The sequence below is a fragment of the Cryobacterium sp. N19 genome, assembly GCF_002929595.1.
In the GTDB taxonomy this organism is placed as follows: Bacteria; Actinomycetota; Actinomycetes; order Actinomycetales; family Microbacteriaceae; genus Cryobacterium; species Cryobacterium flavum.
The window spans coordinates 56,473-114,143 of sequence record NZ_PJJR01000050.1; the positions used below are offsets into that span (position 1 = coordinate 56,473).

At 66.4% G+C, this 57,671-nt stretch carries 49 protein-coding genes and 1 tRNA gene (2 of these 50 only partly in view); 22 read left to right on the top strand and 28 right to left on the bottom strand.

Annotation, left to right across the window (positions count from 1 at the left end; translation table 11 throughout):
- On the top strand, positions 1 to 191 hold the 3' portion of the coding sequence (locus tag CXY78_RS09965) for an ABC transporter permease (RefSeq protein WP_233197408.1). Its footprint begins 610 nt before the window's first position; the window shows 191 of its 801 coding nt (coding positions 611-801); its start codon lies beyond the left edge, outside the window; its stop codon occupies positions 189 to 191.
- Between the two features lie 29 nt (positions 192 to 220).
- The gene (locus tag CXY78_RS09970) at positions 221 to 964 is read left to right on the top strand and encodes an ABC transporter ATP-binding protein (RefSeq protein ID WP_174774971.1); all 744 of its coding nucleotides are present in this window, start codon (positions 221 to 223) and stop codon (positions 962 to 964) included.
- Positions 965 to 966: 2 nt separating this feature from the next.
- Here the strand turns inward: CXY78_RS09970 and CXY78_RS09975 are convergent, their stop codons facing one another.
- Positions 967 to 1,281: a helix-turn-helix domain-containing protein gene (locus tag CXY78_RS09975; protein WP_092341497.1), complete on the bottom strand. Its 315-nt coding sequence runs from the start codon at positions 1,279 to 1,281 to the stop codon at positions 967 to 969.
- A gap of 150 nt (positions 1,282 to 1,431) precedes the next feature.
- Between CXY78_RS09975 and CXY78_RS09980 the strand changes: the two genes are divergently transcribed.
- Positions 1,432 to 2,277, top strand: coding sequence for a hypothetical protein (locus CXY78_RS09980; protein ID WP_369827292.1), 846 nt, complete (start codon positions 1,432 to 1,434; stop codon positions 2,275 to 2,277).
- 130 nt (positions 2,278 to 2,407) lie between these two features.
- Here the strand turns inward: CXY78_RS09980 and CXY78_RS09985 are convergent, their stop codons facing one another.
- From CXY78_RS09985 to CXY78_RS10005, 5 genes are all read right to left on the bottom strand, one after another.
- Positions 2,408 to 3,682 (bottom strand): CDP-glycerol glycerophosphotransferase family protein, encoded by a 1,275-nt coding sequence (locus tag CXY78_RS09985; RefSeq protein WP_092341498.1) that lies wholly within the window; start codon positions 3,680 to 3,682, stop codon positions 2,408 to 2,410.
- Positions 3,683 to 3,701: 19 nt separating this feature from the next.
- Complete coding sequence (locus tag CXY78_RS09990; protein WP_104089249.1) at positions 3,702 to 4,589, bottom strand: glycosyltransferase family 2 protein; 888 nt, start codon at positions 4,587 to 4,589, stop codon at positions 3,702 to 3,704.
- Positions 4,576 to 5,400 (bottom strand): CDP-alcohol phosphatidyltransferase family protein, encoded by an 825-nt coding sequence (locus CXY78_RS09995; RefSeq protein ID WP_092341500.1) that lies wholly within the window; start codon positions 5,398 to 5,400, stop codon positions 4,576 to 4,578. The genes CXY78_RS09990 and CXY78_RS09995 overlap by 14 nt, the downstream gene beginning before the upstream one ends.
- A 4-nt stretch (positions 5,401 to 5,404) precedes the next feature.
- Positions 5,405 to 6,460: a glycosyltransferase family 2 protein gene (locus tag CXY78_RS10000; RefSeq protein ID WP_369827299.1), complete on the bottom strand. Its 1,056-nt coding sequence runs from the start codon at positions 6,458 to 6,460 to the stop codon at positions 5,405 to 5,407.
- Between the two features lie 139 nt (positions 6,461 to 6,599).
- A complete protein-coding gene (locus tag CXY78_RS10005) occupies positions 6,600 to 8,291 on the bottom strand; it encodes a S1C family serine protease (RefSeq protein ID WP_092341501.1) in 1,692 nt (563 codons plus the stop codon).
- A 147-nt stretch (positions 8,292 to 8,438) separates the two neighbouring features.
- Between CXY78_RS10005 and CXY78_RS10010 the strand changes: the two genes are divergently transcribed.
- Positions 8,439 to 9,638, top strand: a complete 1,200-nt coding sequence (locus tag CXY78_RS10010; protein WP_104089441.1) for an aminotransferase class I/II-fold pyridoxal phosphate-dependent enzyme — start codon at positions 8,439 to 8,441, stop codon at positions 9,636 to 9,638.
- 117 nt (positions 9,639 to 9,755) lie between these two features.
- Here the strand turns inward: CXY78_RS10010 and CXY78_RS10015 are convergent, their stop codons facing one another.
- Positions 9,756 to 10,829 carry an alkene reductase gene (locus CXY78_RS10015; protein WP_092341502.1) on the bottom strand — a complete coding sequence of 358 codons (1,074 nt, stop codon included), beginning with the start codon at positions 10,827 to 10,829 and terminating at the stop codon, positions 9,756 to 9,758.
- Positions 10,830 to 11,023: 194 nt separating this feature from the next.
- On the opposite strand from CXY78_RS10015, the gene CXY78_RS10020 reads away from it, so the two are divergent.
- Entirely contained in the window at positions 11,024 to 12,121 is a 1,098-nt protein-coding gene (locus tag CXY78_RS10020; RefSeq protein WP_104089251.1) for an alpha/beta fold hydrolase, read from the top strand.
- A 142-nt stretch (positions 12,122 to 12,263) separates the two neighbouring features.
- Positions 12,264 to 12,656: an ATP-dependent DNA ligase gene (locus CXY78_RS10025; RefSeq protein WP_233206151.1), complete on the top strand. Its 393-nt coding sequence runs from the start codon at positions 12,264 to 12,266 to the stop codon at positions 12,654 to 12,656.
- Here the strand turns inward: CXY78_RS10025 and CXY78_RS10030 are convergent.
- Positions 12,643 to 13,518: a carbon-nitrogen hydrolase family protein gene (locus tag CXY78_RS10030; protein ID WP_104089252.1), complete on the bottom strand. Its 876-nt coding sequence runs from the start codon at positions 13,516 to 13,518 to the stop codon at positions 12,643 to 12,645. The genes CXY78_RS10025 and CXY78_RS10030 overlap by 14 nt on opposite strands.
- A 129-nt stretch (positions 13,519 to 13,647) precedes the next feature.
- Here CXY78_RS10030 and CXY78_RS10035 point away from each other — a divergent pair, with 129 nt between their 5' ends.
- From CXY78_RS10035 to CXY78_RS10070, 8 genes are all read left to right on the top strand, one after another.
- Complete coding sequence (locus CXY78_RS10035; RefSeq protein ID WP_140425693.1) at positions 13,648 to 15,195, top strand: glycosyltransferase family 39 protein; 1,548 nt, start codon at positions 13,648 to 13,650, stop codon at positions 15,193 to 15,195.
- Between the two features lie 4 nt (positions 15,196 to 15,199).
- Complete coding sequence (locus CXY78_RS10040) at positions 15,200 to 15,964, top strand: polyprenol monophosphomannose synthase (RefSeq protein WP_198412786.1); 765 nt, start codon at positions 15,200 to 15,202, stop codon at positions 15,962 to 15,964.
- Between the two features lie 91 nt (positions 15,965 to 16,055).
- Positions 16,056 to 16,772: an NUDIX domain-containing protein gene (locus CXY78_RS10045; RefSeq protein ID WP_369827300.1), complete on the top strand. Its 717-nt coding sequence runs from the start codon at positions 16,056 to 16,058 to the stop codon at positions 16,770 to 16,772.
- Between the two features lie 37 nt (positions 16,773 to 16,809).
- Positions 16,810 to 18,120 (top strand): quinolinate synthase NadA, encoded by a 1,311-nt coding sequence (gene nadA, locus CXY78_RS10050; RefSeq protein ID WP_092341506.1) that lies wholly within the window; start codon positions 16,810 to 16,812, stop codon positions 18,118 to 18,120.
- Positions 18,120 to 19,781, top strand: coding sequence for an L-aspartate oxidase (nadB, locus tag CXY78_RS10055; protein ID WP_104089256.1), 1,662 nt, complete (start codon positions 18,120 to 18,122; stop codon positions 19,779 to 19,781). The genes nadA and nadB overlap by 1 nt, the downstream gene beginning before the upstream one ends.
- Entirely contained in the window at positions 19,775 to 20,653 is an 879-nt protein-coding gene (nadC, locus tag CXY78_RS10060) for a carboxylating nicotinate-nucleotide diphosphorylase (protein ID WP_092341508.1), read from the top strand. The genes nadB and nadC overlap by 7 nt, the downstream gene beginning before the upstream one ends.
- 3 nt (positions 20,654 to 20,656) lie before the next feature.
- A complete protein-coding gene (locus CXY78_RS10065; protein WP_092341509.1) occupies positions 20,657 to 21,793 on the top strand; it encodes a cysteine desulfurase family protein in 1,137 nt (378 codons plus the stop codon).
- Positions 21,794 to 21,916: 123 nt separating this feature from the next.
- The gene (locus CXY78_RS10070) at positions 21,917 to 22,639 is read left to right on the top strand and encodes a GntR family transcriptional regulator (RefSeq protein WP_369827293.1); all 723 of its coding nucleotides are present in this window, start codon (positions 21,917 to 21,919) and stop codon (positions 22,637 to 22,639) included.
- 87 nt (positions 22,640 to 22,726) lie between these two features.
- Here the strand turns inward: CXY78_RS10070 and CXY78_RS10075 are convergent, their stop codons facing one another.
- The 14 genes from CXY78_RS10075 to CXY78_RS10135 form a co-directional block, all read right to left on the bottom strand.
- Entirely contained in the window at positions 22,727 to 23,524 is a 798-nt protein-coding gene (locus tag CXY78_RS10075) for an ATP-binding cassette domain-containing protein (protein WP_104089257.1), read from the bottom strand.
- Complete coding sequence (locus tag CXY78_RS10080) at positions 23,521 to 24,561, bottom strand: ABC transporter permease (protein WP_092341512.1); 1,041 nt, start codon at positions 24,559 to 24,561, stop codon at positions 23,521 to 23,523. The genes CXY78_RS10075 and CXY78_RS10080 overlap by 4 nt, the downstream gene beginning before the upstream one ends.
- Positions 24,558 to 25,529, bottom strand: a complete 972-nt coding sequence (locus CXY78_RS10085; protein ID WP_233197405.1) for a sugar ABC transporter substrate-binding protein — start codon at positions 25,527 to 25,529, stop codon at positions 24,558 to 24,560. The genes CXY78_RS10080 and CXY78_RS10085 overlap by 4 nt, the downstream gene beginning before the upstream one ends.
- Before the next feature lie 80 nt (positions 25,530 to 25,609).
- The gene (locus tag CXY78_RS10090; RefSeq protein WP_092341514.1) at positions 25,610 to 26,509 is read right to left on the bottom strand and encodes a TIM barrel protein; all 900 of its coding nucleotides are present in this window, start codon (positions 26,507 to 26,509) and stop codon (positions 25,610 to 25,612) included.
- On the bottom strand, positions 26,506 to 27,504 hold the full coding sequence (locus CXY78_RS10095; protein ID WP_104089259.1) for a Gfo/Idh/MocA family oxidoreductase: 999 nt from the start codon (positions 27,502 to 27,504) through the stop codon (positions 26,506 to 26,508). The genes CXY78_RS10090 and CXY78_RS10095 overlap by 4 nt, the downstream gene beginning before the upstream one ends.
- 124 nt (positions 27,505 to 27,628) lie before the next feature.
- On the bottom strand, positions 27,629 to 29,515 hold the full coding sequence (gene iolD / locus CXY78_RS10100) for a 3D-(3,5/4)-trihydroxycyclohexane-1,2-dione acylhydrolase (decyclizing) (protein WP_104089260.1): 1,887 nt from the start codon (positions 29,513 to 29,515) through the stop codon (positions 27,629 to 27,631).
- Between the two features lie 48 nt (positions 29,516 to 29,563).
- Positions 29,564 to 30,484: a 5-deoxy-glucuronate isomerase gene (iolB, locus tag CXY78_RS10105; protein ID WP_104089262.1), complete on the bottom strand. Its 921-nt coding sequence runs from the start codon at positions 30,482 to 30,484 to the stop codon at positions 29,564 to 29,566.
- Positions 30,485 to 30,492: 8 nt separating this feature from the next.
- Entirely contained in the window at positions 30,493 to 32,004 is a 1,512-nt protein-coding gene (locus CXY78_RS10110) for a CoA-acylating methylmalonate-semialdehyde dehydrogenase (protein ID WP_104089263.1), read from the bottom strand.
- A gap of 36 nt (positions 32,005 to 32,040) precedes the next feature.
- Complete coding sequence (locus CXY78_RS10115) at positions 32,041 to 32,922, bottom strand: class I fructose-bisphosphate aldolase (protein ID WP_092341519.1); 882 nt, start codon at positions 32,920 to 32,922, stop codon at positions 32,041 to 32,043.
- On the bottom strand, positions 32,919 to 33,881 hold the full coding sequence (gene iolC / locus CXY78_RS10120) for a 5-dehydro-2-deoxygluconokinase (RefSeq protein WP_104089265.1): 963 nt from the start codon (positions 33,879 to 33,881) through the stop codon (positions 32,919 to 32,921). Before iolC ends, CXY78_RS10115 begins: the two co-directional genes overlap by 4 nt.
- 228 nt (positions 33,882 to 34,109) lie before the next feature.
- Positions 34,110 to 34,235, bottom strand: a complete 126-nt coding sequence (locus CXY78_RS21855) for a hypothetical protein (protein ID WP_255410030.1) — start codon at positions 34,233 to 34,235, stop codon at positions 34,110 to 34,112.
- An 81-nt stretch (positions 34,236 to 34,316) separates the two neighbouring features.
- Positions 34,317 to 34,390 (bottom strand) — tRNA-Met (locus CXY78_RS10125).
- 221 nt (positions 34,391 to 34,611) lie between these two features.
- Positions 34,612 to 37,527, bottom strand: a complete 2,916-nt coding sequence (locus tag CXY78_RS10130) for a UPF0182 family protein (RefSeq protein WP_233197404.1) — start codon at positions 37,525 to 37,527, stop codon at positions 34,612 to 34,614.
- A 133-nt stretch (positions 37,528 to 37,660) separates the two neighbouring features.
- Positions 37,661 to 38,764: a PDZ domain-containing protein gene (locus CXY78_RS10135; RefSeq protein ID WP_104089266.1), complete on the bottom strand. Its 1,104-nt coding sequence runs from the start codon at positions 38,762 to 38,764 to the stop codon at positions 37,661 to 37,663.
- Positions 38,765 to 38,974: 210 nt separating this feature from the next.
- Here CXY78_RS10135 and CXY78_RS10140 point away from each other — a divergent pair, with 210 nt between their 5' ends.
- From CXY78_RS10140 to CXY78_RS10150, 3 genes are all read left to right on the top strand, one after another.
- Entirely contained in the window at positions 38,975 to 40,276 is a 1,302-nt protein-coding gene (locus CXY78_RS10140; RefSeq protein WP_104089444.1) for a zinc-dependent metalloprotease, read from the top strand.
- A 153-nt stretch (positions 40,277 to 40,429) separates the two neighbouring features.
- Entirely contained in the window at positions 40,430 to 41,440 is a 1,011-nt protein-coding gene (gene adhP, locus CXY78_RS10145) for an alcohol dehydrogenase AdhP (RefSeq protein ID WP_104089446.1), read from the top strand.
- A 206-nt stretch (positions 41,441 to 41,646) separates the two neighbouring features.
- Positions 41,647 to 42,426, top strand: coding sequence for a TOMM precursor leader peptide-binding protein (locus CXY78_RS10150; RefSeq protein ID WP_092341522.1), 780 nt, complete (start codon positions 41,647 to 41,649; stop codon positions 42,424 to 42,426).
- Here CXY78_RS10150 and CXY78_RS10155 read toward each other — a convergent pair.
- On the bottom strand, positions 42,317 to 44,026 hold the full coding sequence (locus CXY78_RS10155; RefSeq protein WP_092341523.1) for an ATP-dependent helicase: 1,710 nt from the start codon (positions 44,024 to 44,026) through the stop codon (positions 42,317 to 42,319). The genes CXY78_RS10150 and CXY78_RS10155 overlap by 110 nt on opposite strands.
- Before the next feature lie 2 nt (positions 44,027 to 44,028).
- Complete coding sequence (gene nudC / locus CXY78_RS10160; RefSeq protein ID WP_092341524.1) at positions 44,029 to 45,012, bottom strand: NAD(+) diphosphatase; 984 nt, start codon at positions 45,010 to 45,012, stop codon at positions 44,029 to 44,031.
- Positions 45,013 to 45,098: 86 nt separating this feature from the next.
- Here nudC and CXY78_RS10165 point away from each other — a divergent pair, with 86 nt between their 5' ends.
- Positions 45,099 to 46,247, top strand: a complete 1,149-nt coding sequence (locus tag CXY78_RS10165) for a phosphotransferase (RefSeq protein WP_140425694.1) — start codon at positions 45,099 to 45,101, stop codon at positions 46,245 to 46,247.
- Here the strand turns inward: CXY78_RS10165 and CXY78_RS10170 are convergent.
- Positions 46,130 to 49,501, bottom strand: coding sequence for an ATP-dependent DNA helicase (locus tag CXY78_RS10170; protein WP_092341525.1), 3,372 nt, complete (start codon positions 49,499 to 49,501; stop codon positions 46,130 to 46,132). The genes CXY78_RS10165 and CXY78_RS10170 overlap by 118 nt on opposite strands.
- Positions 49,498 to 52,719 (bottom strand): ATP-dependent DNA helicase, encoded by a 3,222-nt coding sequence (locus CXY78_RS10175; RefSeq protein ID WP_233206152.1) that lies wholly within the window; start codon positions 52,717 to 52,719, stop codon positions 49,498 to 49,500. Before CXY78_RS10175 ends, CXY78_RS10170 begins: the two co-directional genes overlap by 4 nt.
- A gap of 95 nt (positions 52,720 to 52,814) precedes the next feature.
- Between CXY78_RS10175 and CXY78_RS10180 the strand changes: the two genes are divergently transcribed.
- Together CXY78_RS10180 and CXY78_RS10185 are read left to right on the top strand one after the other, a co-directional pair.
- A complete protein-coding gene (locus CXY78_RS10180; RefSeq protein WP_092108379.1) occupies positions 52,815 to 53,039 on the top strand; it encodes a DUF3107 domain-containing protein in 225 nt (74 codons plus the stop codon).
- Between the two features lie 5 nt (positions 53,040 to 53,044).
- On the top strand, positions 53,045 to 53,353 hold the full coding sequence (locus CXY78_RS10185) for a hypothetical protein (protein ID WP_092341526.1): 309 nt from the start codon (positions 53,045 to 53,047) through the stop codon (positions 53,351 to 53,353).
- Between the two features lie 15 nt (positions 53,354 to 53,368).
- Here the strand turns inward: CXY78_RS10185 and CXY78_RS10190 are convergent, their stop codons facing one another.
- Positions 53,369 to 54,097 (bottom strand): ferritin-like fold-containing protein, encoded by a 729-nt coding sequence (locus tag CXY78_RS10190; RefSeq protein ID WP_104089268.1) that lies wholly within the window; start codon positions 54,095 to 54,097, stop codon positions 53,369 to 53,371.
- A 145-nt stretch (positions 54,098 to 54,242) separates the two neighbouring features.
- Between CXY78_RS10190 and CXY78_RS10195 the strand changes: the two genes are divergently transcribed.
- Complete coding sequence (locus CXY78_RS10195) at positions 54,243 to 55,817, top strand: DEAD/DEAH box helicase (protein ID WP_104089269.1); 1,575 nt, start codon at positions 54,243 to 54,245, stop codon at positions 55,815 to 55,817.
- 121 nt (positions 55,818 to 55,938) lie between these two features.
- Here CXY78_RS10195 and CXY78_RS10200 read toward each other — a convergent pair whose 3' ends face one another.
- Positions 55,939 to 56,808 carry a PHP domain-containing protein gene (locus CXY78_RS10200; protein WP_104089271.1) on the bottom strand — a complete coding sequence of 290 codons (870 nt, stop codon included), beginning with the start codon at positions 56,806 to 56,808 and terminating at the stop codon, positions 55,939 to 55,941.
- 88 nt (positions 56,809 to 56,896) lie between these two features.
- Here CXY78_RS10200 and CXY78_RS10205 point away from each other — a divergent pair, with 88 nt between their 5' ends.
- A protein-coding gene (locus CXY78_RS10205) for an endonuclease/exonuclease/phosphatase family protein (protein ID WP_104089272.1) crosses the window boundary here: on the top strand, positions 56,897 to 57,671 show its 5' portion. The gene runs 266 nt beyond the window's last position; the window shows 775 of its 1,041 coding nt (coding positions 1-775); it begins with the start codon at positions 56,897 to 56,899; the stop codon falls past the right edge of the window.

Genomic DNA, 57,671 nt, shown 5'->3' on the forward strand with positions numbered 1-57,671 from the left:
CGCCCGAACTGCACTTCTGGGCCGCCTTCAACCCGTTGAACGGCATCTTCAGCCTCTACCGGGCAGCGTTCTTTCCCGAGCAACTCGACTGGTTCGCGGTCGCGATCAGCGCAGGTCTGTCCCTCCTCTTTCTCGGGCTCGGACTCCTGGTCTTTCGCCGCACCGAACGCGCCGTTTTGAAGGAGATCTAGTGGCCCAGGGGAAAGCGCCCATTCCAGGAATGCCGGTGATCTCGCTACAGGATGTCGGCATCCGCTTTCGCAGGAATCGGCGCGGACGTCGCAATTTCAAGGATCTCTTCGGCGCCAGCAAACGCCGCAGCCGGCCGGGCGAATTCTGGGCCCTGCAGCACGTCACCTTCAGCGTGCAACCGGGCGAAGCCATCGGTGTCGTCGGGCGTAACGGGCAGGGCAAGTCCACCCTGCTCAAACTCGTCACCGGCGTTGTGCTGCCCGACACGGGTACGGTGCACGTGATCGAGGGCGTCGCGCCGCTGATCGAAATCACCGGCGGGTTTGTCGACGACCTCAGCGTGCGCGACAACGTGTATCTGACCGCGGGCCTGCACGGCATGACCCGCAAGCAGATCGCCGCACGCTTTGACGAGATCATCGAATTCGCCGAGATCGCCGATTTCATCGACACCCCGTACAAGCATTTGTCGAGCGGGATGAAGGTGCGCATCGCCTTCGCGGTGATCTCCCGGCTCGAAGAACCCATTCTGCTGGTCGACGAGGTGTTGGCCGTGGGCGACAAGGCTTTTCGGGAGAAATGCTATCGCCGCATCGAAGAACTTCTCGCGGGTGGTCGCACCCTGTTCATCGTCTCGCACAATGAACGCGATCTGCGGCGATTTTGCACCCGCGGTCTCTACCTCGACAAGGGGGACTTGGTGCTCGACGGGCCGATCACCGACGTGCTCGCACGCTATAACACCGACTACGGCGTCAAGCCGGCAGCCTGACCCTACCCAAGTCGCCGAGTCGCGAGAGCTTCCTGGGAACGACGAAAGTCGATCGCGATGTAGGCGTCGCGAGTCGGCGGTAGCTGCTCAACTGCTAGACCGGTCACGAGCTCACTCAATTCGAGTTGCAGCACGGCCGCCAGCCGAATAAGAGTGTACATCGTCGGGTTGCCGTGACCCCGGTCGATGCGGGCGTAATTCGAAACGTTGAGTCCGGCGAGCAGAGCGACGGACTCCTGATTGAGCCCGAGCGCCAGGCGGCGCTCCCGCAGGCGGAGGCCGAGCAGTCGGGAGGCTTCTGATTTGGGCTCAAGCATTCCTCAGTTGTAGTGGCACAGAGGACTCTTGACTAGCGGGTGGACATTTGGCGAAACATAGTATTTGTAGTTCGGCGCCCGCCCGCGCGTCCAACGCGCGCCCCTCTGCACCACGTACACTCAACGAGACGCAACCGAGGAGAGCGAGCAATGGCCAGGAAGAGCACACCGATGCTGTCGTCGACCGGCGGTACTCCACAGGGCGGCGCGCTGCCGAACGGGTTCGTCAGGGGCTTCGATCGGGTTCTGGCCGTTCACCGACCGGTTGTGCTCGCCCATATTCGCAGCATCCGACGGCGCAATCCCTACGCCTCCCCCGAGCAGATCGTGCGCATTCTGGAAAAACGCTATCTGGCAGCCGTCACGGCCGGCGGCGCGGCTGTGGGCGCCACCGCGGTCATCCCCGGCGTCGGCACCGGCATCACGCTCGCCCTGTCTGGAGTGGAGACCGCCGGCTTTCTCGAGGCGACCGCGCTGTTCACCCAGTCGGTGAGCGAGGTACACGGCATCGCGGTCGAAGACCCGGAGCGAGCCCGCGCCCTCGTCATGACCATGATGCTCGGCCGTGAGGGCAGCGATCTGGTGCGGCAGCTCGCCGGGCAGGTGACCGGCGCGGGAACCGCACGAAACACCTACTGGGGTGAGCTCATCACCAACAGCCTGCCCCGCGCAATACTCGGCCCGCTGACCGACCGGCTCAAGAGTGCTTTTCTGCGCCAGTTCGCCACCCGCGGCAGCGCCAGCCTGCTCGGCAAGGCCCTGCCGTTTGGCATCGGAGCCGTGATCGGCGGTGCCGGAAACCACATTCTGGGCAACAAGGTCATGCACGCCTCACGCCTCGCCTTCGGCCCGGCACCGGCCGGTTTTCAGCCGGATCTGGAGCCCCGGGTGCGCGAGATCACGGTACGCGAAACGCGACGGGGCAGGTCGGTGGCCGCCGTGCCGACCGCGCCGCCGGCATCCGCTTCGTGGCCGACGGATCCCTCAGCCACGTAGCGTCGCGCGCCCGACTGCTGCACGCGCTGTGAGCGGATGCTCGCGCTGCCGGCCTGCCACGCGCGCGTGCAGCAGAGGACCGCGCGTGCAGCAGAGGACCGCGCGTGCAGCACCTGGCCGCGTCGCTTCACTACTCGGCGTCGGGAATCGACGCCGGATCGGGCACAATCGCGATATCAGCGTCGTGCACGGCCGCGAACCGATCCCACTCCTCCATCAGGTGCGCAACGGCCGCGTGCAGTCGCTCCGTCGCGACGCCCGGCGTGGTGTCGCCGAAGTAGCGCTGCACCCACCCCTGCAGGCGTTCCACCACAGCCTCATCGTGCGTGAGCCGTTCGACGGCAGCCGCGATGCCGGCGGCGTTCTCGGCGTGCAACCACTCGCAGTCCGAGAGATACCCGCTGGTGTCGATCACGGCCGTCGGGTTCACCGGACGGGTGATGATGAGCGGCTTACCGGTGGCGAGTCGGTCGTAGACCATGGCGGAGATGTCGACGATGGCGACATCCGCTGCGGCCAGTTGCCAGCCGAGGTCAGGGCCCGCGTCGTAGACGTGCTGCGCGTGCGGGTTGCGGGCGTTGGCCGAAGCGATGGCGGCGATGATGCTCTTGTTGGCGGCACCGTAGGTGTGGTCGACGACACCGCTGCGCGGGTGCGGCCGGTAGATGACCCGGTGGGTGCCGGTAGCCAACAGGGCGGTGACCAGGGCGACCCCGTGGGTCGCGACTGACCCGTAGGCGGCAGCGCCCCGGTCGCCCTCCCAGGTGGGGGCGTACAGCACGACCTGGCGTTCATCTGGCGTGTACGGCAGTTCACCACTGAAGTAGTCGGCCTGGGGTCGCCCGATCTTGATGGCGCGCTTGTCGAAGTCGTAGTCCCAGAGCACGCGGTCCAGGCGGGCGAGAGCCGCGTCCCCGGCGACGAAGGAATAGTCGTAAGCCTTGAACTGATTGGTGATCATGTACATCTTGTCGCTCTCACCGTGGTTGATGAAAACGTGCCAGCAGCGCCCGTAGCGCATCATCTGGAAGTTGCGCGGGTTCTGGTTGACGTAGAACACGATGCGAATGTCCTGCTCGGCCACAATCTGCTCGAGCTGTGGAACCGTGCGCACATAGGCAACGGGAACCGGTGACTCATCCATGAGCTTGAGGGTGCCGCCACCGGTACGGCTGAGCAGGAGCACCGGCCAGGTCTTGGCGAGTGTGGCGAGCGGCTGGTACCACTGCCGCATCTGGTACATGTTGACCGGCCCGTCGGCAAAGTAAACGGCGATCTTGAAGTGATTATCTTCGCGCAGCTCGCGCGCCTTCAGCGGACCCTGGAGTCTGTGTTGGGCCTTGCGGGAGGCCACAACATCCTTGAACAGTTTGACTGCACGCCTGACGTCTTTCCGAATTACCACCGAACAAGACTACCTTCCGTTAAATGATCGGCGGGCGTCCGGCGCGGGTCATCCGCCAGACCGTGCGGGCTCGGAGCGGATGCCGCGGCCCCGGATCGCTCTGCCACCCTTCGCACCAGCCGCCGAACCAGGCGCGCAGCGCCGGCCGGTTGCGGGGCGCCCAGCGCAGCACCTGAATGGCCGTCCACGAGCCCACGTACAGAGGTACCAACAGGGCGGGCAGATTGCGGCGGGCCAGCCAGACCCGGTTGCGGGCGTTCAGCCGGTAGTAGTCGGCGTGCCTGGTGGGCAGTATCACCGGGTGGTTGGCGACCAGGTCGCCGGCATACCAGGCGACCCGGCCCTGGTCCCAGACCCGCCAGGCCAGTTCAATTCCTTCATGGGCGTAGAAAAACGGTTCGGCCCAGCCGCCGGTCGCGTCGAAAACCGCGCGCGGCAGCAGCACAGCCCCCTCCCAGACCGAGAACACCGGTCCGGGCGTGGTCGCTTCACCCTTACGGATGCGGGGAATCCACCGCCGCGGCGATTCGATTCCGGCCGGGTCTTCGACGCGGGGCTGCAGCAGCCCGATCGTCGGGTCGGAGCGCAGCTTGCCGATCGCCTCGATCAGAAAATTCGGGTCGGGAATGCTGGCATCGTCGTCGAGAAAAAACAGGTACTCGCCGGTGACGCGCGACACCCCCCGGTTGCGGCCGGCCGGAATGCCGAGGTTGCTGGGGAGCCCGAGCGTCTGCACGCCGGCCGGCAGCTCGGTCGGCTGCCAGCCGTTGCCGACACAGACCACGTCGAGCGTCACGCCCTGCTGTGCCAGCACCGAGCGGATGCCCCGGTCGAGGTCGACCGGACGGGTGCCCTGCGTGAGCACGACAACACCGACCGTCGGGACGGCCTCGTTAGGAACGGACACGTTTGGACGCCATGATGGCTACGAAATGCCCGATGAGTGACAAGAAAGCGAGGGGAACCAGAACGGCCAGCACGGCCCGGTCGACGAGCGGCTGCCCGACGAACAACCCGATCACGGCCGCGGCGAAGATCACCATGGTCAGTTCGACCGAGTGGTACAGCCGGTGGAATGGTACGAAGCGGGCCAGCCGGCGCACCCGGGCGATCAGGCTCGAGGTGGGCGTCTTCTCACCGTGGGTATCGGCGAGCTTGGTCAGGCCGGCATTGGAGCGGGCGACGTGCACCATGTCGTTGAGCGCCTTGTTCAGCACGATGATCAGGGCGAGCAGCAGCGCCAGGCTGGTCCAGAGAAAGTCGTCGGGCGATTCGAACGGGTAGGCGGCCGCCCGAATGCCAAGCGCGATGGGAATGAGCGACTCGGTGGAGTAGTGCCCAACCTTGTCCAGGAACACCCCGGCCGGCGAGGAAGTACCGCGCCACCTCGCCACCTCGCCGTCGCAGCAGTCGATGAGCATCTGCACCTGGCTGAGTGCGAGAGCGAGTAGCGCCCCCCAGATTCCGGGGATCAGCAGGGCCGCAGCGGTCGACCAGCCGGCCAGGATCATCAGCGCGGTCACACCGTTAGCGGAGATACGCGTCTTCAGCAGCATCCAGGTGAGGTACGGCGACAGGTCGCGCAGGTATAGGCTCGCCGTCCAGTGCTCAGCGTTGGCGCGCAGGCGCACCTCCGGCGGCTGGGCGACAGCGCGCAGATGCGCGATCGACTCCGGCCTGACAGCGGGGTCGCGGGCGATATTCGGCGAACTGGTCATCTGCTCACCTTCCCGTGTGTGCCGTGATATTGCTGGTGAGTTTCAGGTAACCGAGCACGAACCCGATCCCCCAGCAGAAGTGAATGCAGGGTAAGACTACGAGAAAATTGAGGGACGCACGAAATCCGTCCGGCCGGGCAACTGCGAGCGTCGCAGCGACCACGATGAGCAGATACCCGGCGGGAACGATCAGGCCCAGCAGCAGCCACGGCGCCGCACCGAGGGCGGCCTGCACCACGCCGACGATGCCCAGGAGCAGTCCGAGTGCCACTCCCAGCACCATCGCCGGCGGCACGAAATAGCGGATGCCGTTGGCCGCCGGATACCGCCTGGCCAGCTCACCGCGCCAGAGCCCGGTCGAGAGCATCTGCCGGGCCAGCTGGGCCAGGGTCGGCCGCGGGCGATAGAGCACACGCAGTTTCGGGGTGAACCAAACCGTGCCGCCTGCTTCGCGGAGGCGACGGTTCAGGTCCCAGTCCTGGCCCCGTTTGACGCCCTCGTCGAACAGGCCGACGTTCAGGATGCTCTCGGTGCGAAAGCAGCCGAGGTACACCGTTTCGGCGACGCCTTCCGCCCCGCCAACGTGATGCGGTGTGCCACCGAGCCCGATCCGGGTGCCGTAAGCGCGGGCCACTGCGCGCTCGAATGCGCTGATGCCGCGGGCATCCATGATGCCGCCGACATTGTCTGCTCCGGTACGTACGAGGGTCTCGACGGCGATGCGGGCGTACTCAGGAGGCAGCACGGAGTGCGCGTCGACGCGGATGACCACCGCGTACTGGGAGGCACGGATGGCGATGTTCAGGCCGGCCGGAGTTGATCCGACCTCGTTGGCTACGACCCGAATGCGCGCGTCAACGGCGGCCATTTCCTCGACCAGTTCGGTCGTGCCGTCAATGCTCGGTCCGAGCGCCAGAGTGACTTCGAACGTTCCCTGGTAGTCCTGGGCGAGCAGACTTTCGACGGCGGCTCGCACGTGCGTCGCCTCGTTGAGAACGGGCATCACATACGACACCCCGGGAAGAAGACCCGTACCACGTTGGTGCACCTGGCTGGCCAGCTTTCCGGTTATTGGGTAGGACGATCGAGCCTACCAGCCCACGAAATGGCCGTGCGCCCGGTGGTACGCACCCACTGACAAACACATCGCGCCGCCGGCGAGCCGGCGACGCGATGTGGGAAGGAACAGAAGCGAGCGGTTAGCTTGAGAGCTCGCCGACCGTGACCGAGACGGTGATCGACTTGCCGTCCCGCACGTAGGTGAGATCGGCGCTGCCGCCGGCCGGGAGCACCCGCACCTGCGCGGTGAGGTCGATCGAGTCCGTGATCGGCACACCGTTGAAGTTGGTGATGACATCGTCGGCGGCCAGACCGGCCTTGGCAGCGGCGCCACCGGAGGTGACCTCGCTGATGAGCGCACCAACCGTGCTGCTGGTCGAACTGGACGCGTCCTTCACGCTCGCACCGAGCAGGCCGTGGGTGGCCTTTCCGTTGGCGATGATCTCGTCGGAGATGCGCTTGGCGAAGTTCGACGGGATGGAGAACCCGACGCCGATGCTGCCGGCGGCCGACGAGGAGGTGGTGCTGCCGGCGCTCGCTATGGCCACGTTGATGCCGACCAGTTCACCGCTGCCGTTGAGCAACGCGCCGCCGGAGTTGCCGGGGTTGATGGCGGCATCCGTTTGAATCACCGGGAGCGCAATGCTGGCGGTGGCGGCCTGCGAGCCCTGCGACGGGGTGCCGTCCTGGTTCGGAAAGTCGAAGAAGAACGGGTTCTGGCTTTGGCCTTCGTCGGGCGTTGTGGTGTCTGGCGAGGTGGGGGCGGCCGAGCTCGCGACGGTGATGCTGCGATTCAAAGCGCTGACGATGCCGTCGGTGACCGTGCCGGAGAGGCCGAGCGGGGCGCCGATGGCGATGGCGCTGTCACCGACGTTGAGCTCGGAGGAATCGCCCCAGGTCATGGGAGTGAGACCGCTCGCGTCGGTCAGTTTGATCACGGCGAGGTCGGAAATGGGGTCGGTGCCGACCAGGGTCGCGGCGTAGAGCTTGCCGTCGTTGCTCTTGACCTCGATTTTCACATCGGAAGCTGCGCCGTCGAGGGTGACCACGTGGGTGTTGGTGAGCACGTAGCCGTCGTCGGTGAGAATGACGCCGGAGCCGGTTCCGCCCGCTGAACTGCTGGACACGTCGATGGTCACGACGCTCGGCGAGGCCTTGGCCGCGACGGCGGTGATCTGGTTGACGCTCTTGGTGTTGTTCACCACGACGTTGCTCGGGCCGGAGGCCTGGCTGACGGGTACACCGTTGTTCTGGCCGTTCATCATGAGGGCGGTAATGCCGGCGCCGGACGAACCGCCGACGAGCGCACCAATGGCGAGGGCCGCGATCAGCGCGACACTACCCTTGCGGCGACCGGATTCCTTGGTCTTAGCGGCGAAGGGCTGGCTGGGATAGGCATCCGTCGGGTAGGAGTCTGCTGTCGCATAGGCCTGGGGTACGGCGTTCGGGGCGTAGGCGGAGGACGACGCTGTCGGGGTCTCGATCGGGCGACCGAAGGCATCCGTCGGGTCGGAATCCGTGGGGTAGGCAACCGTTTGGTTGGCGGCGGGAGAGCTGTCAGCGGGGACGTTGTCTGCGGGCCGGTTCTCGGCGGATGCGTTCACGACGGGCTCCGGTGAAACGGATGCTGCCGGCTGGCTCGGTGCTGCAACGACCGGTACGGCGTTCGATGGCGGCGCAGTAGGGGCCGAGGGCGCGGCCGGTACGTCGGTCGGTGGCACCGTCGGTGGTGTGCTGGGCGGGGTAGCCTCGCCGGAATCATTCACTTCAAAAGCGGCGGCATCATCGGACCTGTCGGGGGTGGTGCCGGAATCATTGGTGTTGTCAGTCATCGGGTGCTCCTTCCAAGCGTTGCCAGCTTTGCGCCCAAACCTGAACGTTCGATATGTACACACTGAGAGCATTCAATGATCAAGCCGAGACGTTGCCGAGGCGATAGTTTGGAAACCATGCAGCACTCTTCACGGGTCGAACCAGCCCTGACCATTTCCGGCGCCTGGCAACGCACAGCCAGAGGTGCCGGACTTCTCGCCGCGGACGGCAGCGTTGCGGCGAGCATCTTCGCCGAGATGAGCGCTCTCGCCGCGCGCACCGGTGCGATCAACCTCGGACAGGGCTTTCCTGATGAAGACGGGCCGGCCGTGGTGCTCGAGGCGGCCCGCCAAGCGATCAGCGACGGAGTGAACCAGTACCCGCCGGGCCGAGGCCAGCCGATTCTGCTCGAGGCGATCGCCCGGCACCAGCAGCGGTTCTACGGACTGACTCTCGACGCGGGAAGCGAAATCCTGGCGACTGCGGGAGCGACCGAGGCTCTCGCCGCGACGATTCTGGCACTGATCGAGCCCGGAGACGAGGTCGTCACCTTTGAGCCCTTTTACGACGCGTATGGCGGTCTGATCGGCTTGGGCGGAGGCATCCATCGCACCGTGCCGCTGCGTGCCCCCGATTTTCAGCCGGACCTGGACGCGCTGCGGGACGCGGTCACCGACCGCACCCGGCTGATCATCGTGAACGATCCGCACAATCCCACCGGAGCGGTCTTTCCCCGCGAAACGCTCGAGCTGATCGTGGAGCTCGCCCACCAGCACAACGCACTCGTCGTCACCGATGAGGTCTACGAACACCTGACCTTTGGCGCGCCGCACATCCCGATCGCGACCCTGCCGGGAGCGTGGGAACGCACGGTCACCATCTCCTCGGGCGGCAAGACGTTCAGCCTCACCGGCTGGAAGGTGGGCTGGCTGAGTGCGCCGGCCGCCATCGTCACGGCGATTCTCGCGGTCAAGCAGTTTCTCACCTACGTGAACGCGGCGCCGTTCCAGCCGGCGATCGCCGTGGGGCTCGGCCTGCCCGATGCGTACTTCGATGGAATCGCCGCCGATATGAAGGCCAAACGTGATGTGCTGGCGCCCGGTTTGCGGGCGGCCGGTTTTGAAATCAGTGTGCCGCAGGGCTCGTATTTCATCGTGGCGGATGCGACACCGCTCGGCTTCACCGATGGCACCGAGCTGTGCCGAAAGCTGCCCGGGCTGGCCGGGGTGGTCGCGGTGCCGATAGCCGCGTTCTGCTCCCCCGGCAACCGGGCCGAGTACGCGCCCCTGGTGCGTTTCGCTTACTGCAAGAAGGAGCCCCTGCTCGAGCAGGCCTCGGCCCAGCTGGCGGCCCTCTCCCGTTCATAACTCCTGCAATTTCTGCGACACCGGGTTCTGAACGCCGCAATGACACGGAACTTTCGCTGACGGCATAGGAATTGCAGGAGTTATGCACCCCAGCGCATGAGTGGGGGTGACGCGGGGTTACGACGCTAGAGCGGGGTAGTCGGTGTAGCCCTCGGCACCGTCGGCGTAGTAGGTGAGCGGGTTGGGGTCGTTCACGGGAAGGTCGTTCTGCCAGCGATGCACCAGGTCGGGGTTCGCGATGGCGGCGCGCCCCACGACCACAGCGTCGGCCACGTCGTCCCGCACCAGGGCCAGGGCTTCGTCGCGCGCGGTGATGGCGCCGAATCCGCTGTTGACCAGGAACACGCCGCCGAAGCGGATGCGCAGGTTCTGCACGAATTCTCCGCGCGGGTCGGCGTGCAGCACGCTGAGGTAGGCCAGGCCGAGCGGAGCCAGACCGTCGACGAGGGCACCATAGGTGGCCGCGAGGTCGGTGGCATCCGTTTCGAGCGCGTCCTGAATGTTGTGTTCCGGTGAGATGCGGAGGCCCACCTTGTCGGCGCCGATCGCCGCGGCGACGGCGGTCACGACATCGATGACGAACCTGGCGCGTCGTTCGGGTGAACCGCCCCAGGAGTCGTCGCGCACGTTGGAGGCCGGTGACAAGAACTCGTGCAGCAGGTAGCCGTTGGCGCCGTGCAGTTCAACGCCGTCGAATCCGGCCGCGATGGCGTTCTGCGAGGCGAGCACGAACTCGGCGATGATGCCGGGCAGTTCCTCGGCCGTCAGCGCGTGCGGCACCGGGTAAGCCTGCTTGCCGTCGTAGGTGCGGGTGGTGCCATTGATGGCGATGGCGCTCGGCGCGACGACGGGGAAGCCGCCGTTCGTGGCCTCGTGAGTGACCCGGCCGGCGTGCATGACCTGGGCGACGATGCGACCGCCGGCGGCGTGCACCGAGTCGGTGACGGCTTTCCAGCCGGCCAACTGTTCCGGCTCGACCAGCCCGGGCTGGCCGGGGAAGCCCTGGCCGGCGTGGCTCGGGTAGGTGCCCTCACTCACGATCAGGCCGAGCGAGGCGCGCTGCGTGTAGTGCAGGGCGACCAGGTCTCCGGGCACACCGGACTGGCCGGAGCGGATGCGGGTCAGCGGCGCCATGACGAGACGGTTGGGGAGTTCGAGGTCGCCCAGGTTCAGCGGAGAAAAGAGATTCACGGGCACTTCTTTCACAATCAGCCGGCAATCAGACCGGACACGTTCGTTGGGGGCACTAGGTGGATCCTGGGTGCCCGTAGGCAGCAACGGGCCACAGGCGCGCGATATTCCTGCCTGTCAATTGGCTGGACGGCCGCGTGCAGTTGGATGGCCAGGCGGGCAATCCGGTTGGTCTGCGGCACCGAACTACCACCATGAGCATCTTGATGTCCCGACCAGCGATCCGAAACCACGCCGTGTCACCGCTCTGCGCTCTGGACTCACCGAAGCCCGGTCCGCGCCCCGGCCCCCACGTTCCCGCCCGGCCAAAACCGGCACCACCGGCCACCGTGCTGGGCTACAGCCCGTTCCCGCTCGACTCGGATGCCCGCCACTTCGGCCTCACCACGAGTTCCATGCGGCTTAGGGGCGGAACGGTCACGGTACGGCACGGACGCCGCAGCGCGAGTACGACCGCGACCATCCTGCTGCACGGCGCCGCCGGATCATGGACCACCTGGACACCCCTGCTTCAGGCCGCCGATGCGACCGCCCGCGACCTGACCGATCTCATCATCCCCGACTTGCCGGGGTGGGGTGACTCGCCACTTCCGGCCGACCGTTCGACGCTCGGCCTCGAGTCGATGGCCGAACTGGTCGCCGACCTGGCGCGCTCCCTCGGCTACGAACGCTGGAACGTTGTGGGTCACTCCATGGGCGGGTTCATCGCACTGGCGCTGGCGGCGAGCGAAACGCGCGCCACGGCATCCGTCGGCCTGGTCTCGGCCACCTCGTTTTCGATCCAGGACAGCGTTCGGCACCCAGTTCGCCGGTTCTTTGCGCTGCCTGCTTTCTCGGCGCTGTTCCAGACCATGCGGATGCTGCAGCTCGCTGGCCCGCTCGGCCGCGACCTGGTACGGGCGGTCACGCGCTTCGGCCTGCTGCGCTTCCTGGTGGCTCCACTGTTTCGGTACGGCCAAGCCGTCGATGCCAGCGTGGTCGCCGCCCTCGGCGCCGAGATGCGGCCGGCCGGTTTCGTGCTGGCGGCGACCCGTGCCGGCGCCTACGACGCCTCCGCAAGCTGGGCGCAGATCAGCTGCCCGGTGCGCTCCGTGCACGGCGACCGAGACGTGTTCGTCACGGCCCAGGACGACCGAAAGCTCCGTTCGGTCGTGCCGCAGTGCGTGATCAGCACGATCGCCAGCGCCGGGCATTTCGGTCAGATCGAGCGCCCGCTCGAGGTGCTGCTGCGGCTCGAATTCGCGGCCCCACTACCGATCGTATCGACTTCGAGTCAGCTGGGCACTTCCTGAAAACCTTGTATTTACCCCCCAAACGGAGGACAGTCATCAGCAGTGCCCGGTTCAATTCCAAAGTGCATTCTTCGCTTTCATTCGTTCCGGCTCCCGGCTCTCAGTGAGCGCAACCGATCGCAGCGAAATGGAAGTGGCAATCATGGGTTCTCTCACGTACGACCGTGTCGTCGTGGAATTCGAAGATCGCATGCTGGCACACCTGCAACTCGTAATCATTCAAAAGCTTCGCCGCGGCGAAAGTTTTCTGTTGTCCTGGCGTGATGCCGCCGTCGTCGGCGACGGCCGCAGCTCTGCCTGGCTGCACCCGGCGATTCCGCTCTATTTCAAGTTTGCCGGCGGCCACGCACCGAGCATCAACCCGAACTGGGTCGCCCAGCTGACCCGCTCGGCCAACAGCTCGCAGGGGCTCGTGGTAACCGCGGAAGAAAGCGCCGCCGTTGACGCCAATGCGACCCCGAAGCTAGAACCGGTCATCGGCATTCGAGCGGCCGCGCAGACCCGCGCGACCAAGGCCAGCGTCACCGAACGCTGATTCTCATAGGTGCCGCTTCGCGCGGCACGACGGTGAAGCGTCGGAGTGCGAGGGCCGGATTGATAGCGCGCACGGCGGTGACTCTGGCCGGTGTGAGGTACGCGACGGCGACATCCGCTGCCTCGCCGAGGCTGACCAGCGCAACGCCCATCGGGTCAATGATGAGGCTGGTACCAACGCCGATCGGCGGGGTCTGATCGGCGGCCGCCACAAAAACGGTGTTCTCCAGCGCCCGGGCCGTCAGCAGGGTACGCCAGTGGTGTTCTTTGAGCGGGCCACGCACCCACTCCGACGGCACGAGCACGAGGGTGACTCCCGCGTCGACGAGTCGACGCGTGACCTCGGGAAAGCGGATGTCGTAGCAGGTCTGCAGCCCCACCCGCAGGCCGCCGACATCGAAGGTCTCGGGGTCGGTCACGGTGCCGGGCAGCACCCACTCCGATTCACGGTCGCCGAACGCGTCGTACAGGTGCAGCTTGCGGTAGGTCGCCACGAGGTGCCCGGTGTCATCGAGAGTGACGAGCGTGTTCGAGAACCTGGCCGGGTCCACGGTCGTTTCGAGCATGCCGGCCACGACGTGGATGCCGAGTTCGGCGGCAAGCGCGGCCAGCGCGGTCACGAATTCTCCGTCGAGCGGTTCGGCGGCCGCCACAAACGACGGTCCGAGTTTCGGTTCGAAGAATGCCGAGTACTCGGGAAAAACGACGAGCTGGGCGCCACGACCGGCGGCCGTTTCGGCCAGCTGCCGCATGGTGCCGAGGTTAAGCGCCCGATCTGGCCCAGGGGCGAACTGGGCAACGGCCACGCCGACCGCATCGGAATCGATCGTTGCGGATTCATGCGTTGCGGCGCCTGGAGTCATGGCGAAAGCCTAGCTGGCCGCTCGATCAGCATGCCGATACCGATGCCAACCGGCGAAAGGTTTGATCTTCGCAGTCAACTGAGGGGTTATCGAAGGCTCCCGTTAACATTTGCTGGGTAGGTTCATAGGGTGACTTCCGTTATCGCTCCGCATCTCGTGGCCCCTCCGGTGCCCGGACGACGCCTGTGGCGACGGCTTTCACCCGCCTGGTCGGCGGGTCTCGTGGGCCTCGTGGCCTTTTTGGTATCGTTCGCCTGGTCCTGGCAGCCGTCGTATTGGGGCGATGAGGCGGCCAGCGTCATGTCGGCCGAACGATCGCTCCCCTCGCTGTTCGGCATGCTCGAGAACGTCGATGCCGTGCACGGCCTCTACTACCTGTTTCTGCACGGCTGGATCGACCTGTTCGGTGCGTCCGAGCTCGCCACCCGGCTGCCGAGCGCGATCGCGATCGGCGTCGCGGCTGCGGGAACGGTGGTTCTGGCGCGATTCTTCATGGGGTCTCGGGTTGCCATCGCCGGCGGACTGGTCTTCGCGATCATTCCGCGGGTGACCTATATGGGCTCCGAGGCGCGATCCACCGCCATCGCCACGGCCATCGGGGTCTGGCTGACCGTGCTTCTCGTGCACGCTGTCCGAAGCAGCGCCGGGAGTCGGCGCCGGCAGATCCTGCTCTGGGGTTCCTATTCCGTGCTGCTCGCGCTCGGCATCTACGTCTTCCTGTTCCTGGCGCTGCTGCTGCCGGTACACGCGGTGGCGGTCCTCGTTCTTGGCGGCCGGCATCCGCTGTGGCGCAGCGTTTTCTTCTGGGTCGGCGCAAGCGCGATCGGGCTGCTGCTGGCCGCCCCGATAGTGCTGGCGGGCTCAGCGCAGCGGGAACAAATCGCGTTCATCGGCCGACGACCCCAGGTCAGCGTGAGCGAAGCGGCCGTCACGCAGTGGTTCGACACCATTCCGGTGGCGATCATGGCCTGGTCGCTCATTCTCGTGGCTGTGATCGCGGTATTCCTGCGCCGCCCCGGCAGGCCTCTTTCGGCCGGCCTGCCGCGCCGCACGGGACTGACAATTTTTCTGGCCTGGATGCTGGTGCCGAGCGCGATTCTGCTCATCGGCACCCACCTGATCGCGCCGATGTATTCGTTGCGCTACCTCTCGCTCTGCGCCCCGGCGGTGGGCATTGTGATCGCCGTGGGCGTGGCGGCACTGGCCAGCAATTGGTTGCGCGTCGCGAGTGTCCTGGCCCTCGTGGCCGTGATCGTGCCCGCCTATGCGGTGCAACGCGGTAACTACGGCAAGAATGAGGGCAGTGACTGGCGCCAGGCAGCCGACATCATCGCCGCCCGGGCAACGCCGGACGACGGCGTGGTCTTCGACCAGAGCGTGCGCCCGTCACGCCTGCCCCGGCTAGCTATGCATCTCTACCCCAACGCTTTCGCCGGACTGCGCGACGTGACCCTGACCCGCCCGTACGCTGACACGACCTGGCTGTGGGACGAGGTCGCACCTCTGACCGACGTGCTGCCGAGCGTAGTGAACCTCAACACGGTGTGGCTGCTGCAATACTCGGGGAGTGCAGATTCGCGGAAAGAAACGGATGTCCACACGCTTCAACTCCAGGGTTTCCGCGTCGCCGACACGACACTGGTCAACCGCACCCGCATCATCGAAATGACGAGGTAACGTCGTGCCCACCACCACCAACACGCTGGTACTCGTACCGACCTATAACGAGGCCGAAAACATCGCCTCGATCGTGGATCGACTGCGCTCCAGCGTGCCCGAGGTGCACATTTTGGTCGTCGACGACGCTTCGCCCGACGGCACCGGCACCCTCGCCGACGCGATCGCGGCTCGGGATTCCAGCGTTCACGTGCTGCACCGCACCGAGAAGACCGGCCTCGGCGCGGCGTACCTCGACGGCTTCGGCTGGGGCCTCGGCCGCGGCTATACCCGGTTGGTGCAGCTCGACGCGGACGGCTCCCACCTGCCGGAGCAACTCGCCACGCTGCTCGATGCCGCCGTCACGGCTGACGTCGTGATGGGCTCACGCTGGGTTCCCGGCGGGGCCATCGAGAATTGGCCCTGGCACCGGCGCGCACTCTCCCGCGGCGGCTCCTGGTATTCCCGTCTGCTGCTGCGGCTGCCGCAGCGCGACGCCACCGGCGGTTACCGGGTTTACTCGGCCAGGGCACTCGAGCGTATGGACCTCTCGAGCGTCGACAGCCTCGGCTACTGCTTTCAGATTGAGATGCTGCTGCACGCGGTGCGCGCCAACCTGCGCGTCGTCGAGGTGCCGATCACCTTCGTCGAGCGGGTACGCGGATCGTCGAAGATGAGTCCACGCATCGCCATCGAGGCGATGGCTCGGGTCACTCTGTGGGGCGTGACCGGAATGGGCATCAGCCGGTCCGGCGCGCGGGAGGCCGCCGCGGCCGCACGCGGAGCCTGAATCGGAAACATTTCGGGTGTTTGAGTCAATTTGACTATATGATGGATCCAGCAGTTAAAGTCACACTGACCTTTACGACTGGATCCCCGTGCTGGAGCACCACCTGACCGAGAAGAGTCTGCTGGAACGCGGCAGCGCGCAGGCGACCCTGGCGGTTTCGACCGTGATCTTCGCCCTGCGCCCCGACGACGAGTCGGGCCTGAAGACACTCTGGCTCCCGCTCGTGCGCCGCACCCGCGACCCGCACCGAGATCTCTGGGCGCTGCCCGGCGGATGGCTGCCGGCCGACGAAGAGCTCGCAGCCGCTGCCGGTCGCACCCTGCGCGAAACCACGGACCTGTCGCCGCGCTACCTGGAGCAGTTGTACACGTTCGGCGATATCGACCGCTCCCCCGGCCTTCGCGTGGTCTCCGTCGTGTACTGGGCGCTGGTGCGTTCGGAGGTCGCGGAGCGAGCATCCGTTGGTGAAAACGTTCGTTGGTTTGCCGCGGACCAGCTGCCGCCGCTGGCGTTCGACCACAACCGCATCGTGGAATACGCCCTCTGGCGGCTGCGCACGAAGGTCGAATACGCCCGCATCGCGCACGCCTTTCTCGGCGACACTTTCACCCTCGCCCAGCTGCGCGACGTGCACGAGGCCGTGCTTCAGAAGGCGCTCGACCCGGCCAACTTTCGTCGCTCGATGGAGTCGAGCGGCACCCTGATCAGCACCGATCAGCACGTGGCGGGTGCCCGCCACCGGCCCGCACGGCTTTACCGGTACGACGATCGGGCCAACGAGCACGACCCGCCGGGACCAACCCGCTAACTCCCCCCACCCCTCTTCATTCTCAAGGAGCACGACCATGACTATTCCTTCGGTCGAGACCACCATTCGTCTCATCGGCACCGGCAAAGCCGCCGGCAGCACGTGCAGTCCCGATCTGGCGACTGCGCCGTGGGAATTCGACGCCGGCACCCCCGGTTATGGCCCCGGCTCCTCGATGGGCGACGTGATTCCGGCCGGATCCCCCCGTCAGGGCGCCCTGCCGGAGCGCTACCGCACCGCCTCACCCGAGGAACTCAGCGCCCGCATCGTCGAGGCCAAGAACGTGCTCGGCGACTCGGTCGTGATTCTCGGCCATTTCTACCAGCGCGATGAGGTGCTGCGGCACGCCGATTTTGTGGGCGACAGCTTTCAGCTCGCCCAGGCCACGCAGAGCCGCCCCGACGCGGCCGCGATCGTATTCTGCGGCGTGCACTTCATGGCTGAAACCGCCGACCTACTCTCCGGGCCCGATCAGGCCGTGATTCTGCCGAACCTGGCTGCCGGCTGCTCCATGGCAGACATGGCCGACATCGACTCGGTCACCGAGTGCTGGGAACAGCTCGAGGAGCTGTACGGCATCGGGGCGGATGCCTCCGGCCGGGTTCCGGTGATTCCGGTCACCTACATGAATTCCTCCGCCGCGCTCAAGGGCTTCTGCGGCGAGCACGGCGGCATCGTCTGCACCTCGTCGAACGCCAAGACCGTGCTGGAGTGGGCGTTCGAGCGCGGCCAGCGCGTTTTGTTCTTCCCAGACCAGCACCTCGGTCGCAACACCGCCAAGGCCATGGGCGTGCCCCTGGAGCAGATGCCGATGTGGAACCCGACCAAACCGCTCGGCGGCAACACGGCTGCCGAACTCGACGAAGCCCGGGTCGTGCTCTGGCACGGTTTCTGCAGCGTGCACCGCCGCTTCACCGTGCCGCAGATCGACGCCGCCCGCGCCGATCACCCCGGCGTGCGGGTCTTGGTGCACCCGGAATGCCCGATGGCGGTCGTCGACGCTGCCGACTCGGCCGGTTCCACCGACTTCATCGCGAAAGCCATCGCCGCGGCCCCCGCCGGCACGACCTTCGCGATCGGCACCGAGATCAACCTCGTGAACCGGCTGGCTGCCCAGCACCCCGAGCACGAGATTTTCTGCCTCGACCCGGTGATCTGCCCCTGCTCCACCATGTACCGCATCCACGCTGGCTACCTGGCCTGGGTGCTCGAAGCGCTCGTCGGCGGCGGCGAGGCACCGGGCGAAGTTCTCAACCAGATCACGGTGGCCTCCGATGTCGCCGGTAACGCCCGGGTGGCCCTCGAGCGGATGCTGGCGGCCCGGCCGCCGGTTCTGGTCGGCGCCTGATGTCATCCGTTCTCGTCATCGGGAGCGGCCTCGGCGGCCTGCTGGCCGCTGTGCGCGCAGCGGATGCCGGGCACCGCGTGGTGCTCGTCACCAAGTCGGTGCTGCCGGAGAGTAATACCCGGTACGCGCAGGGCGGCATCGCCGCTGCCCTGTTTCGTGACGACTCGGTGGACGCCCACGCGCTCGACACGCTGCGCGCCGGCGCCGGACTGTGCGACCCGGCTGCGGTGCGAGTGCTCTGCGAAGAGGGACCGGCGCGGGTGCGCGACCTCATTCGGTTCGGCGTGGACTTCGACCGCGACGAATCCGGGGTGGCTCGCGGACTGGAAGCTGCACACTCGCGCTCCCGGGTCGTGCACGCCGGCGGTGACGCCACCGGCGCCGCGGTCGAAGCGGCGCTCGTCGCGACCGTTCGGCGCCGGGCCGCGATCGAGGTATGGGAACACACCATGCTGGTCGACCTGCTGGTCGACGACGCCGGCGCAGCGAGCGGCGCCCGGGTACTCGGCCCCGACGGCGTGCAGCGCTCGCTCGAAGCCGACGCCGTGATTCTCGCCACCGGCGGTGCCGGCGCCCTTTATACGCACACCACCAACCCCGCGGTCGCCACCGGGGACGGCGTGGCGGCGGCGTGGCGGGCCGGGGCATCCGTTACCGATCTGGAGTTCTACCAGTTTCACCCCACCGCCCTCGCGGTGCCCGGCACGCCGCTCGTCTCGGAGGCGGTGCGCGGTGAAGGCGCCGTGCTCAGAAATCAGCTCGGCGAGCGCTTCATGCTGGCCGAGCACCCCGACGCCGAACTCGCCCCACGCGACGTCGTCGCCCGGGCCATCGCCCGCCAGATGGAACGGCAGGGCGGCGCCCCGGTGTTGTTCGACGCGACCGCGCTCGGCCGCGAGCTGCTCGAAAACCGGTTCCCCACTATCACTGCCGCCTGCCGTGCCGCGGGCCTGGACTGGGCGGTCGAAGCCATTCCGGTGGCCCCGGCCGCGCACTACTGGATGGGCGGCGTCGAAACGGATACCTGGGCTCGCACCACCCGGCCCGGCCTGTTCGCCGTCGGCGAGGTTGCCCGCACCGGGGCGCACGGTGCCAACCGGCTCGCCTCCAACTCGCTGCTCGAGGCCGCCGTCTTCGCCGACCGCGCGGTGCGCGCGCTGGACCAGTCCTGGCCCACCGGCTCGGAAGGTCACGCCCACTCGCCGGTCTCTGCCTTCTCACACCATTTCGACAAGGCGATCCGCTCTGCGGATCTCTCCCACCCGTCGGTCGAGCCCGTCGAGACCGCCATAGGATCACCGTCAGCCGATCGAGCAACGCTGGTCGACCGCGTAACACTCCAGCAACTCCTCTGGCACTCCGCCGGGGTCCACCGCTCCGGCGCCGGCCTGGCCGCAGCCGCCGCCAACCTCGCCGAGTGGACAGCCCCCGACCCCGCCAGCACCGCGGTCGCCGCCCTCGAAGACCGCAACCTGCTCGACCTTGGCCGCCTGCTCGTGACCGCCGCCCTCGCCCGCGAGGAGTCGCGCGGCGCGCACTACCGCTCCGACTTCGCCGAGACCCGGCCCGAATTGGCCCGCTCAGTCTCGCAAGCACGCAGCTCCCAGTCACGCCCGCAATCACTCGAACTCGTTCCGGCCCAGGAGGCCATCGCATGCTGAGCAATCACTCCATCAACGTTGTCGTGCAAGCCGCCCTCGACGAAGACGCCCCCTGGGGCGACCTCACCTCGGCCGTGCTCATCCCCGAGGATGCCGTCGCGACGGCCAGGCTCGAAGCCCGCGAACCCGGCGTGTACAGCGGCAGTGCCGTGTTCACCGCCGCCTTCGCCCTCACCGACCCCCGCATCGAGGTACGCCAGTTCGTCGCCGACGGTGACCACTTCGTCGCCGGCGCCACGCTGGCCGAGGTGACCGGCCCGGCCCGCGGCATCCTGCAGGCTGAACGTATCGGGCTCAACTTCGTGCAGCGGATGAGCGGAATCGCCACCCTGACCGCCCGGTACGTCGCCGAGACGGCCGGCACCAAGGCCCGCATCGTCGACACCCGCAAGACCACGCCGGGCCTCCGCGCCCTGGAACGCGCGGCCGTGCGCGACGGCGGCGGCCACAACCACCGGTTCAGCCTGTCCGACACGGTGATGGCCAAGGACAACCACCTCGCCATCCTCGCCGCCGGGCCGCTCGGCCTCACCGAGGCACTGCGTGCCGTTCGCGCTCGTCTCTCGCACACCACCCACTTCGAGGTAGAGGTCGACCGGCTGGACCAGATCGAAGGCGTGCTCGCTGCGGGCATCGACACGATCATGCTCGACAATTTCAGCCCGGAAGACCTGCGTACGGGCGTGCAGCAGGTCGCCGGTCGCGCCATCGTCGAAGCCAGCGGCGGAGTATCGCTCGAGACCGTACGCGACATTGCGGCATCCGGTGTCGATGTCATCTCGGTCGGAGCACTCACGCACAGCGTGCACTCGCTCGACCTCGGCCTCGACGTGGCCATTCGGGTGAACACGCCGGCTGGGTTTGCTCTCTGACCCATGATTTACCTGGATAACGCCGCGACGACCCCGGTGCGCCGCGAGGCCCTCGAGGCCATGTGGCCGCACCTCACAAGCGGCTTCGGCAATCCATCGAGCCACCACCAGGTCGGTGAGGCCGCCGCTGCCGCCCTGCTGGAGGCGCGCCGCAGCGTCGCCGCCTCGCTCGGCTGCCGGCCCGGCGAGGTCACGTTCACCAGCGGCGGCACCGAAAGCGACAATCTCGCGATCAAGGGCGTTGCCCTCGGCGCCCCGCGCGGCCGCCACATCGTGACCACTCCGATCGAGCACGAGGCTGTGCTCGACTCCTGCGACTACCTGCGGCGGCTGCACGGTTTCGAGATCACCCTGCTACCAGTGGATGCCGCCGGCCGCGTCGACCCCGCCGACCTGGCCCGCGCGCTCCGTTCCGACACGACCCTGGTCTCGGTGCACTACGCCAATAATGAGGTCGGTACCGTGCAGCCCGTGGCCGAACTGGCCGCTGTCGCGCAGGGTGTGCCGTTCCACACCGACGCGGTGCAGGCCGGCGGTTGGCTCGACCTGAACGTGACCACACTCGGCGTGGACGCGCTGAGCCTCTCCGGCCACAAGCTCGGCGCTCCCCCCGGCATCGGCGCGGTTTTTCTGCGCGGACGCCTTCCGATCGAACCGCTGCTGCACGGCGGCGGCCAGGAGCGCGGCAAACGCAGCGGCACCGAGAACGTCGCCGGAGCGGTCGCCCTCGCCGTCGCCCTGCGCCTGGCCGGTGAGGAGCGCGTACTCGCCGCCGCCCGCACCAGCACTCTTCGCGACGAGTTCATCAGCACCGTGCTGCGCGACACGCCCTCGGCCCGGCTCACCGGCCACGCCACTGAACGGCTGCCGGGCACCGCGTCGTTCGTATTCCCGGGCACGAGCGGCGAGGCGGTGCTGCTCGAGCTTGAGCAGCACGGCATTGTCTGTTCGAGTGGGTCCGCCTGCGCGGCCGGCAGCAGCGAGCCCTCGCACGTTCTCACGGCCATGGGCCTCACGGCCGAGGTCGCTCACACTGCGGTGCGGTTCGCGCTGGGTGTTGGCACGAGCGCGGCGGACGCGGTCGAGGCGGCGGCATCCGTTCGTGCAGCGGTCGCTGCGGTCGCCAGCCTCGGTGCCTGACCCGCCTCCTGACAGCGTCGCTATGACCTGATAATGTCATGACAACTAGCCAAAGCTCTTGGCTTGTCAGTGAGGTGTCAGGTGAGCGCGCAGGAAGAAAACGTCCTCCCTATGGGAATGTTCATGGATCTGGAGCGATCCGGGCCGATTCCCCTGTACTTTCAGGTTTCGCAGCGCATCGAAAAGGCCATCCTGAGCGGTGAACTGCCCGCCGGGTCACGGCTCGAGAACGAGGTCGCGCTCGGCCAGCGACTGGGCCTCAGCCGGCCCACCGTGCGCCGCGCCATCCAGGAAATCGTCGACAAGGGTCTGCTGGTACGTCGCCGCGGCATCGGCACCCAGGTCGTGCACGGCCAGGTCACCCGCAGAGTCGAGCTGACCAGCCTCTACGACGACCTCACCAACACGCACAAGGTGCCGTCCACCCACCTGCTCACGCTCGAATCCCAGCCAGCGGATGCGAAAACCGCCGAGCGTCTCGGCGTCGACGAGGGCAGCCCCACGTTGCACCTGCGCCGCGTGCGCCTGGCCGACGACGTGCCCGTCGCCGTAATGGAAAACTGGCTCCCAGCGGAATTCATCGGTATCGAGCCCACTGATCTCGTCGCCCACGGCCTCTACCAGGTGCTGCGTTCACGCGGCGTGACGATGCGGGTGGCCCGCCAGCACATCGGCGCCCGCAAGTCCACCGCCGAAGAGTCAGCGCTACTGGAGATCGAGAAGAGCTCAGCCCTGCTCACGATGGACCGCACGGCCTTCGATAATTCGGGCCGCGCCGTTGAGTTCGGGCAGCACTGCTACCGCCCCGACCTCTACTCCTTCGAAGTGACCCTGGTCGAAAAATAGCCAGCGTTTCGGAAACCGTGCAACGAAGACTGGCCGCCTGACCCCCCAAGGTCAGACGGCCAGAATTCTTTGTGCAGCCAGCGTGGTTCAGGCGCGGGCGAGCTCGTGGGCGAGGGCGTCGAGTTCCGCTCCGCCAGCCATGAGCTTCGTCATCTCCTCGATGGTAATCTCGCTCTTCTTGAAGTCCCCCAGGCTGGTTCCGCGTTTGAGCAGCAGGAACCGGTCACCGACGGGATAGGCGTGGTGCGGGTTATGCGTGATGAATACCACGCCAAGGCCGCGGTCGCGCGCCTGGGCGATGTATTTCAGCACAACGCCGGCCTGCTTGACGCCCAGAGCCGAGGTCGGCTCGTCGAGGATAACGACCTTCGCGCCGAAGTACACGGCTCGGGCGATGGCCACCGACTGGCGCTCACCACCCGACAGGGTGCCGATGGGCTGGTCGACGTCGCGCAGGTCGATGCCCATCTTGGCCAGCTCTTCCTTGGTGATCCGGCGCATCCCCTTGACGTCCAGCTGGCTGAACGGACCAAAACCTCGGGTCAGCTCGGAGCCCAAAAAGAAGTTGCGCCAGACCGGCATGAGCGGAACTACGGCCAGGTCCTGATACACCGTCGCGATGCCCAGATCCAGGGCTTCACGCGGGCTGCCGAAGGTGCGCTCGACCCCATAAGCGAGGAGCTTGCCGTGGGTGTACGCGTGGGCCCCGGACAGAATCTTGATGAACGTGGACTTGCCGGCACCGTTGTCCCCAAGAACGCAGAGGACCTCACCGACACCGACCGAGGCCGACACACCCTGCAGCGCCAGAATGGAACCATAGGTCTTGCCGATGTCCCGAACTTCAAGAATCGGCGGGTCAGCGGATGCCTGTGCGTCTGTCATGAGCGAACTCCTGCCTGGCGGCGTACATAGAGGTTGACGAGTACGGCAAGCAGCAGCATGCCACCGAGGAACGCTTTGAGCCAGTTATTGTCCCACTGCGCGAACACGATGCCCTGCAGGGTCATGCCGTAGATCAGGGCACCCAGAGCGGCACCGATGGCCGATCCGTAGCCGCCGGTCAGCAGGCAACCGCCAACAACAGCGCAGATGATGTAGATGAACTCCTGGCCGATGCCGGTCGTGGCCTGCACCGTTGACACGTCGAACAGCTGGAGCATTCCGACGAGCCAACCAGCGCCAGCCGTGGTCATGAAGAGGCCCATTTTGACCTTCATGACCGGCACGCCCACCTGGCGCGAGCTGGTGATCTGGCCACCGACCGCGAAGATCCAGTTTCCCGAGCGGGTACGAAGCAGAATCCAGGTGGCCAGCGCGGTTAGGGCGATCCACCAGACGATGGAGATTTTCACGTCCATGCCAAGGAGTGCGAACGAGGAACCGAAGAATACCTTGACGGCATCGAAGCCGGGTACGGCGCTCATGCCCTGAATGGAGACCGTACCGGTGATGATCTTGGTGACCGCCAGGTTCACCCCCTGCAGAATGAAGAAGGTGGCGAGGGTGACGATGAAGCTCGGCAGCCCGGTCTTCATGACCACGAAGGCGTTCGCCGCACCGATTGCCAGTGCGATCGCCAAGGCGATCACGAGGGCGAGCCAGATGTTGACGCCCCACTCGGTCGTGACGATTCCGACGATGAGTCCGGTCGTACCGACCATGGCCCCGGCGGAGAGGTCGAACTCCCCGCCGATCATGAGCAGGGCCACGGCGACGGCCATGATGCCGAACAGTGATGCGGAGTAGAGCCAGGTGGCCACGCCGGCAGGAGTCAGAAAGGCCTGGGTCGAGACCGAGAAAAAGATGAAGATGGCGAGGGCGGCCACCGCCGCGCCGACCTCGGGTCGGCGCAGCAGCGTGATGATCAGACCGGCGGGCTTAATCCGTTCGTCGGTAACCGCGGGTGCGGTACGGGTCATCGCGTTCCATTCTTCGCGAACTTCGCGACCTGCTCCGCGTTGTCCTTGGTGACGAAGCCGGGGCCGGAGTAGACCGGCATGCCGCCACCGACGACGTCGCCATTGCGAGCCTGCAGGGTGAGGAAGGTCACCGGCAGGTAGCCCTGGGAGTACGGCTGCTGGTCAACGGCGAACAGAATCTTGCCGTCGAGGATGAGCTGGGTGACGTCGGAGGACACGTCGAAGGTCGCGAGTTTCGCCGAACTGGCCGCTTCTTCGATCGCCTGGCTGGCCGCTACAGCGATACCCGGGTTCAGGGTGAGGACGCCATCGATGGACGGGTCAGCCAGAAGGCTGCTCTTGATCGTGTTCTGGGCGTCGGCGACGTTCGCGACGTCGACCTGAACGTTGGTGACGCTGCCGCCGAGGGTGTCAGCTGCGCCCTTGCAGCGTTCTTCCAGTCCGGTGTTGCCGGCCTCGTGAATGACGCAGATGACGTTACTGACATCGGCAGCGGCGAGCTGCTCGCCCGCACCCTGACCGGCGATGAACTCGCTCTGACCGACGTGGGTCTGGGCACCGAATTCCCGGGACTGTTCCAGGCCGGAGTTGATCGTGATCACCGGGATACCGGCGGCGACGGCCTTTTCGACGGCGTTCTTGACGCCGTCCGGGTTGGCCATCGAGACGATCAGACCGTCGGGGTGAGTCGCAACGGCGGCGTCGATGAGCTGGCTTTGCTTGACCGGGTCACCATCGCCCTGGTAGGTGACAGTGGCGCCGAGGTCTTTTCCGGCCTGCTCCGCACCACTCTTGACGACGTCCCAGAAGGTGTCTCCCGGGGAGCCGTGGGTTACGACGGCGATCGTGACCGGGTCGCCCGAGGCCGCAGCGTCGGTGGTGGCTGCCGTGTTCGTTGTGGACGTGCAACCGGTGAGGGCGAGCGGCAGGACGACGAGCGCCGCCATCCAGCGAGATTTGAGCTTCATAAGTGGATCCTCCATTGGATACATTGTGACTGAGGCGGTGCCGTGTGTGGTGCGGATTGTGATGTCGGTCGTGAAGAGTCTTAGGGAGTCGCCAAACCGGCGATGAAATCGATGCTGGTGCGCACATCCGCGAGTGGGCCCTGGCCCTCTGCCGGGTTCTCGGTCAGGATCGTGTCCTGCTCGAGCACGTAGTAGCCCGCATAGCCGGCCCCTTCGAGGAAGGTGACAATTGCCCGGATGTCAATGTCACCGGTACCGAGCGGTGTGTACAGGCCCTGGCGCACCGCATCGGTGTAGGTGAGTTCCTTGCGCTGCACCTTCTCGGCCAGGGCTCGGCGCACGTCTTTGAGGTGCACGTGGCTGATCCGAGTGGCGTTGTCGCGGGCCAGTTCGACCGGGTCGGTCCCGCCGATGAGCAGGTGTCCGGTGTCGAGGCACAGCCCGATCTGTGAGCCGTTCAATACCCGCTCGACGTCATGGCTCGATTCGATCATTGTTCCGACGTGGGGGTGAATCGAGGCCACCACGCCGCGGGCGGCCGCGGTCTGCACGAGCCGATCGAGGTTGGCGAGAAGTGTGTCCCATTCCTGCTCGCTCAGCGTCGGGCGGGAGTCGTAGCCGACCTGACCGGTGTCGGCCGAGAGAACGAGGCGGGTCGCCCCCGCTGCCAGAAACGAGTCGAGTTCGGCCTCGATAGCCGGAACCGGGTCGTTTCCCGCGTCGTGCAGCACAATCGGAACGAAACCACCGACGGCCTTCAGACCGGCAGCCGCCAAGGTTTCGGCCTTGTCGATCGGACCAGACGGAAGAAAACCCTCGGGACCGAATTCGGTGGCCACGACGCCCAGGTCGCGCATCTCACCGAGAACACGCTCAGGCGCGAGCTGAAACCCCCAGTCGGGAACCTCGCAGACCCCCCAGGAAATCGGTGCGGCAGCGATGCGGCTCAGGAGATGAACGGATGCTTCTGCCACGGTCATCGCCTGACTTCATCGAGGCGCACCAGGCGTCCCTCGGCACGGGACAGTTCGGCGGCCTCGGCGATGTACAGCGCTTCCAGTGCATCCCGAGGGGTGCACGGGCTGACGGTCTCGCCCGCGGCGACGGTGACGAATCGGGCCAGCTCCGCAGCGTAGGCGGAAGCGAACCGCTCCTGAAAGTTGGGCCAGGCAGACTCTCTGGGAAAGCTGACGCCCGGCTCTGCACTGGTCAGCGGAACGCGCTCGTCGATTCCGACCGAACGGTTTCCGAGGCTTCCGGACAGTTCCATGCGCACGTCGTAGCCGGCACCGTTGTAACGTGAACCCTGCACGGTAACCAGGGTTCCGTCATCGAGTGTCAGCAGAGCAGCGGATTCGTCAACGTCACCGGCATCACCGAAGAAGGAGGCGCCGCGGTTGGCACCGGTCGCGAAGACCGTAGCGACCTCGCGGCCGGTGACCCAGCGCAGAATGTCAAAGTCGTGAATGTGGCAGTCGCGGTAAATTCCTCCGCTGGTGGGAATGTACTCGGCCGGGGGCGGCGTCGGGTCGCAGGTCAGCACGTGCATCCGTCGCAGTTCGCCGATGTCACCGTTCTGCAGGGCGCGCTTGGCCTCGGTGTAGCCGGCGTCGAAACGGCGCTGGAACCCGATCTGAACGGGAATGTCGTGACGCTCGACCTCCTCGACGAGCGCGATACTCGAGCTGAGATTCTCGGCGAGGGGCTTCTCGCAAAACGTCGGGATGCCGGCGCGCACGGCCCGCACGATGAGCTCGGCATGGGCCGAGGTCGGCGCGGCAATGACGATGCCGTCTGGCTTCGAGGCGAACGCCTCGTCGATCGTGGCGGAGGCCGAGCCGACCGAGGCCGCCGCGGACGCAGCGCGGGCCGGATCGAGATCCGCGATCAGCAGGTCGGTGACTCCGGCCTGCGCCTTCAACGTGCCGACGTGAGAGAGCCCGATCCTGCCGGCTCCCAGAACTACGAATCGCACTTTATAGCCTCCACATTAAGTTTGTTTTAATGTCCTAATGTTGTTGCTTTTGACCACGGTATACGCTTGCCAAGCGGTCGTCAAGGCTTTGTCTTAACATACTTACAAATCTTGGTCGGATGAGCTAGGACCCCAGATAGGGGCGTTGATTCTCACGTTGCGCCACATAATCACGGCGCGCCTGCGTCGTGCTGTCCAGGACCGACACCTCGGCCACAGGAACGTCCCACCAGCTCTCCGTGTCCGGTGAGAACAGCAGGGGGTCACTGTTGACATGAATGAGCGTCGCTGTCACGGAGGCCTTCGCCCTGGCCACGGCCGCGGCCAGATCAGCGATGGCGTCTGGCCCGGGCTCGACCCTGATCACTGAAATACCCAGGCTGGCCGCGTTGGCCGCCAGGTCGATCGGCAGCGTCGCATCCGTTTCAAAGTTGTTGTGGGCCGTGTCGCGAAAACGATACTGCGTGCCGTACCGTTGCGACCCCACGGTGTCACTCAGATGACCGATCGAGGCGTAGCCGTGGTTCTGCACCAGCACGATGATGACTTTGACGCCCTCAGCCACCGCCGACACGATCTCGGTGTGCATCATGAGGTACGAGCCGTCGCCGACCATGACGATCGCGTCACGGTCGGGGGCAGCCCGGCGCACGCCGATGCCCCCGGCGATCTCGTAGCCCATGCAGGAGAAGCCGTATTCAACGTGGTAGCCGAGTTCATTTCGCACCCGCCACAGCTTGTGCAGGTCGCCGGGCAGCGAGCCGGCCGCGCAGACGACCACGTCGCGCGGGTCTGCGGCGTGCTGCACCGCGCCGATGATTTCCGACTGGGCCGGCAACGGCCGACCACTCGGGGTGACGGCCTCGTCGACCACCGCGTTCCACTCCGCTTTCTCCAAGCGGATGCGATCGGCAAATTCGGCGTCGACCCGGTAGCGATCGAGACCCTCGGTGAGTTCCAGCAGCGCTTCCCGGGCATCCGCTACCACCGCGATGGCTGCGCCATGCTTAATCGCGTCGAAGGACGCCACGTTGATGTTGACGAAGCGCACGCCGGGATGCTGGAACGCGGTGCGGCTGCCGGTAGTAAAGTCACTGTACCGAGTGCCGATTCCGATGATGAGGTCGGCGTCCCGGGCGATGCGGTTGGCGGCTGTCGTTCCGGTGGCGCCCACGGCGCCGAGGCTCTGCGGGTGGTCCCAGACGAGGGAACCGACGCCGGCCTGCGAGGTGCCAACCGGAATGCCGGTGTGCAGGGCGAAGGCGGCGAGCGCCGCTGCGGCGTCGGAGTAGATGACGCCGCCGCCGGCCACGATCATGGGGCGCTTGGCCTCACGGATGGCGCGCACGACCTGGTCGATGACGCCCCGATCCGGCCGGGGGCGACGGATGCGCCACTCCCGATCAGCGAGAAACTCCACCGGCACGTCCAGAGCCTGTGCCTGCACGTCCTCGGGGAGGCACAGCGTGACGGCGCCGGTTTCTACGGGGTCCGTCAGCACCCGCAGGGCGCCGATCGCGGCCGAGAAAAGCTGTTCGGGGCGCTGCACCCGGTCGAAGAAGCGCGACAGCGGTTTGAAGGCATCATTCACGCTGATGCTCGCGTCGTGCGGCAGTTCCAACTGCTGCAGCACCGGGTCGGCCACCCGGGTGGCGAAGGTGTCGGACGGCAGCAGCAGCACGGGCAGCCGGTTGATCGTGGCAAGGGCGGCCCCGGTCAGCATATTGGTGGCACCGGGGCCGACCGAGGCGGTGCAGGCAAAGGTCGACCGACGTCGGCGCATCCGGGCGAAAGCCACCGATTCGTGCACCATTCCCTGCTCGTTGCGCGCTTGATGATACGGCATGAGGGTTGGGTCGTCCACGGACAGCTGCTTGAGGGCCTGGCCGATGCCGGCGACGTTTCCGTGACCGAAGATGCCGAAGGTTCCCACGATCGTTCGCTCCCGCACGTCGCCATCAACGGTGTACTGGTGCGCTAGAAACTCGATGAGGGCCTGGCTGACTGTCATGCGACGAGTAGTCACTGCGTTGTGTCCTTTCGGTGGTACCTGTGGAAGTCAGGAAGTGTAGGGAAGTCGGGAATCGAACTCCTGGCCCGACCAGGTGCCCCGAATCCAGCCGTGCGCCGGATCATCGCTGATGCGCCACGAGCGGTCGGGGTCAGGGCCCGCCATCACGTTGAGGTAATAGAGGTCGTAGCCGGGCGCTGCAACGCAGGGGCCGTGCCAGCCGAAGGGCACGAGGGCAACGTCGCCGGTGTGCACTTCGGCCGAGATGTCGATATCTCCGGCTTCGGATGAATAGGTGCGCATGAGACCGAACGGGCGCGCCATCTCCGGCGCGACCTGGCCTCGGGTGACGTTGCTCTCGAAGTAGTAGATCTCCTCGAGCCTCGACTCCACGCCCTCCCGGTACTCGTCGTGCTTGTGCGGCGGGTAACTCGACCAGTTCTCGGCCGGCGTAATCACCTCACACACGATCAGCCGGTCGGCCGCGAGACTGGCCGGGGTGCCGAAGTTGTGTACCTGCCGGCTGGAGCGACCCGCCCCGCGCAACTCGATCGGGACATCCGCTTTGGGGATATAGGCCACCGGAAGCGCCTGATCGGTCGGCGCTTCGGCCACCGCGATCCGCCCAGCGCCTTCTATCGAAAGAGCCGTGCCGGTGGGCAGGTAGAGGGTGTCGGTCGGGCCGTGAAAAACGGATGCCCGTCCCGCGAGAACCTGCACCCGCGGCTCGGTCTCCCCCGCGAGGGTGTAGCGCACCGTGAACGCCCCGGCGAGGGGCACTACGATGCGTTCGACGGCCTCCGCCGCCAGCTGTGCTGAGCCACCCTCGGACACCGCGGCGACGCGGATGCCGGTGTAGCGCCATCCGCTGATTGCGGTGTCGACGACGGTTTCCCAGCCGTCACGCTCGAGGGAGCCCCGGGCATAGAACCAGTCGCGCGGGTGAGGGGCAGCGGATGGCGTTGTCATGCCGTGGCCTAGGCGTTCTGCGGGAAGCCGAGGTTGATGCCGCCGTGGCTCGGGTCGAGCCAGCGGCTGGTGATGGCCTTGCCGCGCGTGAAGAAGTGCACACCCTCTACGCCGTGCGCTTTGGTGTCGCCGAACAGTGAGTTCTTCCAGCCACCGAAGGAGAAGTACGACACGGGCACGGGGATCGGAACGTTGATGCCGATCATGCCCACCTCGATCTCGTTCTGAAAACGGCGGGCCGCGCCGCCGTCGTTGGTGAAGATGGCGGTTCCGTTGCCGAACGCTCCGGAATTGATCAGGTCGACGCCCTCTTCGTAGCTCGCAACGCGTACCACTGAGAGTACCGGTCCGAAGATCTCCTCCGTGTACGCCTTGGAGGTCACCGGCAGGGCGTCGATCAGGGTCGGGCCGAGCCAGAATCCGTTCGGGTCGCCGTTCACCTCGATGCCGCGGCCGTCGACGACGATCGTGGCGCCGTCTGTGGCGGCGATGTCGATGTAGCTGGCGACCTTGTCGCGGTGCACCTCGGTGACCAGCGGGCCCATGTCGCAGGAACGACGGCCGTCGCCGACGGTGAGGGTGTTCATGCGGGTGACGATCTTTTCGATCAGCACGTCTGCGACGGGTTCGACCGCGACGATGACACTGATGGCCATGCAGCGCTCCCCCGCGCTGCCGAAGCCGGCGTTGATGGCCGAGTCTGCGACAAGGTCAACGTCGGCGTCGGGCAGCACGAGCATGTGGTTCTTGGCTCCGCCGAGAGCCTGCACGCGCTTGCCGTGGCGTGTACCGGTCTCGTAGACATACTGGGCGATCGGGGTCGAGCCGACGAAGGAGATGGCCTTCACGTCGGGGTGCTCGAGCAGGCCGTCGACGGATTCCTTGTCACCCTGCAGCACGGTGAACACACCGTCGGGGAGTCCGGCTTCCTTGAGCAGCTTGGCCATCCAGATGGCCGCGCTCGGGTCCTTCTCGCTGGGCTTGAGGATGACGGCGTTGCCGGCCGCGAGGGCGAGCGGGAAGAACCACATCGGCACCATGGCCGGAAAGTTGAAGGGGCTAATCACGGCGACAACGCCGAGGGCCTGGGGGGTGGAGTAGACGTCGACACCGGTAGAGACATTCTCGGAGTAGTCGCCCTTGAGCAGGTGCGGGATGCCGCAGGCGAATTCCACGACCTCCTGGCCACGCGAGATCTCGCCGAGGGCGTCGGAGAGCACCTTGCCGTGCTCGCTCGTGATGATCTCGGCCATTTCACCCTTGCGGGCGTTCAGCAGTTCGCGAAAGCTGAACAAAACCTGCTGGCGCTTGGCGATCGACAGGTCGCGCCAAGCCGGGAAGGCGGCCTTGGCGCTCGCGATGGCGGCCGCAATCTCGGCCTGGTCCGCGAGCGACACGTTCTTGCTGACCGTGCCGAGGGCAGGATCGAAGACCGGCGCGGTGCGGCCGGAAGTTCCTGCTTGTTCTTTTCCGTCGATCCAGTGCGCAACGAGGGCCAGGTCTGTTGCTGTTGTAGGCAAAGTGAACTTCTTTCTGAACGAGAGTGGATAGGAGTTTTAGGCGCCGTGCACGAGTTCGGCAGCGGTATCGATGGCCGCCTCGACGTTGCCGTCGCTCGGGTAGAGCAGGCTGCGGCCCACAACGAGGCCGCGCACGCCGGGCAGCCCGAGGGCGTTCCGCCAGGAGTCGAACGTTTCTTCCTGTTCGCCGACCGGGTCACCGCCGAGGAGCAGGGTCGGCAGGGTGGTGGCGGCCATAACGCGAGCCATGTCGGCAACGACCGGCAGCTTCAGCCACGAGTAGGCGCTGGAGTTGCCGAGGCCCTCGGCGATGGCAATCGAGAGGATGACGGCATCCGTTGTGAGGTCGTTCTTGACGCGACCATTGGCCCAGGAGCTCATGAACGGTTCGAGCATAATGGGAATGCCGCACTTGGCCGCTTCGCTGACGGCGAGCGCTGTCGCCTCGAGGGTAGCCAGCGAGCCGGCGTCTTCGAGGTTGATCCGCACGAGGTTCTTGGCGAAGTCGAGCCGGTCGCGCTTGATTTTGTCGATGTCGTAGGCGGTGTAGCGGTCGTCCATCTCGAACGACGAACCCCAGAGCCCGCCGCGGTTCATCGAACCGACCACGATCTTGTCGTCGAGCAGACCGAGCAGGGCCAAGTCGTCGATGATGTCGGGGGTGCCCAGCACGCCGTCGACGCCCGGGCGGGAGAGCGCGGTGGCGATGCTTTCAAGCAGGTCATAGCGGTTGGCCATGGCGTTGGCATCGTTGCGCACACCGAGCGCACCGCGGGCGCGGTGGTCGGCGGCCACGATGAACAGGCGCCCGTCGCCGCGAATCAGCTCGCGGCGGGTGCGGCTGGCAAGAATTTCGCCGATGCGCTCGGGCTGCGTCGCGCGGGCATGCCGCAGGGCGTCGAAGTCCAGCGTGGTCATGCTGACAGTCCCTTCAGAATTTCTTCAACGTCCGTGGTCGTGGGCATTGCTGTCGAGCATTCGCGGCGGCCGGCCACGATGGCGCCGGCCACGTTGGCGAATTGCAGAATACGGCGCAGCGGCCAGTCCTGCAGCAGTCCGTAGCAGAGTGCCCCGCCGAAGCTGTCGCCGGCGCCGAGGCCGTTGACGACGTCGACGAAGTACGGCGGCACCTCGACGGTTTCGGTGCGCGTTTTCGCGAGCACGCCCTTGGGACCCTGCTTGACGATGGCCAGTTCGATGCCGCGTTCGAGCAGTGCGTCGGCGGCCCGAAGCGGTTCGGTCTCGCCGACGGCGACTTCACACTCTTCCTTGTTGCCGACGGCAACAGTCACCTGGCCGAGGGCGAGTGCCACCTGGGCGCTCGCCTCTTCGGGTGAGGCCCAGAACATGGTCCGGTAGTCGAGGTCGAGAATGGTTAGCGGGCTGCGACCACGAGCCTGCCAGGCCGCGAAATGAGCGGATCGGCTGGGTTCTTCGCTGAGGCCGGTGACGGTCGACCAGTAGATGCGGGCGTTCTTGATGGCGTCCAGGTCGAGTTCGTCTGCATTGATGACCAGGTCGGGAGCTTTGGGTGCCCGATAGAAATAGAGGGGAAAGTCGTCGGGCGGAAAGATCTCGCAGAACACGACCGGCGTGTTCAGGTCGGGCACGCCGGAGACGAACTCGTCGCTCACGCCGAGGCGGCGGAGCTCCTGGTGAATGTAATTGCCGAAGGGGTCGTTTCCGGTGCGGGTGATCACCGCTGAGTTCAGTCCGTGGCGCGCAGCCGCGACGGCGACGTTGGTGGCGCTGCCCCCGAGGTACTTGCCGAAGGTCGAGACATCTTCGAGGCCGACACCGTCCTGCAACGGGTAGATATCAACGCCGACGCGGCCGATCGTGAGCACGTCGTGGGGGGATCGCGGTGAAGTCGTCATACGCCGATGTACAACTTTCTGAACTAGAAGTGGTCGGCTTGTCGCCGTTCCTCCACAGTAGCGCCCATTGAGCTTAATGTCATGACATATTCACAATAAGTTTTTCAGAGCCAGCGCGGTGCCGCCGGAACGGGTGTCTCAGCTGAAGAAATGCTCCGCGTCGTTCGCCCCGTCGCCCAGCCCGTGAGGTTGGCGAGACTCCCGGAGACAACGCTCGCAGCGTCGTCATCACCGATGGTTGTCGCGTAGGGTGCAGCGACGACTAAACGGATGCTGCCCGCCGGCCACAAAGGTGGTGGCTGCTCGCGCATCGGCCAGCTCGGTGTCGATGGCCATGGTCGCGTCATTGCTCATGACGGCAACGCTACGGCACTGCCACGGATAAGGAGACCGGCACGAAAAAGCCCCCGGAACCAAGGGTTCCGGGGGCATCTGTTGCGGGGGCAGGATTTGAACCTACGACCTCTGGGTTATGAGCCCAGCGAGCTACCGAACTGCTCCACCCCGCGCTACAAGAACAAATTTAGCACACCCTGAAAGCACGGTTGACCACTTTGGGTTGATATCGCCAATTGGGCACCGAATCTGCATCTCTAATGGCATCAAACACCATGGAATGGCTCGCCGCAAGGAAAATATTCAAAAGCCCCCTCCCGCGGCGCAGCGCACAAAGGCCGCAAGCCCCCACCCGAGACGGGTGAGGGCTTGCGTCCGGTTGTTCGGGGTCGAACTACTCGCCGAGCAGGGCGAGCATGCTCGCGATCGTCTGGGAGAGCTTGGCGTCCGCCGTGCCGTAGTCGGCGAAGTTGCCGGCGGCGAGTGCGGTTGCCTTGTCGGCAATCGCGGTCTTGGCGACGGCGAGCAGCGACTTGAGTTCAGCATCCGTTGCCGGATCACCGGTCGAGGTGCTGGGCACGTCCGTGCCCGTGGCCGGCGTCTCACCGGTCGCACCACCCGTGGCAGCCGTGTCCGGTACGGCCGTGTCACCGGCCGTCGCACCAGAGTCGCCGCCGAACAATACGTCGAGGGCACCGTTCAGGGTATCTTCGAATGCGATCTGATCACCAAAGGCCACGAGCACCTTCTGCAGCAGCGGGTAGCTGGTCTCACCCGTTGACTTCACGTAGACCGGCTGCACGTAGAGCAGTCCGCCACCGACCGGGAGGGTTAGCAGGTTACCGTTCAGCACGGTCGACGATCCCTGCCGCAGCAGGTTGAGCTCGGTCGAGACGGTCGGGTCGGCGTTGAAGACGTTCTGCACCTGGCCGGGACCGGGCACGGTGCCGTCCTTGGGCAGGTTGAGGAGTCTCAGCTGGCCATAACCATCCGCTCTGACACCGTCTACTGATCCAGCGTCGGCGTCCACGGCGAGGTAGCCGTAGAGCACGTTACGACTGGATTCACCGGTCGCTTCCGGCTGGAAAGTGGAGTACATCGAGAACGACGGCTTGTCCGATCCGGGTACCTGCATGGTGAGGTAGTACGGCGGCTGCAGGGTGGGGTTGGTCGCGGGCGAGTCGGGGTCGTTCGGCGAGATCCACGCGTCGTCCTTGGAGTAGAACGAACCCGGATCGGTGACGTGATACTGGCCGAGGATGGCCCGCTGCACCTTAAACAGGTCGGCTGGGTAGCGCACGTGGCTCATCAGGTCGCCGCTCATCTCGCTCATGGGCTTGAGCGTGGAGGGGAAGATCTTCTGCCAGGTCTGCAGCAGCGGCTCGGTGTCATCCCAGGCGTAGAGGGTGACCTCGCCGCTGTAGGCGTCAACCGTGGCCTTGACCGAGTTGCGCATGTAGTTGATGCTGTCCAGCGCATACGGCTGAGCCGGCGTCTGCGTGTCGGCGATGGCGTCGCTCAGGCTCACCGGGGTCGAGTACGGGTAGCTCGCCGACGTGGTGTACCCGTCGACGATCCACTTCACGCGCCCGTCGACGACCGAAGGGTAGGCGTCGGAGTCCAGTGTCAGGTACGGCGCAACTTTTTGCACGCGGGTCACCGGGTCACGATCGTAGAGAATCTCTGACTTGTCGTTGACCGACGCGGCCAGGAAGATCTGCTCGGACTGGAACTTGAGCGCGTAGATGAGCTTCTTGAACGCGTTGTCGAGTTTCGGTCCGCCGTCGCCGGAGAACGTCGTATAGGTCTGCCCGGCACCCTCGGTGCCCGACGGATAGTCCAGCTCGATCGGATCGACGCCGTCTTCGGCGCCGACGATGGAGTACTCGGGCGAGGTCTCGCCGAAGTAGATGCGCGGTTCGAAATCACCGAGCGCACCGCTCGTGGGAATGCCGGATTCGAGGAACACGGGCTGCCCGTCGACCGAGCGCTGGTTGCCGTAAGCGGCCACCACACCATAGCCGTGGGTGTAGACGGTCTTCGAGTTGACCCAGGTGTTACCGGTGTTCAGGCCGTCAAGGTTGAGGTCACGAACGGCGACGACGGTGTCCTGCGACACGCCGTCGATCATGTAGCGGTCGACATCGAGATTATTCGGGAACTGGTAGTACTGGCGGAACTGCTCGAGCTGGCCGAACGAGTCACTCACCAGTGCTGGGTCGAGGATACGGATGTTCGCGGTGGTCGCGGCGTCGGCACGCAGGGCGCCCGGCTCGGCGGTGGTCTTCGCGTCGTAGGCGATCTCCTCGATGTTGGCGACGCCGTAGGCATCACGCGTGAGGTCGATATTGCGCTCGATATACGGGGCCTCGAGGGCCTTGGCGCTCGGCTCCACCTGGAAGCGCTCGACGACCCAGGGGTAGAGCGAGCCGATCAGCAGGCTCGACACGATCAGCAGCGCGGTTCCGATGACCGGCAGGCGCCAGCGGCCGATGATGGCCGTGAGAATGAAGAGCAGGGCGACGACGGCGGCGATGCCGGCCAGAATCGCACGGCCGGGGATGGTGGCGTTTACGTCGGTGTAGCCGGCACCGGTAATGAGCGAACCCTGGTTGGTGAGGGTGGAGTACTGGTCGAACCAGATACTCACTGCCTGCAGCAACAGGTACAGCGCCGCAGTGACGGCGATCTGCACACGTGCTGCCTTGGAGATGAGCACCTCGCGGCCGGACACCCGAATGGAACCGTAGAGGTAGCTCGTCGCGACCGTGACGAGGGCCGCGATGAGCACCACAGCGGATGCAAAGGCGAGCACGGCCTGGTAAAACGGCAGGTCCATCAGATAGAAGGAGATGTCAAAGTTGAACTGCGGGTCAACGCGCCCGGTCTCGGTGCGGTTGAGCCACATGAGCACGGTCTGCCAGCGGGTGGCTGCGGCCACACCGGCGAAGAGGCCGAGCAGGGCGGGAATACCGTACATCGCAAGGCGACGCAACGGCTCAATGACCTGCTGGTAGCGATCAAGCTGCGAGTTGAGCTTCGCGTAAACCGGGCGCAGGCGGTAGGCCAGCTGGATGCTCACCCACACCGGCACGGCCATGGCGACGAACCCGATCAGGAACAGCACGCTGCCGGCGATCCACTGGGTGGTCAGCACATTAAGGAACCCGAGTTGGTCGAACCACAACACATCGGTATACAGTCCGGCGAAGATAAAGAACAGGATCACCAACCCTGCGATAATTGCTGCGGTGATTGCTAGCGGGGCTCGGCTGCGCCGTGGGGCGTTGTCGGCTGCTGATGAACTCACGAATTGGCCTCTTGCGCTCAGTCGTTGGGTACAGGGTGATCATTGACTACATGATCAGGGTCAGCCTCCATCTTACTTAAGCGCCCCTGAGAGAGTCATCACTGCCACGCGTCGAGGGGACTATAATCTTTCGCTATTTAACCGGGCAGGTGGGCAGGTCGCTCGTGTCGCCGGTCTTGATTCCCTCGAGGGCCGTGAGCGCCTGATCGAGCGTCGAAACCGAGAACACGGTCAGACCATCGGGGATATTGCCGGTCACCTCGTCGCAGTTGTCCGCTGGGGCCAGAAACCAGGTTGCTCCACTCTCAAGTGCGCCGTGCAGTTTCTGCTGGATGCCGCCGATCGGTCCCACCGCGCCGGACTGATCGATGGTTCCGGTGCCGGCCACGTTTTCGCCGCCCTGCAACTGGCCAGGGGTGAGCTTGTCAATGATGCCAAGCGCGAACATCATCCCGGCACTGGGGCCGCCGACCTTGTCGAGTTGAATCTGCACCTCGAACGGAAAGTCATAGGTGACCGACACGTTGACTCCGGCCACCACCGTTCCGTCGTTGTCGATCGGCGTGACCGAGACGGTTTGCGCGACACCGCCGCGCAGGATGTCGATGCTCGCCGCCTTATCAGCGCCGTTGACCTGCAGGGCAGCGCGCAGTTCGGCGACATTGGCCACCGCTTGGCCGTTCACCGCGGCGATCTGGTCCTTGCGCTCGATGACTCGCGCGGCCGGAGAACCATCGGGCAGGCTGACCACCGTGACCGTCGTGGGGTAGTCGTAGCCGAGGTGCGTGAGTGCGGCGGCGATGGCATCCTGTTGGGAATTGATCATGTCGGCGCTCGACTGCGCGTCGCGCTGCTCGGTACTGACGTTCTCGGGAAAGACCTGATCAATGGGCAGTACGGCCTCGCTCGGATCGAGCCAGGCTCCGGCAACCGTGAGCCAGCTCGGGCGGTTCTCCCGATTGCCGAGCAACGACACGGTGAGCAGATCCAGCGTGCCCTTGGTCGGGTAGACCGTCTCGTCGGGGATGGTGATGAGCAGCGTTTCGACGTCATCGGCGTCGGTGGCAGAGCCGAGGGTGTTGAAGACCGGGCCTGGCTTCTCGATGACGTAGGGGGCCGGCATGATACCCAGGATCACCCCGGCGACGAGTGCGATCAGCAGCGCCATCCAGCCGAACGATGGGCGCCGGCGCCGTGCACTGGTGGGTGCCGGTGAGTCATGGGTGAAGAGAGCCACCGTGCTCCTTCCGTGTTGGTACTGGTCTGGTTACGGGTCGTGTTCGCGACGGGCGCACAGCAAGCCCTTCAGCCTAGGATATTTCCCAGCCCCGAGCGGGCTACTCGCACTAGCGTAGAAGTATGCAACTGAGAGGGGCCTGAAGTGGCCGACGACTCCCTACCCCCGAACGATCAGAACCCGAACGAGCCGAGCGACGAGTTTCGTGACATGCTGCGCGACATTCTGAGTGGCAAGAGCGGAATCGACCCGAGCCAGCTTGCCGGTGCTGCCGGCCTGCCGAACGATCCGGCCAGCGTGGCCGCCCTCATGCAACAGCTCCAGGGTGCCATGAACTCCCAGGGCACCGGCGTGGACTGGCAGATTGCGCTCACCCAGGGCCAGCAGCGAGCGGCCAACGGCCAGCTCATGGCGACCGATGAGCAGCAGACCCAGTTGCGTCAGGCCTTTCACATTGCGGCGCTCTGGCTCGATGACGTCATCTCCGTGGCCGAACTGACCGTTGAACCACGCCTCATGACCCGCCGCGAATGGGTCACCGCGACCATGCCGCTCTGGACTCAGCTGGCCGAACCCGTTGCCACGAGCATCTCCGACTCTCTGACCCGCGTCTTCGCCGAGCAGGTGCCCGAGGAGATGCAGGGCATGGTCGCCAACGCGAGCCAGCTCGTGCGCAGTATCGGCGGCACCCTGTTCGCCATGCAGCTCGGCCAGGTCGTCGGCCAGCTCGCCAGCGAGGTCGTCAGCGGCGGCGACGTCGGCATTCCGCTGCTCGGCGAGCAGCAGGCTGCACTGCTCCCCCAGAACGTTGCCGACTTCGGCAACGGCCTCGACGTTCCCGCAGACCAGGTGCAGATCTACCTGGCCGTGCGCGAGATCGCCCACGCCCGTCTGTTTCGTCATGCCCGCTGGCTGCGCCTGCACCTGACCAGCGCGGTCACCGCTTACGCGCGCGGAATCAGTATCGACTCCAGCCGGCTCGAAGAACTCGCCGGAAGCTTCGACCCGTCGAACCCGGAAGACCTGCGTCAGGCCATGGTCGACGGTTCGCTCATCCAGCAACAGGACGAGTCACAGATTTCAGCCTTGGCCCGCCTCGAAACGATGCTCGCCCTGGTCGAAGGCTGGGTCGACATCGTCACCGCTCGCGCCACCATCCGACTGCCCAAAGCGGATGCCATCGCCGAGACGGTCAAACGCCGCCGAGCCTCCGGTGGCCCAGCCGAATCCGCCTTCGCGACCCTCGTCGGTCTTGAGCTTCGCCCGCGCCGATTGCGGGAGGCTGCTGCCCTGTGGCAGGCCGTGACGGATGCCGTGGGTAACGAAGCGCGCGACGCGCTCTGGTCGCACCCCGATCTGCTGCCCACCGAGCAGGACATCGACGATCCCCAGAAGCTCATTGCTCGCCTCACGAGTGCGGCTCGTGGCGAGCCCGACGTGCTCGACGACGTCGACCAGGCTCTCGAAGACCTGCTGCGCGATGACGGTGCCGAGCGCCCGCACGAGGAATAGAACACTTTTCTACCCCTCAGGGGGGGGTCGCAACGTTGCGGCAACCTTTGCTGATCTACCGTCGTGCAACGGACGAAATGTCCCAAACGAAGGAGTTTGGCAATGACGATTACCGAGAGCGATCCGAAAAAATCCACCCGGGTGCCCACGACCATGCACGCGGCCGTCGTGCACGAGTTCGGCCAGAACCTCACCATCGATGAGGTACCGGTACCAACCCCCGGCCCCGGCCAGGCCCTGGTCAAACTGATCAGCAGCGGTGTCTGCCACACCGACCTGCACGCCGTTGAGGGCGACTGGCCGGTCAAGCCGAGCCCGCCATTCATTCCCGGCCACGAGGGTGTCGGCGAGGTCGTCGCCCTCGGCGCCGGCGTCGATGACCTCGCCGTCGGCGACCTGGTCGGCAACGCGTGGCTCTGGAGCGCGTGTGGCAGCTGCCAGTACTGCCGTACCGGCTGGGAGACCCTCTGCGAAGCGCAGCAGAACGGCGGCTACAGCGTCGACGGTTCGTTCGGACAGTACATGCTCGTCGACTCCCGCTTCGCCGTGCGCATTCCTCACGGCGCCGACCCGATCGAAATCGCCCCGGTGCTGTGCGCCGGCGTCACCGTCTACAAGGGCCTCAAGATGACCGAGGCCCGTCCGGGCCAGTGGGTCGTCATCTCCGGCATCGGTGGCCTCGGTCACATCGCCGTGCAGTATGCCAAGGCGATGGGCCTGCGCGTTGCCGCCGTCGACATCGCCGACGACAAGCTCGCGCTCGCGCGCAAGCACGGCGCCGAACTCGTGATCAATGCTCTTGACGGAGACCCGGTCGCCGCCATTCAGAAAGCCACCGGCGGAGTGCACGGCGTACTCGTGACCGCGGTTCACCCGGCCGCCTTCGGCCAGGCAATCGGCATGACCCGTCGTGGCGGCACCATCGTCTTCAACGGCCTGCCGCCGGGAGACTTCCCAGCCCCGATCTTCGACATCGTGCTCAAGGGCCTCACTATTCGCGGCTCCATCGTGGGTACCCGCCAGGACATGGAAGAAGCCCTGCAGTTCTACGCGCGCAGCCAGATTCACCCCACGGTCTCCGAACGCCGCATCGACGAGGTCAACGAGGTACTCGACGAGATGAAGCACGGCAAGATCGACGGTCGCGTGGTCATCCGCTACTAGGTTGCCCCACCACGATCTGCACTGAGGTGCGGGCTGCGGATACGTTCGAATCCCAATGTTCGAGCGTGGTCGCGCCCGCACCTCTGGTGTGCCTGTGGATAACTTCTCCGCGTTCTGGCCAGGTGCGTCATCATGTCGGCATGGCCCTCCGACTGAACCCACGATACCCACTGGTCTGACGCACACCGGATTGCGTCCAACTCGGCGTGGACCACGCCATCGTCACGATCGGCGGGCTCACTCTCGCCCACGAAGCCGTGCTGTCAGCCCTCACTGCTGGGGTGCATCGATCGGGTGCGCTGCTGTTGGGAACCCTCGCCGGGGCATCCGCTGCGGAGGTGGCGCACCTGCTCGAACTGCTCGAGCCGGCACTGCTGTACGTGCCGGACGATGCAGAACCCACGGTCACGCCCCTGCCCCGCACCGTGCTCGTTGACGGCGTCGGGCCGACCGCTTTTCGGGTGCGCACCCTGCTGTCCAACCTCGGCATCGAGGATCCGCTGCCCGGCGACGAACCCGACCTGGCCGTGCTGGTCGGGCAGTACGTTTTCTCACCCGAGCGTCACGGACACTGGCTGCGCCGTGATATTCCGCACCTTCCGGTGGTGTTCAGCGACAGCGCGGCGCGGGTCGGGCCGCTGGTCGAACCGGGCCAGGGGCCCTGCCTGACCTGCCTGGAACTGGCACACGTTGACACTGATCCGGCATGGCCGGCCATGGCCTGCCAGCTGGCCCCGCGACAGGCCCCGAGTGAAACGCCCAGGCTGAGTTTTGAGGTGGCCGCCCGAGTGGCCGGGCTCGTACAGGATCGCCTGGAGACGGGCCGGTCAGCGGTGTTCGCCCGGTCGTTGAGCATCGACGCCGTCACCGGTACCGTCACGCGGAGCGAGCACCGGCTCCACGAGCGGTGCGGCTGCCAAGCTCTTGCAGAAAACGAGACCGTTCCCGAGGCGCGCGAGCCTGCACACCCGACGACGACCAGCTGAGCGCGAGTCGGCGGCGGGCCCGGGTGATGCCGACGTAGAGCAGACGACGTTCCTCGTCGATCTGATCGAAGGTGCTGGCATAGCTGATCGGCACGAGACCTTCGCTGAGCCCGACCACGAACACGTCATCCCATTCGAGGCCCTTAGCTGAGTGCATCGTGGCGAGCGTCACGGCCGACACGGTCGGTTCGTGCTGGCCGGCCTGGCGTTCCATCAGCTCGTCGGTGAACTGGCGAAATGTGGTTCCCGGTGCGGCTTGGTCGACCAGCCCCATCAGGGCATTGAGGGATTCCCACCGAGCCTGCACCGCGCCGCGCGTCTCCGGCGCCGTCTGGCTCCAGCCGAGCGAACGCAACACGTCGCTGACCGACTTGAACAGCGGTTCCCCGACGATCGAAACGGATGCCGCCCTTAGGCTCATCACCGCCTGCTTCACCTCCGGCAGGTCGAAGAACCGTTTGGCCCCGCGAATCTGGTAGCTCACCCCCACCTCGGTCAGCGCCGTTTCGAGCAGCGCGGCCTGCACGTTGACCCGGAACAGAACGGCCACGTCTTCGGGTTTGGTGCCGGTGTCGATGAGATGCAGGATCTGCTCGGCGACGCCGCGCGCCTCGGCCATATCGGAGGCATAGCCGCGCACTGTCGGATCGGGGCCGCCGTCGGACTGTGCGGCGTGCAGGGTCAGCGCGCCGGAACGGCCGCGCATGAGCTGGTTGGCAGTGGCCACGATCGGCGCCGTTGACCGGTAGTTCTGCTCAAGCCGCACCACGGTGGCGTCCTCGTAGTGTTTGGGAAAGTCGAGCAGGTAGTCGCTGCGGGCGCCGGCGAAGGAGTAGATGGTCTGGCTGGCATCGCCGACGACGCAGAGGTCGCGGCGGTCGCCGAGCCAGAGTGCGAGCAGGTCGTGCTGAAGCGGGGAGACGTCCTGGTATTCGTCGACGACGAAGAATCGGTACTGTTCGCGCACCTGCAGTGCCACCGACGGTTCGGCCTCGATCATGCCAGCCATGGCGAGCAGCACGTCTTCGAAGTCGATCTGTTTGCGATCGTCTTTGAGCTTCTCGTAGGTCTGCTGCAGGGCGACCACCTGGTCCACATCGAGCCGACCGGGCAGGCTGCGTCTGGCGATGCCGGCAGCGTACTGCTCGATGCTCAGGCCGCTGGTCTTGCGCCATTCCACCTCGGCGGCGAGGTCGCGCAGGGTGGCGGTGTCGATTTTAAGGTGCAGGGCTTCGGCGGCGTGGCCGAGAATGCGCCCCTTGCCGTCAAGGATGCGTGGTGCCTGCCCGCCGACGACGTGCGGCCAGAAGTAGTTCAGTTGGGACAGCGCGGCGGCGTGGAAGGTGCGCGCGGCCACTCCCCCGGCGCCGAGCTGCCGCAGACGACCGCGCAGTTCGGCGGCCGAGCGGCTCGTGAAGGTGAGCGCCATGACCCGGTTGGGAGCATAGGCGCCGGTCAGCACGCCGAGCGCGATGCGGTGGGTGATGGCGCGGGTCTTGCCGGTGCCGGCCCCGGCGAGCATGCAGACCGGGCCGATCAGCGCTTCGGCGGCAATCCGCTGCTGCTCGTCGAGGCCTTTCAGTAAGGAATCGGCGGTCACCGTCACGGTCGGATCAGTTCCGTCGCGGCGGGCAGCGGGGCGCCGAGCCAGCGCTCGATCATGGCGTGCGCGATCGAGGACGGGCCGGGCAGCAGCATCCACTCGCCGGCGTCCTGCAGTTCCTGCCGGCTGAACCAGCGCAGCGCCAGAATCTCGGCGCCATCGGGCAGCAGGTCGTGGGCGGGCTGGTCGTCGGCTAGCCGGGCCGTGAACCCGCACATGACCGAGGCCGGAAACGGCCACGGCTGCGAGCCGACATAGGCCGGGTCGGTGACCCTCAGGCCGGATTCCTCAAACATTTCGCGGATCACGGCCGATTCCAGGGCCTCGCCGGGTTCGACGAAACCCGCGAGCAACGAATATCGGTTGTTCTCCCACATAGCGTTGGAGCCGAGCAGAATGCGATCGTCGGCGTCGGTGATGAGCACGATCACGGCCGGGTCTGTGCGCGGAAAAACCTGGCTGTTGTCGACCGGGCAGCGACGCACCCAACCGCCCTCTTCGACCACAGTTGCGGCGCCGCAGCGCGGGCAGTGAGCGTGTGAGGCGTGCCAGTTGAGCACGCCGAGGGCCTCGGTAAACAGGCCGGCGTCACGGTCATCCAGCACGGTCGCGACCGTGCGCAGGCCGACCCAGCGCGTGGAATCGGACTCGAGGCCGACAGCGGCGGCATCATCGAGCTGCACGGCGACGATTTGCGTCCCGAATGCTTCGGGCAGGTCGGTCGAGAGCGACCGGCCCAGGTAGACGCGCAGGCTCGGGTTCTGTGCACTCATCGGCAGGCTCGTCGGCGACAGCAGGGCGAGGTGCACGGCGCCGGTGTGGTCCTTTGGCGCGAGCAGAATTTTACCGTGCCAGACGGGCAGAACGCGGGTGGCGGCATCCGCCCAGAGCTGGTCGAACAGCCCGGGAACGCCACGGCTGAGATGATCGCGGTCGATCGCGTGCCGAGACAGCGGCAACCGCGTCGTGAAAGTGAACGACATGGTGAATCTCCGAGCTCTGCGAGAACGTGGGTGTGGAGGCGTGGCGAATAACCAGCAGGTGCGTAATTCGATCTAACCTAGTAGGCATGGCCAGAACTCAACTCACTCTAGCCGCGTTAGCCACCTCCGCTGTTCCGGGGCTCGACGTGGCCTACGCCCGTAAGCACAGTGCCGGCGCGCACGGACTGTTCGACTCGGCGCTCGTCATCGACAGAGACGGGCGGGCGCTGATCATTCGCGTTCCTACCAGCCAGTCGGCCGAAACGGAGCAGTCCGCTGACCTCGTGGCGTTGCGCGCGCTCACCACCGGCAATCGCAGCCGGCTGCCGTTCGACGTTCCGGAATATGTCGGCCAGACGCCGATTCAAGGTACCCGCGCGGTCGTCTACGAGCTGCTGGCCGGTGACAATTTCGATGCGGATGCCCTCACCGGGCACGAGGGCGTCTCCGGGTCGATCGGGCGGGCCATCGCCGCGATCCACTCACTGCCGAGCGCCTTCATCGGCACCGCCGGGCTTCCCCAGCAGAGCGCGGAACAGTGTCGCAAGGATACGATCGACCTGATCGACCGCGCCGCCAACACGGGCTACCTGCCCGCCGCGCTTCTGCGCCGCTGGGAACAGGCCACCGACGACGATGCGCTGTGGCAGTTCGCACCGGCCGTGGTTCACGGGTCGATGTCGGCCGATTCCATTCTGATCACCGACGACGCCGTGTCGGGCATTCTCGGCTGGTCGGGCCTGGCCGTCGGTGACCCGGCCCGCGACCTGCACTGGTTGCTTGCCGCGCGCGGTAACGCCGCCGAACTGGCCATCGATGCCTACTCGAACGCACGCCAGGGCAGTGATACCCACATCACCCAGCGCGCCATGCTCTATGCCGAGCTCGAGCTGGCCCGCTGGCTGCTGCACGGCGCGAGCAGCCACGACCAGTCCATCGTCGATGACGCCGTCGCCATGCTCGACGGGCTCGTCGATACCGTGCACAGCCATACCCAGCAGCCGCTCTCCCCCGAAACCGGCCCGATCATGACCGTCGACGACGTGGAGACCATGCTCGACCACATGCCGCGCGCCGCTCGGGATTACGACCAGCACGCAGCGATGCACACCGACAGCTACAACTTCTCGGGACTGACCATCGATTCCGAATCCGACGACGACTCCGAGGATGCTTCGTCGAGCACCGGGGTCATCGCCCCAGACCAGGCGGCGAGAAGGTCTGCCTCGGAGTAGAGACGCTCCGGGGCTATGACGGTGTCGTCGGCCACGAAGTAGAACACCGCGTCGACAATGCTCGGATCGATCCCCTTCCACCGGGCATAGGCCAATCGGTAGAGCGCGAGCTGCGTCTGCTTGAGTTCGAGGTCGGCGGCGTTTTTTGGTGCCCGCCCGGTTTTCCAGTCGACCACCTGAAACCCGGTCGGCGTTTGGTAGACGGCGTCGAGCTTGCAGACAAAGACCTGGCCGCCGAGCACGTGGTGAATTTCAATCTCGACGTCGACGGGCGCCCGATCGGCCCATTCGGACCGTTCGAAGGTAGCTTGCAGTACCGCGAATTGCTCCTGCTCCGGCACCCCGAGGTCACTCAGCGTGCCGGTACCGCCGTCGTCGTCGGTGCCGAAGTCGAGTTCGTTCAGTGCGGCATCGACGCGGTCGGTACCGGTGGCACCGCCGGCGCGGCTCTCCACCCAGGAGTGGAACAGAGTTCCCAGCCGCGTGGCCCGATAGGGACGCTGCGGCATCGGGCGCCGCAGCTCGGCGGCGACTCCGGCCGGGTCGTCGACGTAATCCTTGAACCGGGAGGCCGGAATGCGGGTGGGTACGGGGGCCGCCGCGCCACCGGCCAGCCGCAGGGCGCGTTCCTCGAGCAGCAGGGTGACCGCGTGGGACCAGCGGGTGGGGGCATCCGCTTGGCTGCCCGCCACGCGGGTCGCTGCGGCTTCAACGAGCGCGCGACGGGTACCGAGCGGGTCGAACGGCCACAGTTCGGTGCCGTCCTCGGCGGAATCCGGCTTGACGACCTCGTCGCTCGTGTCGGGGATGGCGGGGATGAGGCCGGCCTCGGCGAGTTCGGTCAGGTAGCGGCTGGGCCGCCGCATGGTCGATCCGGGGCCCCAGAACGAGCCGGTCAGCAGCAACTCTCGTTTGGCGCGGGTGGTGGCCACGTAGATGAGCCGGCGTTCTTCGTCGTCGTGCCGTGTCGCCAGCTCGGCCTTGTAGGTCTGGAAAGCCAGCTCGTAGTCGAGCTGGGTCTCGTGGCCGATGATTTCAAGTTCGGGCAGTTCGGAGCGGTCGCCGCGAAAACCGTAGGGCAGTTCGCCGAAACGCAGCCAGCCGCTGGTGTCGCGAGCAGCCGCGGGGAGGCTCTTCTCGGTCAGGTTGGGAATAGCTACGAAGTCCCATTCCAGGCCCTTGGCGCCGTGAATCGTGAGCAGCTGCACGGTGCCCTGTTCGGAGAGTTCGGCGCGCGGGCCGAGGTCATCCTGCAGCTCCGCGCGCTTCAGCCAGCGCAGAAAACTGGCCAGGGTGCCCTGCTCGTCACTGTCGAGGAAGGCGGCAACCGTGTCGTGGAAGGAGTACAGGTTGGCCAGTCCGAGATCGTTGGCCTCGTTCGCGGTCAGTTCGATGTCCAGCCGAAATTCCTGCTCGATCAGGCGCACGAAGTCGAGCAGCGGCAGGCCGGCGCGGGATCGCAGCCAGGCCAGCTGCCGACCGGCCGACTGCACGCGGGCGCGCCCCAGCTCGCTGAACCCGTCGAACTGGCCGTGGGAGTCAGGCGCAGTGCCGAGAAAATCGAGCGCATCGACAAGGGAACTGCCCTCGTCGCCGGCGACGGATGCCCGCAGCTTGCCCCGTAGATCGGCCGAGATGGCCTGCTGCGCCCAGTCATGTCCGGCCAGCCAGCGCGCCACGTCGGCGAGCGCCGCGAGGTCGCGGGCGCCGACCCGGTAGCGGGCGCCGCTGAGCAGGCGTACCAGTTCGCTGCCGGCAGCCGGGTCGTGCACCACACGCAGCACGCTCACGACATCGGCGACCTCCGGGGTCGAGAGCAACCCGCCGAGGCCGAGCACGTGGGCGCGCACACCGTGCGCCCGCAGTACCTCGGCGAAGTAGTCCATCTCGCGGCGCGCACGAAACAGCATCGCGCCGCTGTAGTCGGCGGGCCCGTGGTCGCCGACCAGCCGGGCGGCAAACCAGTCGGCGACCGCGCCGGCCTCCTCGGCGATGGTTTGCGCCATGACCGCGTCGACAGTGCCTGGTCTGGTGCCGGTCGGCACCTTGAGCGTTTCGACCTGGATTCCGCCCGGCTTGGCCCGCAAGGCTTCGCTGAGCGGCGCGACGAGGGCGTTGGCGGTATCCAGCACGCGAGCGGGATTGCGCCAGGTGAACGACAGCGACATCGTCGGAGCGGACGCTGCGGCGCTGAAATCCTGCGCGAAGCCGAGCAGGTTTGCGGAACTGGCACCGCGCCATCCGTAAATCGACTGGTGCGGGTCACCGACCGCCATCACCGGGTGGTCACGAAACAGGGTGTGCAGCAGCTCGGTCTGCAACACCGAGGTGTCCTGGTATTCATCGAGCAGCACCACCCGATACTGGTCGCGGTAGCGGTCGACGACCGCATCGACCTTCTGGCAGACCTGGAGTGCAAGGGCCACCTGGTCGGAGAACTCGATCAGGCCGAGGCGCCGCTTCTCGCTGCTGTAGTGCGCGGCGAGTTCGGCCAGCACCGGCAGCGGTGCAACCGAGGCCAGGGACTCGACCGCCGAATCGTAGGGCTTCTTCTTGCGCGGATTGCCGTAGGGCAGATCGGGGAGGTAGGCGAAACTCTGGGCCAGAGCGGCGAGGTCGTGCGGCGCTCCCGGGGCGCCGTCGTGCCAGGCTGGCGGGTTCTCGGCGAGGGCGCGACTGAGCTGCAGCACGGCGTCGGTGACCTGGTCGAGGCTCTTGCCGAACGGCACGAGGCGGCCGTCGCCGTGCTCGATGACGACCCGCCGGGCGAGCAGCCAGCCGCTCGTTTCGCTCAGCAGAACCGACTCCGGTTCCCGGCCGAGCAGCAGAGCATTGTCGGTGAACAGGCGACTGGCGAAGGAGTTGTAGGTGGAGACGTTCGGAGTGTTGAACAGGTCGGAACCCGCCGCTGCGGTGGAGTCATCGCCGTCATCGGTGCCGGCGATCATCGGCATGAGGCCGGCTCGGTCGAGCTCGGTGATGCGCCGGTTGATGCGCTCTCCCAGTTCGCCGGCTGCCTTCCGCGTGAAGGTGAGCCCGAGAATCTGGTCGGGACGGGCGTGGCCGTTCGCGAGCAGCCAGAGCACCCGGTTGGCCATGGTCTCGGTCTTGCCACTGCCGGCTCCGGCGACCACCAGGGTGGGAGTGAGCGGCGCCTCGATCACCGCCTGCTGTTCGCTGGTGGGCGGCGGCAGTTCGAGTTGCGCGGCGATGTCGAGGGCCGAAATTGTCGAGATCGTCGTGCTGAGACTCATGAGCTGACCTGCTTGATGACGTGGATTCGGCAGGACCCGTGGGACCGCGGGTCGAGGCAGTGCGAGGTGATCTCGGCGATGAAGGTGGCGCCGCCCATGCCCGTCGCGTCGGCACCGACCCGCTCGCGGAAAGCAACGAGCTGCTCCGGCGTGAAGGCGGGCTGGGTGGGATTGCGGTAATTCTGTTTGACCGTGCCGGACGAGACGATGACCAGGCGGGCCCCGGCCAGGTCCATATCCCCGGACACGCCCTCGATGACGCCGTCCTGGAACGCTAGCTGATAAGCGCCGAGTTGCGGATGCTCCGCGACGCCGACATCGCTGGTCGCGTCACCCTTGCCGGTTTTCAGGTCGACGATCACGGCCCGGCCGTCGGCCTGGCGTTCCACCCGGTCGATGGTGCCGGAGAGCACGGCACCGCTCACCTCAAGCGTGAAGGTGCCCTCGGCGCTCAAAAGCTCACCACCGCCGCGTTCGAAATCGAGCAGGTAGGAGGCGAGCCGGTCGGTGAGCTCCCTGGCTGCGACCTTCTGCACGCGCGACTGCCAGTCAGCGTCGAAGTCGAGCTCATTCCAGCGCGCCTCCACGCCCTGCCAGAGCGCTTCGGGCCGGCGATCGGTCGCGTCTTCCATGACCTTGTGAATGATCGTGCCGAGGTTCGCTGCGGTGTTCGAGCTGCCACCGCCGACCTGGCCGATCAGCCAGTGCAGCGGGCAGGTTTCGAAGGCCGCCATGCGCGACGGCGAGACCCGCACGGGCTCGTCGCCGGCCTCTGGATCGTTGAGCGGGCGCACGGTGCTGGGGTCGGTCAGCCCGTACCACTGGTCGGGCGCAGCGCCGGGCACGTTTTCGCTGGCCAGGCGGGCCAGCGTGGCCGCGGCATCCGCTGCCCGGGCGACCGTCTCGGAGTCGGTGCGAGCCGGCGAGCGGATGGCGCGGGTTAGGTCGCGGCGCAGCCGCCCGGCCAGGCCGCGCAGCGACAGGGGGTAGCGGCCAAGATCGTCAACGCCCAGGTCGGGCTCAGGCGCGGGCAGCAGGCGCAGAAACACCGAGGGTTCGTTCTCTTCATTGCTTACGGCGGTGACGAGCAGTTCGGTCGTGGCCCGGCTGGCGGCCTGGGCGAACATGCGCAGTTCGTCGTGGAGTACCTGGTTGCGGGCAGCGGTTCCGGCCAGCCCCGTATCGCCCTGTCCCGAAGCAACCAGGGCCAGGTCACCGGCGCCGAGCAGTGACCCGCGGATGCGCAGGTCGGGCCAGACGTTGGCCTGAACGCCGGCGAGCACGACGATGTCGAAATCCCGTCCGATGGTGCCGCTCGGCGTCGACACGATGACGGCAGCGCCGAGCGAGCGCGGCGCGAGGGTGTCTTCGGGCACATCCGTGTCGACGAGGTGTTCGAGGAACAATACCGGCGGGGCCGATGGCGTGCGCTCGACATAGCGCTGGGCGGCGGAGAACAGGGCGACGACGGCGTCGAGGTTGTGGTTGGCTTCGTCGGCGACGATTCCGGTTCCGGTGGACTGTTCTTTCCACTCTCGCTCGAGACCGCTGCGCTGCCACAGGCCCCAGAGCAGTTCTTCGATGGTGGCGCCAGCGTCGTATTCGATTTTGGCCTGGCGCAGGCTGGCTCCGCAGCCGGCCGCACGGCGGGCGGTGCGGTTGTCGATGGTGAGGAGCAGCTCGGGGTCGAGGAGGGCGGCAACGAGCAGGTCGTCAGCGCTGCGCGGTTCGGCGTTGTCAGTGGCCAGCTCCTGTTGGCGCAGCGCTGCGCGCAGCCGGCGCAGGGTGATCGGGTCGAGTCCGCCGAGCGGGCCGCGCAGCAGCAGGGTCGCTGCTTCCGGGGCGAGCGGCTTACGGCCGAGGATTACTTCGAGGGCCAGGATAAAGGCCCGCACCGCGTACTCGTCGCGCAGCGCGGTGCTCGCCGTCGAAATCTGGGTCGGCACTTCGAGGGCTGCGAGCCCCTTGGAGATCGAAGGGACCAGCGACCCGGTGCGCACGATCACGGCCATGCGGGACCACGGAATGTCGTCGATCACGTGGCGTTCGCGCAGCAACCGGGCGATCACAGCGAGCTGATCGGCCGGGCTGCTCGCAACGACGGTGTGCACGGATTGGTCGAGATGTTCGCCCGGAACGGCCGTCACACTCGTCTGTTCGATCGTGGCCGGTTCGATGCTGGCTTGTTCGATGCTGGCCGCGGCACGCTGGGTTCCGGCCGCTGCCGCCCCGATCCGGCTGGTGATCTCCGCGACGACACGACGGATGCCCGACCCGTGCCGGTAGACCGTCCCCAGCACGATCGGCGCGGCCACCCGGCCGCCGTCTGCGGGCACGCCGGGACGCAGGTACGAGCCGAGACGGCCCAGGGCATCCGGGCGGGCCCCGTGGAACGAGCCGGTGCTGATGTCGGGGTCGCCGACGGCGACGATCGCTACCCCGCGCGCCTGAAACTGGGCGAGCAGGGTGAGCGTGGCCTGGGTGACCTCCTGCGCATCGTCGAGCACAATCAAGCGCAAGCCGGCCAGCGAACCGAGTGTTGCAACGCCCGCCATTCCTGCCTCGGCACCGGCCACGATCGCGGCGGCATAGCGGGCAAGCTCGGTGGAGTCGAACTGGCCCGGGCGAGCCTGGTCTTTGGCCTCCTCGTAGCCGCGAATGAACTCGGCCGCCGCAACCCACTCCGGCCGACCGAGGCCGAAACGCTCGAGCTGGCCAGGGGTCACCCCGTATTCCACCGCTCGCATCATGAGGTCGCGCAGTTCGGTGCGAAAACCGCGCAGGCGGCGCACGTCGGCACCGAGCGTGGCCGGCCAGGCCGGCCCTGCTCCGTCGTCGAGGTGGCCCTGCAGCAGTTCGGCGATGATCTGGTCTTGCTCGCCACCGGTGAGCAGCGTGGGCGGAGGATCACCGGCCTGGGCCACGGCGGAACGCACAATCTGAAAGGCCACCGAGTTGGCGCTGCGAGCCAGCGGACCGTTGGTGGGCACACCGAGGCGCAGTGCGAGCCGGTCGCGCAGGGCTGTGGCACCGGCGCGGGTCGGCACCAGCACCAGAACCTCGCTCGGCGAATAGCCACGGTTCAAGACCCGATCGGCCACGAGTTCGACGAGCGTCATGGTCTTGCCGCTGCCTGGCGCGCCGATCACCGCGCCACTCACCCCGTCGGGGAGGTCGAGAACGGCCTGCTGGGCGGCATCAAGGTCGAGGTTGGTCACATTTCAACGGTAACGGGTTGCGCCGACAGTGAAATCGGTCAGGGCTGGTCTGCGTTCTGTCGTACTCTGGGCGCAAGGCTACGAAAGGCAGTTCGGTGGATATTCGCATTGGTATTTTCAACTCTCCCCGGGAGATTGGTTTTGAGACTTCGCAGCCAGCGACCGAGATTGAGGAGACCGTTGCGGCGGCCCTCTCCGGTCAGACCGGCTACCTGAAGCTCAGCGACAGCAAGGGTCGCGTCTACATCGTTCCGACCGTGGGCCTGGCCTACGTCGAACTCGGCAGCGAAGAGTCACGCCGCGTCGGTTTCGTCGCTTAACGCACATGGAACTGCTGTTCGTCGCGCTGTTCGGCGCGGTCATCGGCCTCGCCGCGCGGTATTTTCTGCCCGGGCGGTCCACCCAGGGTTCGGTGCTGGTTCCGGCGATCGGAACGGTCGCGGCATCCGCGGTCTGGGTCGGGCTGACCTGGCTCGGCTGGGATTGGGCCGGCGGGTGGATCTGGTGGGTGTCTCTCGGGGCCGCCGCCGCTGCATCCGTTGTGCTGAACCTGGTGATTAGTCGACGACGTATTCACGCCGACCAGCGGATGCTGCAACTCCTCGCCAAAACCGGCTCGCCCGACACCGCGTAGCGTTCGGGGCGCTCGCTAAGCAGTGAGGCCGAGTCCGTCCATGCGGCGGGTGTGTGCGGCGATGAGCTCGGTGAAGACCGGTTCGATGCGCGCCTCGGCTCCGTCGCCTCGGTCACTACCAGGATCGGCGGCTGGCATCGCCGACCGGGCCACGAGCAGGGTGTCTCCGACGAGTCGGCGACCCCACATGGCCAGCCGGGATCCGAGCGCCACGTCGTTTTCGATGGCGGTCTGCAGTTCGTGCACGAGCACGTCGGTGCCGGAATCCTCGCCGAGCAGCTGCGCCACCCGCGGGCCGATGTCGCGCGGCAGGCCGTCAGAGAGTCGAATGAAGAAGTCGTCGAGAAGACCGCCGGCGAGGTAGCAGCTCAGCAGCAGCTCGTGCCAGTTCGCACCGCTGGTCTTCTGGCGAAACTCATCGAGGCCGGCGACGAACGGGGCCATCTCGGTGGCTGGCTCGTGCCCGCGGCGACGAATCTCGGTGATCAGGCCGTGATGCTTGCTCAGGGCCCGACCGGCGGCGGCGCTGAGGCCTTCCTTCACGGCGAGGTTCGGCGCTGTCGCCACGGCGCGGGCCAGGCTTTCGAACTCGCCGAGCTCGCAGTAGGCGGCCTGGCCGAGAAAATGCTGCACACCGGGAGCGAGGGAACTGATGTCCACTTTTTCGGTTGGCTGGAGCGCCCCGCGGGCGGAAAGCCGGGGAGCTTCATTGCGCTGCGGGCGCCGACCGAACCACGTGACCACGGGCTTAGCTTAGGACAGCGCGCCTGTGGCCGCGGTACAGGCGGGGCAGTAAGGTGGAATTACGTCGCCGGCAAGGATCGGCGGCCGCTGCCCGAGACGCAAAAACGGGCGCACTTCGCTTCCAGTTAATGACAGGCATACATTCGTGACTTTCTCCGAACTTAATATTGACCAGGACATGGTCGACTCCCTTGCAGCCAAGGGCATCCTCGAACCGTTCCCCATTCAGACCCAGACCATCCCCCTCGCCCTGGCCGGCCAGGACATCATCGGCCAGGCCAAGACCGGCACCGGCAAGACCTTCGGTTTCGGCCTTCCGGTCATTCAGCGCCTCGGCCTCGACCCCGAGCCCGGCGTGCAGGCACTCATCGTCGTTCCAACCCGAGAACTGTGCGTTCAGGTTTCCGAGGACCTCGAGCTCGCTGCGGCCGGCCGTAACACCAAGATCGTCTCCATCTACGGCGGCAAGGCCTACGAGGGACAGATCGAACAGCTCAAGGCTGGCGCGCAGATCGTGGTCGGCACCCCCGGGCGCCTGCTCGACCTGGCCAGCCAGCGTCTGCTCACCCTTGCCAACGTGCGCGAGATGGTGCTCGACGAGGCCGATAAGATGCTCGACCTCGGTTTTCTCTCCGACATTGAGAAGCTGTTCGCGCAGACGCCGTCCACTCGCCACACCATGCTGTTCTCGGCGACGATGCCCGGGCCGATCGTGGCCCTCGCCCGTCGCTTCATGAACCGCCCGATCCACATTCGTGCGACCGACCCCGACGAAGGCCTCATGCAGGCCAACATCGAGCACCTCGTCTACCGTGCCCACAACATGGACAAGGACGAGGTCATCGGCCGCATCCTCATGGCCGAGGGCCGCGGCAAGACCATCATCTTCACCCGCACGAAGCGCGCCGCCGCGAAGCTCGTCGAAGAACTCGGCGACCGCGGCTTCAATGCCACGGCCGTGCACGGCGACCTCAACCAGGAACAGCGCGAACGCGCCATGGCCAGCTTCAAGAGCGGCAAGAAAGAAATCCTGATCGCAACGGATGTCGCTGCTCGCGGTATCGACGTCGAAGACGTCACCCACGTGATCAATCACACCATTCCCGAAGACGAGAAAGCATACCTGCACCGCGTCGGTCGCACCGGCCGCGCCGGCAAGACCGGAATCGCCGTCACCTTCGTCGACTGGGACGACCTGCACAAGTGGTCGCTGATCAATAAGGCGCTGGACTTCGGCCAGCCCGAACCGATGGAAACATACTCTTCGTCGCCGCACCTCTACACCGACCTGAACATTCCGGCCGGTTCCAAGGGCCGCCTGCGTGCAACCCCGGTTAAAGACGTCGCTGCTGGCGACACTCGCACCGGTGGCGCCGGTCGCTCGGGCGGGGCACGCAGCGGCGCTGGCGGTCGCTCGGACTCCGGTCGGTCCGGCGGCGCACCGCGCGGTGGTCGATCCGAGGGTGGCCGCGGTCGTGGTGATTCAACGCGCGCAGCCGATCGGGCGGCAACGAGCCCGGTGACCACCGGCGCCGACGAAGGCCGGCCCGCCCGGTCGCGCACTCGCGTCAGTTCCAGCACCAATCCGGATGCCCCGGCCGCTACCCCGGCAGCCGGCACTCACGATGGCGGCGGAGCCGAGCACCACGACGGCAACAACGCGCCGCTGCGTCGCAGCCGCACCCGTCGTCGCTCACCGCAGACCGGCAGCAGCATCTAGCAGCTGATCAAATCATGAGGGCCCGGCATCCGGGCTGACACCGTTTCGACCGTGCCAGCCTGGGTCCGGGCATTTGTGTATTGGTGCCCCGGCATCCGCTATTGCGGTCAGCCGTTGAGAATCAGCCGTAGACGGGAGCTGAGCCGCGCCCCTGCGCGATGATGCGGTCGAGCACCTCGGGGGCCGTCGTGTTCTCGCCGAGCCGGTTGGGCTTGCCGGTACCGTGGTAGTCGCTCGAGCCGGTGACCAACAGCCCGAACTTGGCGGCGAGTTCGTACAGCCGAGCGGTGGGTTCCGGGTTGTTTTCACGGTGACCCAGTTCGAGGCCGAACAGGCCGGCCTCCACCATGGTCTTCAGCCGGGACTCTTCGACGACCTCATTGATGCCGCGCGTGGCGGGGTGCGCGATGACCGGCACTCCCCCGGCGGCACGCACCAGTTCGATCGCGCGCAGCGGGTCGGGCGCGTAGTGCGGTTGAAAGTAGCCGGCTTTCCAGTGCAGAATATCGGCGAAGGCCGCGCTGCGGTTCCGGGCATGGCCGCGGGCCACGAGGGCGTCGGCGATGTGTGGCCGACCAACGGTGGCATCGGGGGTGGTCTGGGCGAGTACGTCGTCCCAGCTCAGGTCGTAGTCGACCCCGATGCGAGCGACCATCTGCTCGGCCCGGCTGAGCCTGGCCGCCCGCACCCTGGTCATCTCGGCCAGCAGGGCCGGATCGGTCGGGTCGAAGAGATATGCCAAAAGGTGCACACTCGCGTACTGTACCCGCGTGCTGAATTCCATTCCGGGAATAAGCGTGATTCGGTCGGTGCGCGCGGCAGCGGATGCCTCGGCCCAGCCGGCCGTGGAGTCGTGGTCGGTGAGGGCAATCGTGCCCAGGCCCGCAGCGGATGCCGCACGAACCAGCTCGGCCGGCGTCTCGGTACCGTCCGACACGCTGGAGTGCGCGTGCAGATCGATCGGACCCTGGAATTGCCGCGCGACTGCCATCACCCCATGCTAGTTGTCCACCCGAGCCCCCTCCTCTCTGCGCGAAGCGCTGGGGATTCCCCAGAATTCTCATCTACAGTTCAAAACAATGTTCACGCGACTCTTCCGGGCACTGATTCTCATCGCTGCCGCCGTTTTCCTGCTGGTCCTGACCTGGCCGCAGGCGTTCGGCCTGCACAACACCTGGGTCGTCGCACACCTCGTGTCGTTTCGGGCGATCGCCGTGATCGGTGCGATCGTCGGCCTCGTGCTGTTCGGTCTGCTGCGCTTCATTCGGCCGCTGCGGCGAACCCTCGGCATGGTCATGGTACTGCTCGCCCTGTTCGCCGTGGCCAATCTCGGTATTCTCGCCTCCCGCGGCTTCACCGCTGATACCGCCGATGTCAGTACGGCGCCGACTAGTTCCGCCGACTCCGTCACCGTGCTCAGCTGGAACACACTGGGAGACGCTCCGGGCGCCGCGGTCATCGCCGCGGAAGCGGTGGCTCAGAATGCCGACATCGTCACCCTGCCCGAAACAACAGAGGCGACCGGTGTCCTGATCGCCAAACTGATGCGCGACGCCGGCCGGCCCATGTGGGTGCACACACTTGCCTTCGATCTGGTGTCGAAGGCTCGTTCCACCACCCTGCTGATCAGTCCGGAACTCGGCGACTACGCCGTGAGCAACGCGGCCGGGTCCGGCCCGCCGGGCAACACCAACGTGCTGCCGACCGTTGTCGCCAAACCGGTGGACGGCAGCGGACCGACCATCGTGGCCGTACATGCCGTGGCCCCGATCCAGTATGAAATGTCGAACTGGCGCAGCGACCTCGACTGGCTCGCCACCCAGTGTCAGGCCGACAACGTGATCATGGCGGGCG

Excerpts from the sequence above, each read along its gene's own strand:
- CXY78_RS09970 (WP_174774971.1), top strand. The coding sequence starts at position 221 with ATGCCGGTGATCTCGCTACAGGATGTCGGCATCCGCTTTCGCAGGAAT.
- CXY78_RS09975 (WP_092341497.1), bottom strand. The coding sequence starts at position 1,281 with ATGCTTGAGCCCAAATCAGAAGCCTCCCGACTGCTCGGCCTCCGCCTG.
- CXY78_RS09980 (WP_369827292.1), top strand. The coding sequence starts at position 1,432 with ATGGCCAGGAAGAGCACACCGATGCTGTCGTCGACCGGCGGTACTCCA.
- CXY78_RS09995 (WP_092341500.1), bottom strand. The coding sequence starts at position 5,400 with ATGACCAGTTCGCCGAATATCGCCCGCGACCCCGCTGTCAGGCCGGAG.
- CXY78_RS10005 (WP_092341501.1), bottom strand. The coding sequence starts at position 8,291 with ATGACTGACAACACCAATGATTCCGGCACCACCCCCGACAGGTCCGAT.
- CXY78_RS10020 (WP_104089251.1), top strand. The coding sequence starts at position 11,024 with ATGAGCATCTTGATGTCCCGACCAGCGATCCGAAACCACGCCGTGTCA.
- CXY78_RS10025 (WP_233206151.1), top strand. The coding sequence starts at position 12,264 with ATGGGTTCTCTCACGTACGACCGTGTCGTCGTGGAATTCGAAGATCGC.
- CXY78_RS10030 (WP_104089252.1), bottom strand. The coding sequence starts at position 13,518 with ATGACTCCAGGCGCCGCAACGCATGAATCCGCAACGATCGATTCCGAT.
- nadA (WP_092341506.1), top strand. The coding sequence starts at position 16,810 with ATGACTATTCCTTCGGTCGAGACCACCATTCGTCTCATCGGCACCGGC.
- nadB (WP_104089256.1), top strand. The coding sequence starts at position 18,120 with ATGTCATCCGTTCTCGTCATCGGGAGCGGCCTCGGCGGCCTGCTGGCC.
- nadC (WP_092341508.1), top strand. The coding sequence starts at position 19,775 with ATGCTGAGCAATCACTCCATCAACGTTGTCGTGCAAGCCGCCCTCGAC.
- CXY78_RS10065 (WP_092341509.1), top strand. The coding sequence starts at position 20,657 with ATGATTTACCTGGATAACGCCGCGACGACCCCGGTGCGCCGCGAGGCC.
- CXY78_RS10070 (WP_369827293.1), top strand. The coding sequence starts at position 21,917 with ATGGATCTGGAGCGATCCGGGCCGATTCCCCTGTACTTTCAGGTTTCG.
- CXY78_RS10075 (WP_104089257.1), bottom strand. The coding sequence starts at position 23,524 with ATGACAGACGCACAGGCATCCGCTGACCCGCCGATTCTTGAAGTTCGG.
- CXY78_RS10080 (WP_092341512.1), bottom strand. The coding sequence starts at position 24,561 with ATGACCCGTACCGCACCCGCGGTTACCGACGAACGGATTAAGCCCGCC.
- CXY78_RS10085 (WP_233197405.1), bottom strand. The coding sequence starts at position 25,529 with ATGAAGCTCAAATCTCGCTGGATGGCGGCGCTCGTCGTCCTGCCGCTC.
- CXY78_RS10090 (WP_092341514.1), bottom strand. The coding sequence starts at position 26,509 with ATGACCGTGGCAGAAGCATCCGTTCATCTCCTGAGCCGCATCGCTGCC.
- iolD (WP_104089260.1), bottom strand. The coding sequence starts at position 29,515 with ATGACAGTCAGCCAGGCCCTCATCGAGTTTCTAGCGCACCAGTACACC.
- iolB (WP_104089262.1), bottom strand. The coding sequence starts at position 30,484 with ATGACAACGCCATCCGCTGCCCCTCACCCGCGCGACTGGTTCTATGCC.
- CXY78_RS10115 (WP_092341519.1), bottom strand. The coding sequence starts at position 32,922 with ATGACCACGCTGGACTTCGACGCCCTGCGGCATGCCCGCGCGACGCAG.
- iolC (WP_104089265.1), bottom strand. The coding sequence starts at position 33,881 with ATGACGACTTCACCGCGATCCCCCCACGACGTGCTCACGATCGGCCGC.
- CXY78_RS21855 (WP_255410030.1), bottom strand. The coding sequence starts at position 34,235 with ATGAGCAATGACGCGACCATGGCCATCGACACCGAGCTGGCCGATGCG.
- CXY78_RS10140 (WP_104089444.1), top strand. The coding sequence starts at position 38,975 with ATGCTGCGCGACATTCTGAGTGGCAAGAGCGGAATCGACCCGAGCCAG.
- adhP (WP_104089446.1), top strand. The coding sequence starts at position 40,430 with ATGCACGCGGCCGTCGTGCACGAGTTCGGCCAGAACCTCACCATCGAT.
- nudC (WP_092341524.1), bottom strand. The coding sequence starts at position 45,012 with ATGTCGTTCACTTTCACGACGCGGTTGCCGCTGTCTCGGCACGCGATC.
- CXY78_RS10165 (WP_140425694.1), top strand. The coding sequence starts at position 45,099 with ATGGCCAGAACTCAACTCACTCTAGCCGCGTTAGCCACCTCCGCTGTT.
- CXY78_RS10170 (WP_092341525.1), bottom strand. The coding sequence starts at position 49,501 with ATGAGTCTCAGCACGACGATCTCGACAATTTCGGCCCTCGACATCGCC.
- CXY78_RS10185 (WP_092341526.1), top strand. The coding sequence starts at position 53,045 with ATGGAACTGCTGTTCGTCGCGCTGTTCGGCGCGGTCATCGGCCTCGCC.
- CXY78_RS10200 (WP_104089271.1), bottom strand. The coding sequence starts at position 56,808 with ATGGCAGTCGCGCGGCAATTCCAGGGTCCGATCGATCTGCACGCGCAC.